We start from the raw sequence: 54,311 nt of genomic DNA on the forward strand, positions 1-54,311 counted from the left end.
TCGACAACGCATACGGAGACCGAAACCTCGTCTGCACATGCCCCCCAATGGACGCATACAAAGACGCAGCTGAATAACAACAAAACCCCCCGCCACAAAAAGGCGGGGGGTTTTCTTTAGGGTTCGAACCCTTTTGGAACGCCGAAAGGCGGCGTGTCCACGCTCGTCCCGGTCAGTGCATTCAGAAATGCGACGAGGGCGTCGATTTCTGCATCGGTTAGCGCGACCGAGGAGATATCGATTGTGTTGCGCACACGTTGCATTTCGAAACGATCCTGCCAGACAACGAAGTCTGCCTTCTGTAGCCAGGGAACCTGAGGCAAAGCCGCCATGGCGGGTGTCCAGTTCGCCAAGCTGGTCTTTGGGTCCAAATGGTGGCGGATCATGCTTTCAAGGTCCGGGAAGGCGCCGTTATGGCCGTAAGGCGCGGTCAGGGCGACGTTTCGCAGCATTGGGGTGCGGAAGCGATAGGCGTCCTCGATCCGGTTGCTTTCGCCCATACGGCCCACGTCGCGGGCGTAAGGGTCCCATTGGCGGGTGCGGCCGGGGCCAAACGGGGGCAAACCCAAAGCGTGGAATTGCTGATCGGTCATCAGCGGTCCGGAATGGCAGGTCGAACAGTTTGCCTTGCCGTAAAACAACGTCATGCCGTCTTTCTGAACTTTGGTAAGGGCATTGGGGTCGCCAGCCAGATATTGGTCGAACGGGCTGTCGGTGCTGCGCCATTCGATGGCCATGAAAGCAGCCAGAGCGTTGGCAATCTGGGTGATCGTGATGTCTTGGGTGCTTTGGACCTCGTCGAATGCCTTTATCATCGCGGGACCGTATCGCGGATCGGTACGGACGCGTTTGGCCAGAATGGGCCAGCCCAGATCGATCCGGTCAGCGACGGCCCCGGTCACCTGATTTTCGCCGACATTCCCCGCCATTTCGAATTGCGATGTCAGGGGGAACAGCGCCTGTGCGGCGAGCAGAGAGTTCAGCCCCTCGGGCAGCCATTCCTGCGCGGGTGAGTTGAAGCCGTTGCCGTAGACATCAGAAATGCTCAGCCGACCATCGTGGAAGACAGTATCAAGCTCGCGCGCGCCAAGGTTCCACAGCCCCGGCGAATTGCGTGGGATGCGTTTGCGGATCTTGTCTGCTCCGATGCCGGGTGTGCGGTCCGGCCCCAGACCCTGACCACCCTCGCCAATACCCAGCGACAACCCGTCTGATGTGCCGAAATCCGGGTGGTGGCAGTGGGCGCAGGATATGTTCCGGTTGCCCGACAGGATCGGATCATAAAACAATTGATGACCGATGGCGGCCTGTTCCATATCAAAGGGGATGAAGTCATCATCGGTCAGCGGGCGCGGTAAATCCTGTGCCGCAGCAGTCCCGGCCAAAAGGAACACAACCCCATGCGCCAGCTTGTATTTGCCCTTTGCCTGCTTGCGAACCCTGCGATAGCCGAATTGGAACAGGCGCGCGATCTGATGGAGGCGGGGGAGTTTGAGGCCGCGCGCGAGGAACTGTTGCCCGCCGCCCGGTCGGGCAATGCCGAGGCCGAGGAACTGATCGGTGTGATGTACGGGCTGGGTCTTGGGGTCGAGCAGGACTATGAACGCGCGTTTGAATGGTATCTTCGCGCGTCGATGAAGGGGCATCCGGGGGCGCAGTCGGGGGTCGGATGGTACTATGAGCTGGGATTGGGCATGCCCGCGCCCGATCTGGTGCGGGCTTACATGTGGTATACGCTCAGCGCGATTGGAGGCGATCCCGACGCGGCGATCAGCCTTGAGGAAGTGGTCAAGAAAATGTCGCCGGAGCAGATCGAAAGGGCGCATATTCTGGTCAATGATTACAAAGGGTGGATGTACCCTTTCAGATGATGGATCAAACCCGCAACGGTTTCGCAAACCGTTTTGGGGCGTGGGTTTCAGGGTCGATGATCGGCCCCGAGGAATATTGGCACACAAAGGCCCGTCGCGGGCTGTCGGTTGTGTTCGCCCCTGAACTGTGAAGCGTAAGGCTGGAAAAGGCCACGATCGTGCCCGCCTTGCAGGTCATCGGAGTGCCTGTATCCTCGCCGAAATACCCGTTAAGCTCGTTGCTTTCATCCTGCCATTCATGCCGGTCCAGACCGGGCTCGGCGTCAAGGTCACGCGGCAGGATATAAACGCAGCCGTTTTCTTCGGTTGCATCATCCACTGCGATCCAGACGGTCAGATAGGGTGTGTGATCAAAGCCGACATAGGCGCCGTCCTGATGCCAGGCGAAACTCGCGCCTTTGCCCGCGCCTTTGACCACAAACTGCTCGTTGAACAGCATCGGGTCTTCGATTCCGCAGGCGCTGATGATTTCGGCGATCTTGGGGCCGAGCAAGAAGTCCTCCAAAGACGGGAACTCGGCATGGCGATGGCGCAGAAAGCGGCGCGCATCGCCTAGCCCGATTTTGTGCACATTGCCGCCGCCATCATGTGCAGGCTCTTCCAACAGTGTGTCGCAGGTGCCGCGCAGCATCTGCAGGTCTTCCGGGCTGAGCGCGTTTTCGAAAACGAGGTAACCTTGGCGGCGAAATGCATCGGTTTGGTCGAGCATCAGAGTTTCTCCGGCGAGGGGCAGGTTTGCGCGCGACGGGGCCGCGCGCAAGGTTCTCTTGTCAGACCGCTTTACTGCGTCTCGGCGGCGCGGGTCGCTGCAATCTCGGCTTCGGCTTCGGCAACTGCCGCGGCCAACGCGTCAAAGGCTGCTTCTCCGCCATCGACATTGGCCTTGAACCAATCATAGACAGGTGCAGCGGCTTCCTTGAAGGCAGCCTTCTCTTCCGGGGTCGGCACATAAAGATCGCCACCTTCGGCCACGAATTCCTCATAAGCCTGGATCGACTTGCGCTTGGGCGAGGCGAAAGTGGCCTGCTGCAGCTGATAGAACCCATCGACGATGACATTGCGCAGTTCCGGCGGCATCGACATGAACTTTTCGTTGTTCATGAACCACAACGCACCCATATAAGCATGCCCGTCCAGAGTGACGTATTTCAGGCCGGCATCGGGGAACTTCATGCTCATGATGTCGGTGATGCCGTTCTTCGATCCTTCAACAACACCGGTCTGGAACGAGGTAAACAGTTCAGGCCATGGGATCGGCGTCGGGGCCGCGCCCAGTGCTTTCACAAGCTCTTGCGGCAGGTCAGCGACCACGGTGCGGATTTTCAGCCCTTCCATGTCGCCGGGGCTTTGAATCCGGCGCTGGGTGTTGGCAAAGTTGCGCCAGCCGCCGGTGTTGCCGATGGTCATCAGACGCAGCGCGCCGCCCGAGTTTTCGGCGACCATTTCCTGCATCTTGGTCACAAAGGGCGAGCCGTTGGCCAGCGCCGCTTCGGCCACGCGGTCATCCGACATCAGATAGGGCAGGTCCAGCACCTGAACGAAGGGGAAGATGCCTGACGTGCCACCCGAGGTTTGGATGACGATGTCGATCTGACCTTCGGCCACACCTTGCAAGCACTCGGCCCCGTTCGAACACAGCTGGGTGCCGATAAACAGCTCGACCTCAATCGCGCCGTTCGAGGCGGCCTCGACATAGTTTTTGAAGACGATCAGGCCGTCATAATCCTCGTCATTTTCGTTCGAATTGGCAGTGGCGCGCAGCGTGTAGTCGGCGGCCGTGGCTGCCATGGCGGACGCGGCCACAAGCGATGTGGCCACCGCTGCGGTTTTGATGAAGTCTCTGAGCATGCGTTTCCTCCCTGTGATACTCAGTTGGCAAATCCCGTTATCCTCGGGATCGTCATGGATAGTGCGGGGACATAGGTGATCAGAAAGATCACGATGATTTCGACTGCCAGAAACGGCAGGATCGCCTTGGCGATGGTTTCGACCCGTTCACGGGACACGGCGGCGGCCACGAACAGGACCAGGCCCATCGGCGGCGTGGCGAGGCCGACGGTCAGGTTGACGCTCATGATGATGGCGAAATGGATCGGGTCGACGCCGAGGCTGGTGAAGATGGGGCCAAGGATGGGCCCAAGGATGATGATCGCGGGGCCTGCATCCAGAAACATGCCGACGATGAACAACAGCAGGTTGATCAGGAACAGCAGGATCAGCGGGTTTTCCGACAGGCTGAGGATCAGCGAGGCCAGTTGCTCCGGCGCATGGCTGAGGCTGACCACGGTTTTGAACGCCATCGCCGCGCCGACCAGCAGCAGAACGACGGCCGAGGTCATGCCTGCGTTGCTGAGCACCTCGGGCACCTCTTTCCATGTCAGCGTGCGCAGAACGAAGAAGCCGATGATGAAAGCATAGCCCACGGCGACGGCGGCGGCCTCGGTTGGCGTGAAGATACCGCCCAGAATACCGCCCAGAATGATCACGGGGGTCATCAGCGGGAAGAAGGCCTTCAGGCTGGCCTGACGCCGTTCGGGCCATGTGTATTTGCGGCTTGCAACGGGGAAGTCGTAGCGGTCTGCCATGAGTTTGATCATCAGCATCAGACCAACACCGACCATCACGCCGGGTACGATACCTGCAAGGAACAGCGCGGCGACGCTTTCGCCCATCACGTAGGCATAGATGATCATGATCCCCGAGGGCGGGATGATCGGCCCGATCACCGAACTGGCCGCTGTGATCGCGGCGGCGAATTTGCGGGTATAGCCCTGTTTCTCCATCGCCGGGATCAGCATCGACCCCAGCGCCGAGGTGTCCGCCACGGCGGACCCCGAAAGGCCTGCGAACAGGATGGAACTCAGCACATTCACATGGGCCAAACCGCCGCGCAGGTGGCCCATCAGGGCCTGTGAAAACTCGACAAGGCGGATGGTGATGCCGCCCCGGTTCATCAACTCTCCGGCCAGCATGAAGAAGGGGATCGCCATCAGTGGAAAGCTGTCCATGCCATTGTAGACATTGCGATAAAGCAGCGTGATGTCGTTGGGCTGGCCGTTCAGCCATAGCAGGATGCCCGGCGCGGCCAGCAACGCGAAAAAGACCGGCAGGCCGATCAGCAGGAAAATCAGGAAGGTGGGCAGGAACCAGATCAGCATTTATTCGGCCCCCACTGCCGCATCAGGAATTTCGGGCAACAGGTGACCTCCGCCCAGCAGAGTGATGAACGACCGCAGGATCAGCTCGATATTCACCGAGATCAGCAGGATGACCCCAACCAGCAGCGAGGCCATCATCCAACTGCGCGGGATGCGGTACCATTCGTCGAACCCGAACGAGGTGGGCAGATACAGCGCGGCGGTGGCGAATTTGCCGCCAAAGCCAGTGACCTCGGACCAGCCGATATTGACCGCGACCAGCAGCACGGCCAGCGAGATCAGCAACAGGAACAGGTTAAGCGATTGGCCGATGACGCGTGGCAAAAACCTTTGCAGCATGTCGATGGCCACAAAACCGCCACGCCGAAAGGCGGTGGGGGCCATCAGGCCGGTCATCCACAACATGCAAAACCGCGCGGCCTCATCCGGCCAGGGCAGCGCGTTGCCCAGAACGTATCGGAAGAACACCTGTATCAAGATCGCAATCACCATGAGTGCAATCGCAACGACACCAACCGCGCGGCCCAGACGCAGCGCGGTTTCGTTCACGAATGCAATCGGCGCTAACGCCGATGCCAGTCCGCCCATGCGGATCCTCCCTTGTTCAGCCGCGGGTTTGTCCCACGGTCGTCAGATCGCGTTTAGGTTTTCGCGAATTGGCCGAGTTTCCCGGCGTAAAAGGTCAGCGCGTCTCCATCCGCCATGCTGACCTTAAGAACTTTTCCTACGACAATAACGTGATCGCCCGCATCGTGATACGCATGTTGTTCGCATTCGAACCGCGCCAGGCAATCCGACAGCAGCGGCGTTCCGTTCGTGCAGCGCTCATGATCGATATCGCGCAGGGCAAAGGCGTCTTTCGAGCAGCCAAAGCACAGTTCGGCCTGTTCCGCCGACAGCACATGCACGCTGAAATGGCGGGCCTTGTGGAAATAGGGGAAGCGGCGCGAGTTGCGGTCGCCTGCCCACATGATCAAAGGTGGGTCCAATGACAGGGACGAAAAGCTGTTGGCGGTGATGCAGACCGGTCCATCCGCGCTGTCGCAGGTCACGATGGTGACGCCCGTGGCAAAGCGGCCAAAGGCGTCGCGCAGGGTGCGGGTGTCGTCCTTGTGGGGAACGAATGTGCGGGTCATGTCCTTTGAGATGGCGTTCATCATGGTACCTCATGCCCCAGTGCCGCCTCATAGAGGCGATACCAGCTTTCGCGATCCAGATTGACTTTCAGAGCGTCCGAGATGGTTATGATGCGGCTCAGGTTATTGGTGCCCAGAACCGGCAGGATATTTGCCGGATGGACCAACAGGAAGGCCACGGCCACGGCAGCGCGATCCACGCCGAACGCGGCTGCGATCTCATCAGCGACGACGCCCACGGGTGGGTTTCCGGCCATCAGAAGACCGCCGCCCAGAGGCGACCATGCCATGATCGGTTGCCCATGCTGCTGGTGAAAGGCCAGATCGCCGTTGGTGAAGGGGCTGATCTCTCCCAGAGAGATCTCGATCTGGTTGGTGACCAGTTGCGTTTTCATCGCCGATTGCAGCAGAGACCAGTCCCATGGGCGGAAATTCGACACGCCGACCGCGCCGACCTTGCCGCTGGCGACAACCTCATCCAGTGCGGCACCGGTTTCGTGGTGGTCCATGAACGGGTCGGGGCGGTGGATCAGCAGCAGGTCGATATGGTCAATCGCCATTTCCGACAGAGAGGTATCGACGGACTTCAGGATATGCGCGCGCGAGGTGTCGTAATACTTGACCTTGGCATCCGCATACCGGCCCATCGGCGCGATGATGTCGCACTTGGTGACGATTTCCATCCGCTTGCGCAGGCTGGGGTTGGCGCGCAGCGCGTTGCCCAGAACCGCCTCGGCCGCGTATCCGCCATAGATATCGGCCTGATCGAATGTGGTAATGCCCTGATCCAGACAAGCTTGTATCTTGGCCTCGACATGGCCCACGGACGTGTCGCTGTCATCGCCCAGCCGCCACATGCCATAGACCAGACGGCTTAGCTCCAGCGTGTCGGATAGTTTCACACGTTGCATCAGCGACGAACTCCGTTGCCCAGCGGGGTCGCCGGGGGTGTTGCAGGCACGCGCCCATAGGCTTCGGGCAGCGAGCAGGTTTTCAGGTTGGGCATCACGCGGGCGCCAAAGTGCCTGGCCTCGTCCATGTGCGGATAGCCCGAGAAGATGAAGGCGCGGATGCCCATCTTCTGGTATTCCTCGATCTTGGTCATGACCTGATCGGTCGACCCGACCAGCGCCGCACCGCAGCCCGAGCGTGCGCGCCCGACACCGGTCCACAGTCCGGGTTCGACATAGCCATATTCATCCGCCAGATCGCGGTTCTTGGATTGATGCGCCACTCCCAGCGAGGTCGCGTCCAGCGCCCGTTCGCGGATCGCGCGGCCATACTCATCATCCAGTTTCGAGACGATGTAGTCGGCGTATTCCTGCGCCTCGGCCTCGGTGTCGCGGACGATCATGTGGACCCGCAGGCCGTAATCCAGCGTGCGGTTGTAGTTCTCGGCAACTGCGTGAACGGCCTTCATTCGTTCGGCCAATTGCTCCTTGGTTTCAGGCCACATCAGGTAGACGTCGCAATGTTCGCCACACAGGTCCAAGGCAGACGGGGAGTAGCCGCCGAAATACAGCAGCGGGCCGCCGGTCTGATAGGGCTTGGCGGGGTCGGTGGTCAGGCCCGAGAAATTATAGACCTGACCCGCGTGATTGATCTCATCCCGCGTCCAGGCCTGTTTCAGAATCTCGACCACCTCGCGCGAGCGTTGGTAGCGGTACGCGCTATCGGCTTTCTCGCCCGGGAAGTCTGATGAGATGATGTTGACCGTCAGCCGCCCCTTCAGCATGTGATCGAGCGTCGCGATGGTGCGGGCCAGCATGATCGGCTGCATCTCACCACAGCGTACGGCGGCCAGCAGGTTGATCCGGTCGGTGATCGGCGCGCAACCTGCGACAAAGCTCAGCGTGTCCTGACCGACCTGATAGGACGAGGGGCACAGGATATTGCGGAACCCCTGCGCCTCGGCCTCTTTCACGATGCCGGAACAGTGGTCCCAGCTAGAGCGTAGATCGCCATCGGGCACGCCCAGAAACTGGTAATCGTCCGAGCACAGCGCTGCAAACCACGAGACTTCGGCCGCATCCAGATCGGGGGATGTGATGGGGACGATGCTCATTTGATTCACGCTCCGTACATCTTTGACTTTCCTCTTGCGTAGCAAGCACATTGATGTAGATCAATAGTGTATCAATTTTTCCTGCGACTGAAAGAAGCGCCCGAACGTGCCCCCGAACAGCCGAAACCCCAACGCATTGCCGATCTATGTTCAGATCGCCGAACTTCTGATCCGCGAAATTGCCGCCGGACGGTTGATCGATGGGGAACGCCTGCCGCCGGAACGGGACATGGCGGCCGAGCTTCAGGTCTCGGTCGGGACGCTGCGAAAATCGCTCGCCGAGCTTGAGAAAAAAGGGATGCTGGAGCGGATACAGGGCTCGGGCAACTATGTGCGAGAAACCGGAACGCAAAACAGCGTCTATGCGATGTTCCGGCTGGAACTGCCCGAAGGCGGGGGCTTGCCGCGCGCGGATATTCTGTCGGTCGATCAGGTAGAAAAGCCCGCCGATCTTCCCCAATTCGGGGCATCAAGCCTAGGCTCGCGCGTGCGGCGGATGCGCTATCTGAATGACACAATCATCGCGGTCGAAGAGATCTGGCTGGACGAATCAGCCGGCCGGATCGATCGCAGCCTGCTGTCGGACTCGCTCTATCGTTATTATCAGCACCAGCTTGGGTTCTGGATCACGCGGGCCGAAGACAGGGTGTCGGTCGGGTCGCTGCCCGACTGGACGCCCGAGAGTTTCACTAAACCCGCCGGTGAAACGGTGGGGTATATCGAGCGGTTCAGCTGGTCGGAAAAGGCCGAACCCGTCGAGTTTTCAAAAACATGGTTCGATCCGGATCGGGCCACCTATGTCCAACGTCTGAAGTAAAAGGAAATGCGCATGACCCGGACCATCCATTACGGGCTGATCGGATGCGGCATGATGGGGCAGGAGCATCTGCACAATATCGCTTTGTTAGAAGGCACGCGGGTCGCGGCGATCTACGAACCTGATCCGGACATGGCCAAAGCGGCGCAAACCATCGCGCCGGATGCGGTCATGGTGACGTCTGTGCAAGAGTTGCTGGCAGTCGAGGATCTGGATTGCCTCGTCATCGCCAGCCCGAACCACCTGCATGTGGATCAGATTTGCGAAATCGCAGCCACGCGTCCCTTGCCGCTGTTGGTGGAAAAGCCGCTGTTCACCGATCCGCAGGATGCCGCCCGGCTTGAGCAGGTTCAGCGCGACTACCCCCATCCGATCTGGGTGGCGATGGAGTACCGCTATATGCCCCCCATCGCGGCGCTGATTGATCAGACGGATGTGACTGGCGGCGTTCAGATGCTGTCGATCCGCGAACATCGGTTTCCGTTTCTGGGCAAGGTCGGCAACTGGAACCGGTTCAATCGCAATACCGGCGGCACCTTTGTCGAAAAATGCTGTCACTTCTTCGACCTGATGCGCCTGATCCTGCGCGCGGATCCGGTGCGGATCACTGCAAGCGGCGGGCAGGCGGTGAACCATCTGAAAGAAAGATATGATGGTGAGACGCCGGATATTCTGGACCACGGCTATGTGCTGGTCGATTTCGCCAACGGGGCGCGGGCGATGCTGGAACTATGCATGTTCGCCGAAGGCTCACGCTATCAGGAAGAGGTCTCGGCCATTGGCCCCAAGGCCAAGATCGAGGCGCTGGTTCCCGGACCGGGCCGGTTCTGGCCTGATCATCTGGGCGAACCGCCGGTGCCGCAAGTGATCGTCAGTCCGCGCGATCCGAAGGGGCCGGTTTCGACCGACATTCCGGTCGATCCGAAATTGCTGGCCGCAGGGGATCACAACGGATCGACTTTCTATCAGCACCAGGGGTTTCTGGAACTGTTGCGCGGTCAGCGTACTGCTCCGGATGTCTCACTTCACGACGGTCGATGGGCCGTGCGCATGGGGCTGGCGGCGCAGCAGGCGCTGAACACGGGCGAGGCCGTTCGCTTCGATCCGTGATGCCGATAGGAAACCTGTGTTCCCGATATACGCGATTTCCGATGTCGTTTTTGGCATCGGAGAGGTCTTTTCCGCTTGCTGAGCGGTTGAGCAGGCAATAGCTCTGCCCGTGGGACACCCCTCCCCAACGAGGGGCGTGTATCTGGAAGGGTAATACAGATGACGAATGAACAACCGGCGACGCGGCCGGCGAATCCGCGTTTTTCCTCGGGCCCCTGCGCCAAACCCCCCACATTTGATCTGACCAAACTGGCCGATGCCGCGCTGGGTCGCTCGCACCGTGCCGCTGTTGGCAAGGACAAGCTGAAGGCGGCCATCGAAGGTACGCGTGAGATGCTGGGCATTCCGGCGGATTACAAGATCGGCATCGTTCCCGCCTCGGACACCGGCGCGGTCGAGATGGCGCTGTGGTCGCTGCTGGGCGAACGCAAGGTCGAGATGCTGGCCTGGGAAAGCTTTGGTGCCGGTTGGGTTACGGATGTGGTCAAGCAGTTGAAGATCGACGCCGAAGTGAAAACGGCTGAGTACGGTCAGATCGTTGATCTGGCCTCGGTCGATTTCGCCAATGACGTGGTCTTTACGTGGAACGGCACAACCTCGGGCGTGCGGGTTCCGAATGGCGACTGGATTGCCGATGACCGTCAGGGTCTGACGATTTGTGATGCGACCTCGGCGGCCTTTGCGATGGACCTGCCCTGGGACAAGCTGGATGTGACCACCTTTAGCTGGCAGAAAGTGCTGGGCGGTGAGGCGGCCCATGGGATGCTGATCCTCAGCCCCCGCGCGGTGGAACGGCTGGAAAGCTATACGCCCGCATGGCCGCTGCCGAAGATTTTCCGCCTGACCAAGGGCGGCAAACTGATCGAGGGTATTTTTACTGGTGCCACGATCAACACGCCATCGATGCTGGCGGTCGAGGATTACCTGTTTGCGCTGGACTGGGCACGCTCGGTTGGTGGGTTGCAGGGGCTGATCGCCCGTGCGGATGCCAATGCCGGTGCGGTCCATGCGTTCTGCGCGCAGAATGACTGGATCGACAATCTGGCTGAGGATGCGGCGACGCAGTCGAACACGTCCGTGTGTCTGAAATTCACCGATGCCCGTATTCAGGACGGGGCCACATTCGCCAAGGCCGTGGCCAAACGGCTGGAGGCCGAGAATATCGCGCTGGACATCGGTGCCTATCGCGACGCGCCTGCGGGTCTGCGCATCTGGTGCGGCGGTACGGTGGAAACCTCGGATATCGAGGCGATGCTGCCGTGGCTGGCCTGGGCCTTCGAGGCCGAGATCGCGGCGCAAGCAGAAGCTGCCTGACGTCCCCGTGCCGGGCTGAAGCCCGGCCTACGCAGAACTGAAATGTAGGGCGGGCTTCAGCCCGCCATCCCAAGACTTCTTCAAAGGACCAGAGATATGGCCCCCAAAGTACTCGTATCCGACAAGCTCAGCGAAACCGCCGTGCAGATTTTCCGCGACCGTGGCATCGATGTGGACTTCATGCCCGATCTGGGCAAGGACAAAGACAAGCTGGCCGAGGTGATCGGTCAGTATGACGGCCTCGCCATCCGCTCGGCCACCAAGGTCACGCCGACCATTCTGGAAAAGGCCGACAAGCTGAAAGTCATTGGCCGCGCCGGGATCGGCACCGACAATATCGACAAGGATGCCGCGTCCAAAAAGGGCGTGATCGTGATGAACACGCCCTTTGGCAACATGATCACCACCGCCGAACATGCGATTGCGATGATGTTCGCCGTGGCGCGGCAGATCCCCGAGGCCAGCACCTCGACCCATGCGGGCAAGTGGGAAAAGTCCAAGTTCATGGGGATCGAGCTGACCAACAAGACCCTTGGCGTCATCGGTGCGGGGAACATCGGCGGCATCGTCTGTGAACGCGCGCTGGGTCTGAAGATGAAGGTCGTCGCCTATGATCCCTATCTGGGCGAAGAGAAAGCGGCCAAGATGGGTGTCGAAAAGGTCGAGCTGGACGAGCTTCTGGCCCGCGCCGATTTCATCACCCTGCACGTGCCGCTGACCGATCAGACCCGCAACATTCTGAGCCGCGAGAACCTTGCCAAAACCAAGAAGGGCGTTCGGATCATCAACTGTGCCCGTGGCGGCCTTGTGGACGAAGAGGCGCTGGCCGAGGCGCTGCAATCCGGTCAGGTCGCCGGGGCTGCCTTTGACGTGTTCAGCGAGGAACCGGCCAAGGAAAACGCCCTGTTCAACCTGCCCAACGTGGTTTGCACGCCGCATCTGGGCGCGGCCACGACCGAAGCGCAGGAAAACGTGGCGCTGCAGGTGGCCGAGCAGATCTCGAACTATCTGCTGACCGGTGCCGTGGAAAACGCGCTGAACATGCCCAGCGTGACGGCGGAAGAAGCCAAGGTGATGGGTCCGTGGATCAAGCTGGCAGGTCATCTGGGTAGCTTTATCGGTCAGATGACGGATGAGCCGATCAAAGCGATCAACATCCTCTATGACGGTGTTGCCGCCGGGATGAACCTTGCCGCACTGAACTGCTCGGTGGTCGCGGGGATCATGAAAAAGTTCAACCCCGAGGTGAACATGGTCTCGGCCCCGGTTGTCGCCCGTGAACGTGGTATTCAGATTTCGACCACCAATCAGGACAAATCGGGCGCGTTCGAGGGTTATATCAAGGTAACCGTCGTGACTGAAAAGCGCGAGCGTTCCATCGGGGGCACCGTGTTCAGCGATGGCAAGCCGCGTTTCATTCAGATCAAGGGCATCAATATCGATGCCGAGGTGGGCGCGCATATGCTGTATACCACCAACGAAGATGTTCCGGGCATCATCGGTGCGCTAGGTCAAACCATGGGTGAGAACGACGTCAACATCGCGAACTTTACCCTTGGCCGGTCCGAGGCAGGCGGCGAGGCCATTGCGCTGCTTTACGTCGACGAACCTGTTCCGGCTGAGGCCCGCGCCAAGCTGGCAGAGACGGGTCTGTTCACACAGATCAAGCCGCTGGAGTTCGATGTCGCCTAAAGAAGCGTTTCGGGTTTAACCTGAGACACGAATGCCCTGCCACGCCTGCGGCGTTCTCGGGACATTCGTGTCGAATAGTGGTGCATGTAAAACCCGAAACGCTTTAAGTGTTGAATTTCTGAGACAATTCCTGCCCGCGCCCCCCAAGGCGCGGGTATTTTCTTTTCCCGCCCGAAGATTTGCGCAACAAGCCAGATATTCAATCTGTACGAGGGCACCTGATGCCATCCCCCGTTTACGTAATTGGCGATATTCACGGCCAGTTTGAGATGCTGCAACAGGCGCTTGACCGGATCGAGCGCGACGGAGGGTCAGACGCCCGCGTGGTGTTTCTGGGTGATTATGTGGATCGCGGTCCGGATAGTCGCGCGGTTCTGGACCTTTTGGCTGCGGAACACCGCGCCGGGCGCAACTGGGTCTTTCTGCTGGGCAATCATGACCGGATGTTTGCCCGTTTCCTGCAGGATGGCTCCACCGCCGAGGCCAAACTGCGCGTCGGGGAACACTGGCTACATCACCGCTTGGGCGGGGCCGAGACTTTGGCGTCTTACGGTGTGGAGTTCACGGAAGAAGACCGTATCTTCCGGCTGCTTGAGCGGGTGCACGATGTCGTGCCGCAGGCTCATATCGACTTTCTGAACAGCCTTGTGACACATCATCAGGAAGGCGAGGTGTTCTTTGCCCATGCAGGCATTCGACCCGGCGTCCCCTTGGCGGATCAAACCGAAGAGGATCTGGTCTGGATACGGGGCGAGTTTCTGGACGATCCGCGCCCGCATCCCTGTCTGATCGTGCACGGGCACACACCCGCCCATCGGGCCGAGCATCGTGGCAACCGGATCAATCTGGATGGCGGAGCCGGGATGGGCCGACCGTTGGTTCCTGCGGTTTTCGAGGGCCGCGACTGCTGGTTGCTGACCGAAAACGGCCGTGTCCCGCTGACCCCTAGCGTTTGACGAACCGATCCCTGAATTGCTCGCGCAGCGTGTTTTTCTGTACCTTGCCCATCGTATTGCGCGGCAGGGCGTCCATCAGGATCAGCTCGCGCGGGTGTTTGAATCGGGCGAGGTCGTTCTGAACCGAGGCCATGATTGCGGTCAGGTCCGGTGACTGGCCGGGCAAGGGCACGATGATGCCCAGAACCGTTTCACCAAAATCCGGGTGCGGCACGCCGATCACGGCGCTTTCCAACACGCCGGCCTGATCGTCCAGCAGCAGTTCAAGCTCTTTGGGGTAGATGTTGAACCCGCCCGAGATGATCAGGTCTTTGCCGCGTCCGACGATGTGGACATAGCCATCCTCATCCACGCGGCCCAGATCGCCGGTGATGAAGAAGCCATCCTCGCGCAGTTCGGCGGCGGTTTTTTCAGGCATCTGCCAGTAGCCGCTGAAGACGTTTGGGCCGCGCACCTCGATCATGCCGATCTCACCCTGCGGCAGGGTCTCTCCGGTTTCGGGATCGGTCACTTTTAGTTCGACATCCGGCAGAGGAAACCCGACCGTGCCCGCGCGGCGTTCACCGTCATAGGGGTTCGAGGTGCTCATGTTGGTCTCGGTCATGCCATAGCGTTCAAGGATGCGGTGGCCTGTGCGGGCCTCGAATGTCTCATGGGTTTCGGCCAGCAGGGGGGCTGAGCCCGAGATGAACAGCCGCATATGTCGGGTCAGATCACCGGTGAAGCGCGCGTCGCCCAGCAGGCGCGTGTAGAAGGTGGGCACGCCCATCATCGATGTCACCTGTGGCATCAGGCGCAGCATGTCGTCCAGATCAAACTTCGGCAGAAAGATCATCGACCCGCCCGAGGCGAGGATCACATTCGTTGCCACAAACAGCCCGTGCGTGTGAAAGATCGGCAGCGCGTGCAACAGCACATCCTCGCGCGTGAACCGCCACTCCCGCACCAGCGTATCGGCGTTTGATAGCAGGTTCGCCTGTGTCAGCATCGCCCCCTTTGAGCGTCCGGTGGTGCCAGAGGTGTATAGGAATGCGGCCAGATCATCCTCGGTCCGGTGAACCGGTTCGAAGGCCGGTAACATGCCCAAAGCCCGACGCATCAGACTGCCCGAGCCATCGGCGTTCAGCGTTTCCAGCCGGGCGTTCTGAGCCTGTGCAATTGGGGTCAGTTCCGCCTCACTGGCCGCATCGCAGACGACCAAAGCGGCCCCGCTGTTTTCGATGAAATAGGTCAGCTCGGCTGTTTTGTAGGCGGTGTTCAAAGGCAGAAAGATCAGCCCCGCCTGCGCGCAGGCCGCATATAGCGCCAGCATCTCAGGCGATTTCTCGACCTGAACGGCGACGCGATCGCCGGGTTCCAGCCCATACCCTGTCAGCGCGTTGGCGATCCGCGCCGCCATATCCAGAAACGCGGCATGGGTGATTGTGCGCCCGTCGGGCAGATGCAGAAACGCCGTGTCTTTCCCCGCGTGAATCCCAAACAAGCGATCATAAAGCGGGTTGCCCATCCCGTATTCCTTTCCCAGCTGCCTGCGCTGAATCTGTCGTGGAAATGTGGGGTGGTAAAGCCCCGTTTGCGATATATTTTACGGGCGTTTTCCAATCCCGCTCTGGTGCATATGCTGCACCTGCGATATGCGCATGGCAGCTTGCCGGAGATACGATATGTTTGTTGCCACATTGCTTACCAACCCAGCCGCACCGTCGCTGGACCCGGCTCTGGTCGAGTCGCTGCGAAACGCCTGGGGCGGTGCCGAAATTGTCTGGCTGAACCCCGACGAGGCGGCAGAATTTGCCGTGCCGGACATGCCGGACAATCGCTGGGATGTTTGGGCGGACTTGCAGCAGATGGGCGTCGATCTGGTTGTGCAACCGTCCGAGGGGCGACGCAAAAAGATGCTGCTGGCCGATATGGACAGCACCATGATTCAGCAGGAATGCATCGACGAACTGGCTGATGAGGCCGGTGTGGGCGAACGCGTCAAGGACATCACCGCGCGCGCCATGAATGGCGAGTTGGATTTCGAAGGGGCCCTGATCGAACGGGTCGGTCTGCTGAAAGGGCTGGACGAGGCGGTGATCGATCAGGTGCTCAACACCCGGATCACCCTGATGCCCGGCGGGCGCGAACTTGTTTCCACCATGCGGGCAAATGGCGGCTATGCGGCGTTGGTGTCAGGCGGGTTCACCGCCTTCACCGCGCGCGTGGCCGAGTTGTTGGGGTTTGACGAAAACCGCGCCAACACGCTGCTGGCCGAAGACGGACGCCTGACCGGCGATGTCGGACGTCCGATTCTGGGTCGGCAAGCCAAGGTCGAGTCGCTGGAACGGATCACCAACAAACTCGGTCTAGCCGAGGCGGATGTGATCGCGGTGGGGGACGGGGCCAATGATCTGGGCATGTTGCACCGCGCCGGAACCGGAGTTGCGCTGCACGCCAAACCCTCGGTCGCGGCGGAATGTGACGTGCGGATCAACCATGGTGATCTGACCGCGCTGCTGTATCTGCAAGGCTACAGGAAGTCCGAGTTTCAGGGCTGATCGCCCCTAGAACAGATCGAACCGAACCGGATTTTTGGCCCAATACACTCTGGCTGCCAGCAGCAAGCGTGCTTTGGGGTCATTTGTCGACGCGTAGGACACGGGAACCCCGAACCGTGCGCTGGCGCTTTCCAGCGCGGCCAGCGTGGCGGGGCCGACCTGGCCGTCAATTGCGACGTTTTCTCCGACCTCGTTCAGGGCCATTTGCAGGGCCCGGTCCAGATCAGCCTTGGATATCCCGTCCAACTGACCCATCGCCTGCGCAGCGGGTTCTTCGTTGGCCAGCAACGCGGCTTTGGCCGCCCGCAGCGCCGCATCGGCAGGGCCACGTCCCGGCACCTGACCATCCAGAATGATGTAGGCTCCGTTGGCCCCACCCCACGCATCACCGCGTTCCAGTGATGTATCGTACCACTGCAACGCCTCGGCGCGGGTTCGTCCCTGCAACTGATCGCGCAGGATCATACGGGCGATGCTGGCCGGAGCGGTCGGATGCCCGCCGTCAGAGGCGGCACGAAAATAGGCCTCGGCCTTTGCGAAATCGACAGGGTTTCCACCAAGCCCTTCCAGCGAGACATAGGCAAGGTTATCGTAGCCGTAGATGTCCTTGCGCAGTTCCGAGGCGCGCAGATAGCGCAGCCCGCGTTTAGGGATATAGTGGTCCGAGTTCTGGCGCAGATAATAGATGCCCAACTCGTTCATCGAGAAGGTATGGCCCAACTCAACAGAACGTTCCAACAACTCAAACCCGCGCTTTTTCTCTTCCTGTGTTGTCCCGTTGCGCAGTAGATCCTGACCAAGGCTGTGCATGGAATACGGGTCGCGCTGAGCTGCACCCTGTTCCAAAAGTTCGCGGGCACGTTCGGGGTCATAGGGGGTTTTCGTGACAGCGCGGTCAATCCGCTGGGTTTTCAACAAACTCGCCAACGCATATTTGGCGCGGATGTGCCCCCCGGCTTCGGCTGCCGAGATGCTTTCATAAGCGGCGGGCACGTCACCCGATGCCTGTTGGATGCGCCCAAGCTGATACAGGAAGCGCGGATTGTCCGGATCGTCCTGAACGGCCTGCGTGCAGGCTGCCAACCCTTTTGCGATGTCCAATTCGTTCGGCAGGCGGAACACGCCGACGCCATTGATGTCCAGCGCATCTCCGGCCTCAAGGTCGCAGGCGTTCATTTCCAGATCCAGAGACACATCGACCGTCTGCTGTTTTTGGTCTTGTGTCAGCACCTGAACCGAAAAGGTGTCTTTGAAGTCAGCGTTGCCGACCTCGACAGCGCGCGCGTCAGAAATCTCGGGGGCGTATTGGACGTCACTGGCCGTGGATTGATCGCTGAAACTGACAGCGCCCCGGGTCGGGTTTTCAATCACCTGCAGGTCGACAATTTCGGTTCCCAATGCCTGTTCCAGGCTTCGCAGCAATGGGATCGACTTGTCGAACTGATGGCTGAGAGCCACCGATTGTGGTGCGGCTTCTTCTGCCTCGGCAGGTGGGGATGCGGGTTCAGTGGATTGTTGTGCCAGATAGAACGGGCGTACCAGCGTCGAGCTTTCCCAGGGAATCTGCTGACCCGCCGTTTTGGCGTGAACCTGTTCGCGAATGACAGGGAAAAGCTGCTGAATGTTCTCAAACGGCGAAGATGCGGCCGTTGCCAGAACGGCAGCAGTATAGGGGCTGTTCTGACCCTGCGCGCCATCACTCGCCACCGCTCCGGGTGATGTGGAGTACGCTACCAGAGAATTCAGCGGTGTCTTGAAAACATCAAACCCCTCGCGGGTTTCGAACAGGTTCGCATCCAGATCAGCGGCCAGCCTGAGATCCTGAAACGGGTTGTCTCGGCACGAATCCAATATGGCGACATGGGCCGCGCTGCGCGCCGACAGGGTATCGATCACGCGGTCCAGCGTCATGGTCGCCAGCGGGACGTCGTAAATGGTTTCGAACTTGGCATCGACCGGCAGCAGGTAGTTTCTGCGGCCGATCTGAATGCCATGACCTGCGTAATAGAACAGCACATCGGCCGAAGGTGGGATGTTCAGCACCGCCGTTCGGATCAGCGCTTCAAATTCCTGCTTGCTCAGGTCATAGCCGTCGTACACCCGAAAGTCGAAATCCCGCAGCATGGCCGCAATATCTTCGGCATCCTTGCGGGCATTGGTCAGGTCGCCAACGCTTTCGTAATCCTGATTGCCAATCACAATTGCGATGCGATTGGCCGTTGACGATGCTTGGCCGGTCTGCGCGCTCAGAGCATGTGTGTTCAGTAACAGGAAAGCCGATGCAGCCAGCAAGCGACCAAGTCGTTGCTTCAACGCTTGCTGTGACATTGTTAAGACCCTTTCAGATCATGAGTTGCCCCAGCCACCGCCGCTGCCGCCGCCGGCACCCGAACTGCCACCTGACGAACCGCCGGAACCGCCACCCGATGAACCTCCCGAACTGCCGCCTGACGAACCGCCCGAGCCGCCACCGGAACCTCCGCCTGATCCTCCGCCGCTCGAACCGCCTTCGCCGCCGCGTTCTTCACCGGCCAGGGATGTTGAAGACGTGCCAGAGCTTCCCGACGACGTCGCCGAAGCCGGCGTTGCTGCGACGGCTGACTGCGTCGCCTCGCCTGAGGTATCAACCGGCTCTTCCTGAGACCAAACTGTCCCACATCCGGAAAGGGCGACTGTCAGAACAGCAAATGCTGAAACGGTCGTACGGCGCATTTCAAAACTCCTTAACAACTTACATAAAACACGAAACTCGCATATTTGATTATAGTTCGCAGACATTATGTCTGTCTATTAGTGAATTATGGCTGTTTTTGAAACACTTAAGGTGTCGAACGTGACCGAGTTCACACAGCCGCTTTGAGCTTTCCTTAATTTAACTTTTGTGTTAAATAGTGATCATGAACACGCTTCTCACCACCTTCTCCGCCCTGTCCGACGCGACCCGTTTCGCGATTGTTGAGCAATTGATGGAGGCCGGAGAGATGCCCGCAGGCGAGTTGACCAAGGGCAAGGGCATGTCCGGTGCCGCGATCTCGCGCCATTTGAAAGTGCTGCGCGCGGCGGGGCTGGTACAGCAGCGGGTGCAGGGCACACAGCGCATGTATTCGATCCGCCCCGAGGGGCTGCGCGCCATTGCCGACTGGACGATCTCGAAGCGTCAGTTCTGGGAAAGCAGTCTGGATCGCTTGGGCGACATACTGGAAAGGGAAAACTCATGGCCGACCTGAAGCTCGAGCGGGAGTTTCCCGTTGATCCTGAAACGCTGTTTGCATGGGTCACCAACGGCGCGAAGCTGTTGCAATGGTGGGGCCCCGAGGGGATGCATGTGCCTCAGCACAATCTGGATTTCTCGCGCACGGGTCCGTGGTTTTCAGTGATGGAAAACAGCGAGGGCCAGCAATACAAGGTCTCGGGCCATGTCACCCATGTCGACCCGCCCAAATCTGTTGGGTTCACCTGGGCCTGGCATGACGATCAGGATCAGCGCGGTGCAGAAAGTCACGTGACCTTTGCCGTCACGGCAACCGAAACCGGTTCGCGCCTTGTGCTGGATCACCGGGAACTGGTCGATGCCGAAGCTGCCGAGAACCACAACATGGGCTGGACATCTTCGCTGCGCAAACTCGAAGCGCTGTGCACATAGGTTTTCATCAGGGAGGAGCGTTATGCCCCAATATTTGTTTGTCTATCACGGGGGCCACACCCCCACCGACCCCGCCGAGATCGAGGCGACCATGGCCGCCTGGGGCGCGTGGTTTCAGAACATGGGTGAGGCGTTGGAGATCCCCGGAAACCCGGTTGGCCAATCCTACACCGTCAGCAGCAGCGGGGTTGTCGACAATGGCGGCGCGAACCCGGCCTCGGGCTTTACGGTGATCAAAGCCGACAGCATGGACGCCGCGACCGAGATGGCCAAGGGCTGCCCGATGGTTGTCAACGGTTCCGGCTCGGTCGAAGTGGCCGAGGTGCACGAGATTGAGATGTAGCGGGCCTAGCCGGGAAAACCCGGTGCGGGTCGGATCACGCCGCATTCCAGCCCACGGCGGCTGTATTGCGTGGCATTCATGAATTTTCTGGTGGCCGGGTGGTCGGCCTCCAGCACGCCAAGGCTGACCAGAATGGCGGCAATGGCGCATTCGCTGGCGCGGGTTGTGCCGTCGGCGATTTTCAGCGCCACACCCATGCGTTTTTCCGGCAGGATGGCCACGAACACAGCCTCGGCCCCGGTTTTGATCGCCGCACGCCCCTCCATGGCGCGCATCAGTTCCGTGCAGGCGCGGGTTTCGCCCGCGACCAGTTCGGGATGTTTGATCATCGCGGCGGTCAACTGCTGCGCCGCGTCGCTGGATCGGTCGGATCGGTCAGCGGCCGAGGCGAACCACGCCATTGACCGCGCCAGCCCCACCAATGAGGTCGCGAAGTTCGGGGCCGAGCATCCGTCGATCCCATAACCGGGGCTGGTTTCGCCGGTTGTCTCCTCAATTGCTGACAGGCAGGCTTGCTGCACCGGGTGGTCGATCTCAAGATACTCCGGCCCGGCCCCCATATGCTGACCAAGGGTCAGAAACCCGCAATGCTTACCTGAGCAATTGTTGTGAATCTGGCAGGGCGTATCGTCGGCCAAAATCAGCCGGTCGCGCGCGGCCTTATCCGCCGGTTCCTGCGGGCCGCAGCGTAGATCGGGTTCTGCCAGACCCAAATGATCCAGCCACTCCGCTACACGTTCAGTGTGGATCGCAGCGCCATTATGCGAAGCACAAGCCAGCGCCAGATGCTCTGAGTTCAATCCGTACTTCGCGGCAGCGCCCGACGTAATCAAGGGAAGTGCCTGAATCATCTTGGCCGAGGATCGCGGATAGATCACCGCATTTGGATCGCCCCAGCTTTGCACGATCTGCCCGGTATCGTCACAGACCACCGCATGACCCAGATGCAGACTTTCCAGCAGGGGACCACGCCACAGTTCTGTCATCGGGATGGGCTGAGTCATCTTGACCTCCGGATTTATGCGCAAAATTCTGCCAATCGCCCTTTCGCCTGTGGCGAAACCTGCGTTAGTGTGTGTATGTCGGCAATCATCGGGATGCGCAACTTTTCCAAGACGAACCGGCAGGGTTCGCGACGCATTCTGATGGGTATGAGGTAGAAGGTCGAGCTAGGAGGCTGGACAAATGGGATCAATGCTCGTCCGCGTGATCGCGGGCCTGTGCGTGGCGGGGATGGCCACGACTGCAATCGCTCAACAGGCGACAAGCACAAATCGCGTAGCGGCAAAAACGGATTGGAGCGTTTTTGTCGAGGATGATCCCACCGAATGTTGGAGCGTGTCCGCCCCCAAAGAAACGGTGAATACCCGTGGCGGGCGTGTGGTTTCGGTCCGTCGCAGCGACATCCTGCTATTCGTGTTCTATCGCCCCAATGCCGAGGTCAAAGGTCAGGTGACCTTTACCGGTGGCTATCCGTTTGCGGCAGGGTCGACCGTGAACCTGAACGTAGATGGCAGCGAGTTCGAATTGTTCACCGAAGGCGAATGGGCCTGGCCCGCAACAGCGGCCGACGATGCCAAGATCGTCACCGCCATGAAGCGCGGCACCGAGGCGGTGCTAACCGCACGGTCGGAGCGGGGAACGCAGACCAAGGACACATTTTCATTGCTGGGCTTTACCGCAGCGATCGAAGACGCCGAAAAGCGTTGCACCAACTGACCCACTCTAAATTCAGATATAGGTAACCCCGTCTTTCGGCGGGGTTTCTTTTTGGCTCAAAATACGCCCGCTTTACGTAACGTACATATTCGAATTTGATCCGTATCAAAGCAGGTTACTCCGTTTTCTGAACTAATCGGTTCAGAGGAAAAAAAGGAGCTTTCGAATGCTGAACAAGTCCATTGTCGCCCTTATGATCGCCGCCGCTGCGGTGCTGAGCGCATGTGAGAAATCAAGCGACACCTATCCGGTGTCCGGCGAGCAATGTGGACCGGAAGATCCGGTGAAAACCCTGGATGCAGCGGATTGTAACATCCTGCCTGCAAGCTTCTGACCGGCTCATCCGGTATCGGAAAACGAAATCGGCCGCATCGCTCATCCCGGTGCGGCCGAACTGTATCTGGGCGCGTCAAAAAAAGCAGGAGACCGGGATTGACGATTCCTTTTGATCTTTGCGCGCGATCCTATATAGAGGCGCATCCCAAGCCAGAATCCGTTGAGACAGCCACATGTCGCCCAAAGCGCCGATCACTCAAGACGTCATGACCATCCCCCGTAAACTGCCCGAGGGGAAGGTGAACCTTGTCGGTCTGACCCGCGACCAGCTGCGCGAGGTGCTGATCGAACATGGTACACCCGAAAAGCAGGCCAAGATGCGCACCGGGCAGATCTGGCAGTGGATCTATCAATGGGGCGTGCGCGATTTTGGTGAAATGACCAATCTGGCCAAAGCCTATCGCGCGCAATTGGCCGAGCATTTCGTGATAGAAATCCCCGAGGTCGTGACCCGTCAGGTGTCCGAGGACGGCACACGCAAATATCTGTGCCGCATCGCGGGCGGGCATGAGGTCGAGGTGGTTTATATCCCCGAGGATGATCGCGGCACGCTGTGCATCTCGTCTCAGGTCGGGTGCACGCTGACCTGTTCCTTTTGCCATACCGGCACGCAGAAACTGGTGCGCAACCTGACTGCGGCGGAAATCGTCGGTCAGGTGATGATGGCCCGCGACGATCTTGACGAATGGCCCACCCCCGGCGCGCCCAAGGACGAAACGCGCCTGCTGTCGAACATCGTTCTGATGGGTATGGGCGAGCCGCTGTATAACTTTGAAAACGTCCGCGACGCGATGAAGATCGCCATGGACCCCGAAGGCATTTCCCTGTCGCGCCGTCGCATTACCCTGTCGACAAGCGGAGTGGTGCCTGAAATCGCACGCACGGCCGAGGAAATCGGTTGCCTTCTGGCGATCTCGTTCCATGCGACTACGGACGAAACCCGCGATGTTCTGGTTCCGATCAACAAGCGCTGGAACATCGAGGAATTGCTGCAGGCGCTGGCCAGCTATCCGAATGCCTCAAACTCGGAACGGATTACGTTCGAATACGTGATGCTGGATGGCGTGAATGACAGTGACGAGGACGCGCACCGTCTGATCGACCATATCAAGCGGCACAAGATTCCGGCCAAGATCAACCTGATCCCGTTCAACGAATGGCCCGGCGCGCCCTACAAGCGCAGCTCGAACAACCGTATCCGGGCCTTTGCGAACATCATCTATCAGGCCGGATATGCCTCACCGATCCGCAAGACGCGGGGCGAGGATATCATGGCGGCCTGCGGTCAGTTGAAATCGGCCACAGAACGCGCCCGCAAGTCGCGCAAACAGATCGAGGCCGAGGCTGGGTTGAACAGCTAAGGCATCTGCTCAGCCGACAGTTGAAGATGAAATCTTAACATTTCGGCTTCTGTTTTTTGCATGCAAAATTTGTTATGTTTGTCCTGCCCGGGTTTCGGATTTGGGGCTCACCTTTGTGCACGAAACGGTGAGGTGGACGGACCGGTTCTGGCAGGATGATTGATGTTCGCTATGTGGATTAATGTAAGTCCCGATGCGCAAGCGAACTGTTTTTCAGGTAGGCCAACTTATGAATACAGTTTTCAGCAATAGATTTCAGACCGTTCTTATTATTTCGGCTTCGCTTCTGATATTTGTGGGCCAGACGCAGGCCGACGAACAGGATGCCCATATCGCAATCGAAAACCCCGCCGAGTTGAGCAAGGACGAGGCCAACGCTGTCTACAAGTCCTTGGCGAAGCGGATGGCGCGTGGCTATGCGGCGGCACAGCTGGATCTGCTGCGCAATTACCAAAGCTGGCCGCTGTTCAATGATGCGCCCTATATCTCGGCCACCCACGGACAGCGGTTCGTGAACAGCTATGCCAACAGGATGGCGCATAATTACGGGACCTTGCAGGAAGGCGAGGTTCTGCCGGTGGGGTCCGTGCTGGCCAAGGACAGCATGACCGTCACGGATGAGGGGAAAATCTTTCCCGGTGCGATGTTCGTGATGGAAAAACTGGCCGCTGGCACAGATCCCGACATGGCGGATTGGCGCTATATCATGGTTCTGCCGGATGGCTCTCTGTTTGGCGATACGATGGGATTCCGCGCTAACGCGGTGGCCTATTGCCATGACTGCCACGAGCAGGTCGCCGAACGCGATTACACCTTTTATGTGCCCGAAGAGTATCAGACCGGCGAATAGCAATCGCATCGCCTGTTGACGGCGCGACGACGGGTCCGCCCGTTAGCTGCGTCGGAACCGAGCGGTGCCGATAACTTCGATCAATTGCTGGCGGACAGGTTCGGGCTGCGTTTCGACCGCGTTCAGCACCTCGCGCAGTTCCGCGCGCAAACCGTGCATCTGGTCGATCAGAGAGATCATCATCGACAGCGCGTCAGCTTCCATGTCGTATTGTTCGTGCAACTCGCAGGCCAGTTCCAGCCGGGCGACGTCGATGCTGTGATAGACCAGCCCTTGATCCGATTGTTCGGGGATCACGATTTCGGCCGCCAGATACTCGGTCAGACGGTCCGATGTCAGGCGCGAGATGGTCTCGATCAGTTCCTTTTCGGTCAGGCTCATGACGGCATTCCTTTCCGCGGATCATAGCGGTGCGTGTCGCGCCAGGTTTCCATGAAGGTCTTCAATTCCTCGTCTATCGTGCCGGGCATTGCGATGGTCAGTTCAATCAACTGATCCCCGCGCTGGGACGAGCCGCGTTTCTTCACCCCTTTGCCGCGCAGCCGCAGGGTTTTTCCGCTACTGGTGCCAGCCGGAACAGTGACATTCACACCGCCGTCGATGGTGGGGGCCGGGACCTTGCCGCCCAGAATGGCCTCATCAATGGTGATGGGCAGCGTGATATGGATGTCGTCGCCCTGCCGGTCGAACACTGCATGTTTAGCGACCGAGACTGTCACCAAAGCATCCCCCGGCGGCCCTTCACCATAGCCCGGAGCGCCCTTGCCCCGCAGGCGGATCGTTTGGCCATCGGTGATACCGGCGGGGATCTTGACCTCGATCCGGTCCCCATCCGGCAGGGTCAGCTTTTGGCTGGCACCAAAGACGGCATCCAGAAATCCGATCTCGAGCGTATAATTCAGATTGTGCCCCGGCGCGTGAAATTCCTGCGTGCGTTGGCCACCGAAACCGCCGCGTCCCCGCATGAATTCGGCGAAAATGTCGGACATGTCGTCCGGATCCGCCTGACGCCCGCGATAGGGGTTGCCCGCTGCTTCGGCGTAGTCCCGGTAGTATTGCTGCTGCGGCCGTTCCTGACCCGAAGCGTCAATTTCGCCGTTGTCATAGCGTGCGCGCGTTTCGGGGTCTTTCAGCAGGTCATAGGCTGCGGCGGCGGCTTTGAATTTGGCCTCGGCCTCTGCGTCGCCGGGTTTCAGGTCCGGGTGGCATTCCTTGGCGATGCGCCGATAGGCTTTCTTGATCTCGGCGGCAGTTGCGTCCTTTGCTACACCAAGGACGGAATAGGGATCGTCGCTCATCTCACCTCTCTCACAGTTCGGTCAGAACAGGGTGGTTGCGTTTTATCATGCGATTTCAAGGGCCCAAAAGGAAGAGACGATTGAATTGCTTCTTCATTTCCTGCAAACCTGTTAACATCTGCATGTTTTTAATTGTCGCTTGACGGAGGCCACCCCATGTCGCGCAGAATCAAATCCGCTCTGGCCCTGCTGGCCGGGAATGCTCTTGGGTTGTTGTTGGCTGTGCTGCTGCTGTCCGGGTTTTCGATCAAGCCGCTGTCGTTCATCGTTGTGGTGATCGTCTTCACCCTGGTTCAGGTGGTGGCCGAGCCGCTGATCCTGAAACTTGGGGAAAAGAAAGCGCCCGCGCTGAAAGGCGGGATCGCGCTGATCGTGACCTTCGTGGGCCTGCTGGTGACCGATTGGATCACGGCTGGGTTGACCATTGGCGGTATCTCGAACCTGCTGGCGGCGACGCTGCTGGTCTGGCTGGGCGCGCTGATCGGCAGTATCGTGCTGCCGATCTATGTGTTCAAAGAACTGCGCGAACCTAAAAAGTAATCACAGCGCGTTCAGGCTGGCCTCGATGGCTTGCCACAGCTCCTCGACTGGCTCGCAGCCAACAGAGAGGCGGATGAACGCTGGATCGACGTCATCGCCCCAGCGGGCGCGGCGCTCGGCCGAGCTGTGAACGCCTCCGAATGAGGTTGCGGGGCGCAGCAAGGGGCAGGTGTTGATGAAGGCTTCGGCCTGCGCTTCGCTGCCCAACGTCAGGGACAACAGGAACCCGAATCGCGCCGTTTGAGCCTGCGCCAAGGCGTGCGCGGGGTCGTCTGGCAGGCCCGGATAGCGAACTTGTTTCACCTTCGGATGCTCCGCCAACCGCTCCGCCAGCACCTGCGCCGAGTTGCACATGCGGTCAAAGCGCACATCCAGAGTTTCCAACCCGCGATGCAGCAGCCAAGCCTCATGCGGGCCGGGGATTGACCCGGACACCGTCCGCCATTCCTCGACCCGTTCCATGATCTGCGAATTACGGCTGGCCACATGGCCCATCAGCATATCGGAATGCCCGCCCATCGCCTTGGTGTCGGATGACACAACCACGTCGATGCCCAGATCCAACGGGCGCTGGCCCAGCGGTGTCAGGGTTGTGTTGTCGGCGATGGTCACCCCACCGGCGGCGCGTACCTGTTCGGCAACCGCTTTCAGGTCGATCATGTCCAGACCGGGGTTCGAGGGGCTTTCGACAAACACCACATCGAACCCGGCAAAACCACCTTCGGCAAAGTCGGTCGTCGCGCGTTCTTCGACCTCAACACCGAGGCGTGAGAGGAACCGATCCGACAGCAGACGCGTGACGTAGTAGCCGTCCGGGGGGATCAACAGCCGCGATCCGGCTTGAACGGTTGCAAACAGCGCCGCCGAAATCGCCGCCATCCCCGACGGAAAGCAAAGGCACGGCGCGTCTTCCAGATGCGACAGAACATGTTCCAGCTGGACCCATGTGGGGTTGTCCACACGGCCATAGGTGGCCAGACCATCTGTCGGCCCCGGCAGGTGATACATGCTGCTTTGGGTCAGCGGTAGGGCCACCGGCTCACCCGCGTTTAGCGCATTGCCGCGCAAATGCAGCATCTCTCCAATCTTGGGGGCCATCTCTTAGCGTCCCGGAATTGCGTCGCGGGGTGGGGCGGGTTCCCAGTTCTCGATGATCTCGACCGCCTCTTGCGCGGTATCGACAAAGCGGAACAGGTCCAGATCTTCGTCCGAGATGGTGCCTGCATCGGCAAGGGCTTCCCAGTTGATCACCTTTTCCCAGAATTCGCGGCCGAACAGCAGGAAGGGCACGCGGTCCATCCGGCCGGTCTGGATCAGGGTCAGCGACTCGAACAGCTCATCCATCGTGCCAAAGCCGCCGGGGAAGATGGTGATGGCGCGGGCGCGCATCAGGAAATGCATCTTGCGGATCGCGAAATAGTGGAAATTGAAGCTGAGCTCGGGCGTCACATACAGGTTCGGGGCCTGTTCATGCGGCAAGACGATGTTCAACCCGATGGAACAGCCGCCTGCATCCTGCGCGCCCCGGTTTCCGGCCTCCATCACGCCGGGGCCACCGCCGGTGACGATCACATTCTCGCGGCAGCCTGTCTCGTTCGATTTCTCGGTCATCAGCCGGGCAAACTCGCGTGCCTCGTTATAATACTCGGACAGCCCGGCCAGCGTTTCGGTTCGTGCCGTGTGCTTTTGCGACGGTTCCGGAATACGCGCGCCGCCGAACATGACGATGGTCGAGGTGATCTGACGTTCGCTCATGATCATCTCGGGTTTCAGCAGCTCCAGCTGCAGGCGCACCGGGCGCAGCTCATCCCGGCACAGAAATTCCTCATCGGCGAAGGCAAGGCGATAGGCGGGTGAGCGCGTCTGCGGCGTATCCGGCACCTCGCTCGCGGTCGAGCGGTCGGTCTGCGCATCGCGGAACGGGCTGTGGCGGTCTTCTCTCATCGTTGATCGATCCCTGCTTGCGTGTTTGACAAACAGCTATAGGGTTCGCGGGCAGAGTGCCAGTCACGGAAAGACAAGAATGGATTGGAAGACGGAAATTCAGGCGGCAGCCAGTCGGATCGACGGACATGCACAGGTGACCCCGGTGATGGAAAGCCACATTCCCGGCTATTCGGTTGAAATGAAGCTGGAGCATATGCAGCACACCGGCAGCTTCAAGGCGCGGGGGGCGTTCAACACGCTGCTCAGCACGGATGTGCCGCAGGCGGGCGTTGTGGCGGCTTCGGGCGGCAATCACGGGGCGGCGGCGGCTTATGCCGCGCGGGCGCTGGGCCATCCGGCCAAGATCTTCGTGCCGGAACTGGCCGGCCCGTCCAAGATCGCCCTGATCGAACAGATCGGCGCGGATCTGAGCGTGGTGCCGGGTGAATACGCCAATGCCCTAACCATGGCGCAGGAGCATGAGGAACAAACCGGCGCGATGCAAATCCACGCCTATGACGCACCAGCGACTGTGGCCGGGCAGGGGACGTGCTTTGCGGAATGGGACGCTCAAGGTTTGCAGGCTGATACCGTCCTGATCGCTGTTGGCGGCGGCGGCCTGATTGCCGGGGCGTTGGCGTGGTTTCAGGGTGCGCGCAAGGTTGTGGCGGTTGAGCCGGAAACCTCCTGCGCGCTAAACGCGGCTTTAGAGGCGGGTGAGCCGGTGGACGTGTCGGTCTCCGGGATCGCGGCCAACGCGCTGGGCGCGCGGCGGATTGGATCGATCTGTTTCGATCTGGCACAGGGGATGCCCTCGGTTCTGGTCTCGGATCAGGCGATTTCCGACGCACAACGCGCCTTGTGGCAAGCCCATCGCATCCTTGTTGAACCCGCAGGGGCAGCGGCCTTGGCAGCCCTGATGTCGGGTGCGTATCAGCCGGAACCGGGGGAACGTGTGGCGGTTCTGGTTTGCGGTGGAAATATCGCCCCCGATCCGTTTGCGGCGTGAATTATCGGCTTGTGGACAGGCGTTGACGATTTTATCGATAATCTATGAACGCCACGATTGCCGACACGATCTACGAAAACCTGCGCCAGCAGATCATCACCGGGGCCTTAAGCGCCGGTGAGAAACTGCGTCAGGACCACATCGCCAAATCCTTTGACACCAGCCACGTGCCGGTGCGCGAAGCGCTGCTGCGGCTTCAGGCGCACGGGCTGGCCCACAGCGAGCCCCGACGGGGGATGCGTGTCTCGGTTCTGGATCCCGCTGAAATACGCGAAGTGATCGAGATGCGCGTGGCGCTGGAACCGCTTGCCCTGCAGCAGGCGGCGCAGAACATGTCGCCCACGGATCTGGACCGGATCGAAGTGGCTCGTATCGCCTGCGACGACGCTGAAACCATGCCGGAATGGGAGGCGCGCAATCGCGCCTTTCACCGGGCGATCCTGACGCCTTGCGGACTTCCGCGCCTGTTGCACACCATCGATGACCTGCACATCGCAAGCGCCCGGCACCTGTTTGCCCATTGGCGCCCCAAATGGACGCAGCGTGTGGACAAGGACCACCTGTCCATCGTGCAGGCCCTGAAGCGCAAGGATACGGGCGCGGCAACGGCCATTCTGATCCGGCATATTCGCCGCGCAAGCTGAGGATAGCGCGGATTGGACGCAAAAAGACCCGCGTTCGTCGCATTGCGCCGTGGGTCCGGCTTGCGTATAGGCCACACCGACACGAACAGATTCTCTAGGGAGACGCCCAATGTCCAATGCGCAACTGGAAGCCGCCATCGAAGCCGCATGGGAGGCCCGCGATACCATCTCGCCCGCAACCACCGGCGAACAGCGCGAAGCCATCGAGGATACGCTGAACGCACTGGACAGCGGATCGCTGCGTGTGGCCGAAAAGCTGGAGAGCGGCGACTGGCATGTGAACCAATGGGCCAAGAAGGCGGTTCTGCTGGGCTTCCGCATCAAGGACATGGAAATCCAGTCGGGCGGCCCGCAGGCCGGTGGCTGGTGGGACAAGGTGGACAGCAAGTTCGCCGGTTGGGGTGAGGACCAGTGGAAGGCTGCTGGCTTCCGCGCCGTGCCGAACTGCGTGGTCCGCAAATCGGCCTATGTCGCGCCGGGCGTGGTGCTGATGCCGTCCTTCGTGAACCTGGGCGCTTACGTTGACGAGGGCACCATGGTTGACACCTGGGCCACCGTCGGATCCTGCGCGCAGATCGGCAAGAACGTGCACCTGTCGGGCGGCGTCGGCATCGGCGGCGTGCTGGAACCGATGCAGGCCGGTCCGACCATTATCGAAGACAATTGCTTTATCGGCGCGCGGTCCGAGGTGGTCGAGGGCTGTATCGTCCGCGAAGGATCGGTTCTGGGTATGGGTGTGTTCATTGGCAAATCCACCAAGATCGTTGACCGTGAAACCGGTGAAGTGACCTATGGCGAAGTGCCGCCCTACTCGGTTGTTGTGGCGGGTTCGATGCCGTCGAAGAACAACATCAGCCTGTATTGCGCAGTGATCGTGAAGCGGGTGGACGAAAAGACCCGCTCGAAAACCGGCATCAACGAGTTGCTGCGGGACTAAGGCATCTGCGGAAACGAACAAAGGGCTGTGGCGCGTGCCGCAGCCCTTTTTTGTTGCCTGTCTAACCCTTGATCGGATAGCGATCCGGTTCTTCAAACACATCAATGGCCCGCGTGCCGGCCTTGATCTTGCCGCCATGTTCGACGCCCGAAGGGATCGAATAGCTGTCGCCGGGGCCGTATGTTCTGGTTTCGCCGCCGATGGTCAATTCAACCTCGCCCTCGATAATCGTGCCCCACTGCGCTTTGTGCGAATGTGCGGGCAGTTCAAAATCCTTAAGGAACGTGAAGAATGCCACCAGACCTGCATCAGACCGGATGACGGCGGTTTGCACCACGTCCTCGGGGAAGGGAATGTCGAGGCTTGGGAAGGCTGTAATAAAATCGGGATAGGGCATCGAAAGTCCTCTGCAATTGGCAACGGGCTGTGTTTTGGCACTATGGACGCCGGAATGCCCGCGCGCAATTCCCGGCTGCTTGACCGTAGGCGGGCGCGCGGCTATGGCCCGTTGCATGGAAAAGCAAAAGAAACCTTCGCGTCAGCAAGTCTATACCCTGTTGGTCCAAATCGGTCGCAAGGACGGCGACGGCTTGCCCGACGGGGCGACCGGGGCGGCCCTGATGTGCTTTGCCAGTGGCGTGGATGAAGCCGAGGCGGTGCGCGAAACGGTGGCGATCCTGAAACAGGCAGATACCGCGCCTCTGGACGTCACGGGCTATGGGACCTTGGCCGAGCGCGAGGCGCAGGGCCACGACATTGATCCGGACGAACGTGCCCTGATGCAGCGGGCGCTGGATGAGAATGCGGTGATCGTCGCGCAGATGACGCCGTTTTTCGAAGGTGACGCGCAGCCGTAAAGCAGACTTGCCTTAGTTCTGCATCCCGAACCAGTTGCGGTAAATCTCGTCATAGGTCCCGTCTTCGCGCAGGGCCAACAGCGCCTGATTGACCTCTTCGACAAGGGGCGAACCGGTCGGGAAGGCAATGCCATAGTTCTCCCGCAGGAAGATACCTCCGGTCATGCTGGCAATCCGACGACCTTCATGGGCGGCGAAGTAGGACAGGATGGGCGCGTCGAACACCACCGCGTCCAGATCTTCGGCCTTGAATGCTTCGAGCATTTGATCCAGCCCGGTGTAACCGGTGAATTCAATCTCGCGCCGGGTCAGGAAACTGGCGGCGGTCGAGCCCGTGATGGTGCCGACATTCTTGCCGTAGAGGTCATTGACCGAATTCACATTGCCGGTGATCGCGTCCACCGTCATGACGCTGGTGATCCGGGCGGTAAAGACCGACACGATGAACAGGGACGAGACGACCAGCACAACGCCCAGAATGCGGCCGAAGGGCGTGCGCGGCATCCGTTCTTCAAACCCGCCATTCACGACCAGATTCAGCGCCCACCAGAAGGATGGAAACCACGCTTCGTTCAGCTTGCGGTCGAAATAGGGCTGCGCGCGCCGCTCGAACCCCCACATCAGCATGCCGCCGCCCAGAAGGATGGCAAAGGCCAGGCCAATGGCAATGAACAGCTCGGTCGACAGCAGGGCCTGTAGCAGTGATGGCCTGCGCACCGCGTCCGAGGGCACCATGATCTGCAATCCGGCCTCAAAGATCGGCTGGCTGAAATCCATCTGGGTTTCGCGCATCGCGGTGATCGAGATATTGGCAATCGCCAGATCCGCAGACCCGTCCCGAACCGCGCCCAGCATGTCTGAAAACCCTTCGACCCGGGATACCGTGTAGTCCCAGTCCAGCGCCTCGGCCAGCGCCGCAAGCAGGTCCATCGAGAATCCGGTCTCGGCCCCGTCCTCCACATAGGAAAACGGCGGTCGGGTCACGGTTGTGACATTCAGCGTTTGTGCCAGGCTTTGCTGTGCGAGAACGGCGAAAGTCAGGCAGATCAGGGCGTAGAATGCGCGCTTCATGGTCAATTCACCTGTTTCGCGGCCCTGTAACGCGAATGTGTGCATGGCGGCAAGCACGTCCCGGGGTAAAGCACCATGATTTATTGGCGTCTCAGGTCGATACGTTGCGTGTTCGTCACTGTGAAAATTGCGGATTGGGGTTGGCAATCCGGCCAATTCGTTGAATCTGTGCACGAACCTGAGCGCACCACCACCAAAGAGGCCCTTAAATGACCGATCCAGTTCAATTGACGGCGGACCTGATCCGTTGCCCATCGGTCACACCTGCCGAAGGCGGTGCATTGGTCCTGTTACAGGGTCTTTTGTCGGATGCAGGGTTCGAATGCACCCGAGTGGATCGCGGTGGGATCAGCAACCTGTTCGCCCGTTGGGGGGCCAAAGGACATGCACGAACATTTGGATTCAACGGCCATACCGATGTGGTTCCCGTTGGCGACGACTCCGCCTGGACCAAACCACCTTTCGGGTCCGAGGTTCAGGGCGGGGTGATGTATGGGCGCGGCGCAACGGACATGAAATCTGGCGTTGCCGCCTTTGCTGCTGCCGCCGTGGATTTCGTACGCGACACGCCGCCGGATGGCGCGATCATCCTGACCATAACCGGCGATGAAGAGGCCGATGCGCTGGATGGCACCACCGCCCTGCTTGATCATATGGATCAGGTCGGCGAACGGATGAGCGTTTGTCTGGTCGGCGAACCCACCTGTCCGAACACAATGGGCGAGATGATGAAGATCGGGCGGCGCGGGTCGATGACCGCGTGGTTCACCGTGACGGGCGTACAGGGCCATTCCGCCTATCCGCACCGGGCGAAGAACCCTCTGCCCGCGATGGCGCGGCTGATGGACCGTCTGGCCAGTCATGAACTGGACCAAGGCAGTGACCATTTCGATGCCTCGACGCTGGCCGTGGTCACAATCGACACCGGCAACCCCGCAACAAATGTCATCCCGGCGCAATGCCGTGGCACCGTCAATATCCGCTTCAACGACCTGCATTCCGGCACGGGCCTGAGTGACTGGCTGAAAGCTGAGGCCGCGCGTGCGGCCGAAGAATATGGCGTTGAGGTTGAGACCAGAATCAAAATCTCGGGCGAAAGCTTTCTGACCCCGCCCGGTCCTTTGTCCGATCTGGTGGCGCAGGCGGTTGAGGCGGAGACGGGTGTGCAGCCTGAGATGTCGACGACCGGCGGCACCTCGGACGCGCGGTTCGTCAAGAACCACTGCCCGGTGGTCGAGTTCGGGCTGGTGGGCCGCACCATGCATCAGGTGGACGAATGCGTCGAGGTGGCCCAGATCGAACAGCTCAAGGCGATCTATACGCGCATTCTGACGGATTATTTTGCCTAAGCCATGCAGCGCACTCTGGTCATCATGGTCAAGGAGCCCCATCCGGGGCGCGTCAAGACGCGGCTGGGGCGCGATATCGGCATGGTCGGCGCGGCGTGGTGGTTCCGGCATCAGACACGGGCGCTGATCCGGCGGCTGCGGGACCCGCGCTGGCAGATCGTTCTGGCGGTGTCTCCGGATCGCGAGGGGCTGACCAGCCGCATCTGGCCCGCTGACCTGCCGCGTGCGGCGCAGGGGCGGGGTGATCTGGGTGACCGCATGGGGCGGATGCTGCGCGGGATGCCCAAAGGGCCGGTATGTCTGATAGGCGCGGATATTCCCGGTATCTCGCGTGGGCATATTGCGCGGGCGTTCGGGGCGCTGGGGCGCGCGCAGATGGTATTCGGTCCGGCCCCTGATGGCGGCTATTGGCTGGTCGGCGCGCAACGCTATGGGGCGCTGCCGCCGGGGCTGTTTCGCGACGTGCGCTGGTCCAGCGAGCACACATTGGCGGACACGCTGGCCTCGGTCCCCGGTTGCCGGGTGGCGCTGCTGGACCAGTTGCATGATGTGGATACGGTGGCCGATCTCGATCGCTGATGTTTTTGGTCATGACGCGGTCGCGTCCCCGTGCTAGGCCGGGATCATGACTCGCATCCCCACCAAGCAGGAGGTCCTGGACTGGATCTCGGCGAACCCCACCCTGACCTCGAAACGCGATATCGCAAAGGCCTTTGGCATCAAGGGCGCGGATCGGATCGACCTGAAACGCATCCTCAAGGAACTTGAGGCCGAGGGGCATCTGGAAAAGCGCAAGCGCAGCTATCGCGACCCGGATCGCCTGCCACCGGTCAGCGTGTTGCAGGTGAAGGCCCCCAATGCCGATGGCGACCTGTTTGCGCGCCCGCTGGAGTGGCATGGCGAGGGGGTCGAGCCCATCGTGCTACTGATCACCCGCGCCAGCGATCCGGCGCTGGGCGAAGGCGACCGCATTCTGGCCCGCCTGACCGTGGTGCATGAGGAAGACCACAATTACGAGGCCCGCCTGATCCGCCGCATCGGCACCAACCCGCGCAAGATCGTCGGCATCTTTCGGAAAGGGGCCGAGGGCGGGCGGATCGTGCCCATCGACAAGGCCGGTTCGACCGAATGGCTGGTGCCCGAAGGCGCGGTGCATGGGGCCAAGGATGGCGAATTGGTCGAGGCCGAACAGGCCGGACCCAAGAACCGCATGGGCCTGCCCCGTGCGCGGATCGTCGAGCGTCTGGGCGATCCTACGGCCCCCAAGGCAGTCTCGCTGATTGCGATCCATCAGCATGGTATCCCCGACGATTTCCCCGACAAGGTGATTGATGAGGCCGACAAGGCCAAACCCGCTGGCCTGAAGGGCCGCGAGGATCTGCGGGACATGCCGCTGCTGACCATCGACCCCTCGGACGCGCGGGATCATGACGACGCCTGCTATGCCCATGCCGATGACGACCCCAAGAACCCCGGCGGCCATGTGATCTGGGTCGCCATCGCGGATGTCGCCGCCTATGTGCAGCCCGGCACCGCGCTGGACCGCGAGGCGCGCAAGCGCGGCAATTCCAGCTATTTCCCCGACCGCGTTGTGCCGATGCTGCCCGACCGTCTGTCGGGCGATCTGTGCTCGCTGCACGAAGGCGTCCCGCGCGCCTGTATCGCCGTGCGGATGCAGATCGACGCGGATGGCAACAAGATCGGCCACAGCTTCGTGCGCGGCCTGATGCGATCGGCTGCGTCGCTGCATTACGCCGAGGTGCAGGAGGCCATTGACGGCACACCCAACGACCGCACCGGGCCGTTGCTGGAGACGGTGCTGAAGCCGCTCTACGCCGCTTATATTGTGCTGAAAAAGGCGCGGGCGGTGCGACAGCCGCTGGAACTGGACCTGCCCGAGCGCAAGATCATTCTGTCCGACACCGGTGAAGTGACCAGCGTCGCCTTTCGCGATCGTCTGGATGCGCACAAGCTGATTGAGGAGTTCATGATCCTCGCCAACGTCGCCGCTGCCGAGACTTTGTTCGCCAAACGCCGCCCGCTGCTGTTTCGGGTGCATGAAGAACCCGCGCCCGAAAAGCTGGAAAGCCTGCGGGAAACCGCGCAGGCGGCGGGGTTGAATCTCGCGAAAGGTCAGGTGCTGCAAACCCGCCATCTGAACGCGCTGCTGAACGCCGCCGCCGGGACCGAGGATGCGGAACTGATCAACCTCACCACTCTGCGATCCATGGCGCAGGCCTATTACAACCCCGAGAATTTCGGCCATTTCGGGCTGGCGCTGCGGAACTATGCGCATTTCACCTCACCCATTCGGCGCTATGCCGATCTGATCGTGCACCGCGCGCTGATCTCGGCACATGGCTGGGGCAAGGACGGGCTGACCGAGGATGAAATCGCAAGGCTCGACGAAACCGCCACCCATATCTCGGATACCGAGCGCCGGTCGATGATGGCGGAACGTGACACAACCGACCGTTATCTGGCGGCCTATCTCAGCGAACGTGTGGGCAATGAGTTCTCGGGCCGGATCAGCGGCATCGCCCGGTTCGGGGCTTTCGTGAAGATGGACGAAACCGGCGCGGATGGGCTGGTGCCGGTGCGTTCTCTGGGGCGTGAATTCTTCCATTTCGACCGCGAGGCCGGAACGCTGATGGGGTCAGACACCGGCTTGATCATCGCGATTGGCCAACGCGTCACCGTGCGACTGACCGAGGCAACACCGGTGACAGGTGGGCTGGAGCTGGAACTGCTGTCCATTGACGATCAGGCCCTGCCGCGCGGGCGCGGCCCCGCCAAACGCGGTGCACGGCGCAAGGCGGTCAGCACCAAGCGCAAGAAGGACAAGATCAAGCGCAAGGTGGAACGCAAACGCCGTCAGAGGTGACACTGCGTTTCAGGAAAATGTCGTATCGCTTTTCATTTGCCTTTCCCTGCAACGCGATAGGTTAGCGCTCGCGCGATCAGCCAGCCATGGCGGGTCGGATCGATCTGGCCCATATCGTCGAACAGCACGGCCCGGTTTCCGTCGATCCGATCTTCACCCGGAAAGGCGCTGGTGAAATCACCCATCAACCGGCTTTGGCAATGCACGAACAGGGCAAAGCACGCGGATTTGTGCCCGCCCAGCCGAATGGTCGAGCCCTTGGGCGCCAGATACGCAGGCTGACCCCAGCGCAGCGCCTCTTGCAGCGGTTGCGCGCTGGGCAGGTCGCTGGCCGTCTCAAGGATCAGATCGCGCAAGGCAAGCGCTCCGGCGCGGGTGTCAGGCGGCAAGGCCGCGAAGGCTGCGGCGACGGCGGGGTCCTCGAACTGTGTCATGCCAGCGGTACTGCCTGTTCCATCCGATCCACATAGCTGTTGAGCAGGTTATCCTGTTTGATCCGACGGGTCAGGGGGGTATCGGCAGGGGTGGCACGCATCGCGGCCAGCATGGGCCCAACGCTCATGTCCGCCGCCGTCGGGCGTTCGCCCAGCAGAAACGGCGATTGCCACAGATAGGCCGAGATCGCCTCAAGATCGCGTTCGACCCTGTCCAGACGTTCGTTCAGGGAAAAGCGGCCAATGCCTTGGGTCCTGATCCCCTTCAGAACGGATTTGCGGATCGCGTTCGAGGCCGGTTTGCGGATCAGTGCCGGGATTCCGTCAAAGAACATCTCGCGCAGGATGGGCCAGACCTGATCATTGCCCCAGCGATCCAAAACGATGTGGAAATGCAGGTGTTCCTCAACCATTCGGATCAACGCGCGGGACTGTGCCTTTTCCACATCCGTCAGGCCCTGATCGAAATCGGCGCCCTGATGCTCCAGCCATTCGCGGATCAGGTCGCTGTCGGGCACCAGCCGTTCAGGCGTGCGAAGGACGGGCAGTTTCTGGTGCGGCATCTTGCGGGGGTCCAGCATGTCGGATCGCTGCCAGCTTTGGCCGGAGTGCTGCAGCATCAGCGCGGTTTTCACGCAGAACGGGCTGGCGCTGAACACGCCAAAGGCCGAGGGGAAGGTCAGTAGGGTCAGCATCTGTGGCTCCGTCATTGGGGATGGCCAGACCCTAGACGCACCTGATGACAGTTTCTGGCATTAGGGGTAAGTTAGGATACATCATGTCCCGCACCGCCCGCCTGTTCCAATTGATGCAAGCCCTGCGTTCTGGCCCGTCCCCGAAAACCTCGGTGCAACTGGCCGAGGATCTGGGCGTGTCGCCGCGCACGATTCATCGGGACATTGATGCGTTACGCGGCCTTGGGGCCGTTATCGACGGCGAGGCCGGGTTCGGATTCACCCTGATTGAAGATGCAACTCTGCCGCCGCTTGGCTTCACCGATGACGAGCTTGAGGCCCTGGTTCTGGGCCTGCGCGAAGTGCAGGTGATCGGCGATCCGGCCCTGTCAGAGGCCGCCAGCGCCGCATTACGCAAGTTGCAGGGGCGGTTGCCGCCACGCCAGTCTCACAGGCTTAGCCACGCGGTGCTGGCCGCGACGCGATTTGCGCGTCCACCCGCGCCGACGATCGAGGTCGCCGAGCTGCGGCAGGCGACGTGGGATGAGCGGACGATCGAGTTTGCCTATACCGATGCCAAGGGCGATGAGACCCGCAGGCGGGTCGATCCGCTGAGCATTGTTTATATGGACCGCTCGAATGTGTTGCTCAGCTGGTGTCATCTCAGGCAGGATTTCCGCGTCTTCCGGCTGGACCGGATCCGCGACATGTCCGTGACGGATCAAAGCTTTCGCCCCAATCGCGTGCCGATGCTGCGCGATGTGCTTGCGCGTATCCGTGCCGAACGCCAAGCACAAGCGCGCGAGGACGAGCGCTGAGCGCTTTGAGAATACCTGATTTTGCGCTATCCTCGAGGTTGAGCAGTAATCAGGAAAAAACGGAATGCGTAAATGCGTAGGTGGCGTCATGACCGCCGCATTATGGGCATCCATCGTGCAGGCGTCAGCGACAGAACAGTCTCCAAGGCCCGAGTCTCGGCCATTGGAGGGCGAAATCCAATTGGCTTCGGCGGAGGTGACAACGTCAATTCGCCCGGTGCCCCGGCCGTCGGCTGAGGTGGTGCGGGTGTCGGCGGCAGGGAACGCGCGGTTTCAGGCCTGGCTGGGGGCGTTCGGGGATCGGGCGCGGGATCAGGGCATCTCGCAGACCACTCTGAACCGGGCCTTGGCGGGTTTGACATACGACAAGGACGTCATCCGGCGCGACCGCAATCAGGCCGAGTTCAGCAAGCCAATCTGGGAGTATCTGGACAGCGCCGTCTCGGACACGCGTATCGCCAACGGACGCGCGGCGTTGGATCGTCACGGCGCGGTGCTGAACCGGATCGAGGCGCAGTATGGCGTCGAGAAAGAGGTCGTGACGGCGATCTGGGGGTTGGAGACGTCCTTCGGATCGTATCGCGGCAACAACCAGACCATAAGGTCGCTTGCCACTCTGGCCTTTGATGCCCGCCGGGCGTCGTTCTTTGAGGCGCAGTTGATCGCCGCCTTGCAGATCGTTCAGGCCGGGGATGTCAGCGCCGGTCGGATGGTGGGCAGTTGGGCCGGGGCAATGGGGCATACGCAGTTCATGCCGACCTCGTATCTGGATCACGCAGTCGATTTCGATGGAGACGGGCGGCGCGATATCTGGTCGGACGATCCCACTGACGCGTTGGCCTCTGCCGCCGCCTATCTGGCACGACATGGCTGGATCAAAGGACAGCCCTGGGGGGTCGAGGTGCGACTGCCCGAAGGCTTCAACTATGCCACGGCCAAGTGGGACTATACTCTGATGCCGTCGGACTGGGCGGCCCGAGGTGTGGTTGGGCGCGATGGTAAACCCGTGCGCGACTACGGGCAGGCCGCAATCCTGCTACCCGCCGGAGGGCAGGGCGTGGCGCTGATGATCTTCGACAATTTCCGCGTGATTGAGGCCTATAACGGCGCGGATGCCTATGTGATCGGGATCGGCCACCTGTCCGACCGTCTGGCCGGGCATGCGCCGTTTCGGGGTGACTGGCCCCGAGGGGATCGGATACTCAGTTTCACCGAAAAGAAGGAGCTGCAAACCCGCCTGACCAATGCCGGGTTCGACACGCAGGGCATCGACGGGCGCACCGGGCCGAACACGATCAATGCGGTTCGGGCCTATCAACTGGCGCAGGGGTTGCTGCCGGACGGGTATCCGACGTTGAAGTTGCTGGAACGGTTGAGGTGAATGCGCGCTGGCGTTTCAGGGAATTGGTGATAGCCTTCGCGAGATGCAGAAGGTGATCACATGACTATCGAAACCTGGACCATCTACGTCCTGACGGTGCTTGCATTGATGAGCACCCCGGGACCGAGCCAATTGCTGATGCTGTCAAATAGCGGCGCACATGGGTTCAAACGTGCGCTCTCAACGGCGGCAGGGGACCTGACCGCAAATGCGCTGCAGATGCTGGCCGCCGGTCTGGGCTTGGCCGCCATCGTTGCGGCCTCGGGCACTGCGCTGGCCGTCATCAAATGGGCGGGTGTTGCCTATCTTCTGTGGCTTGGGTTCATGATGATCCGTCGCGCCAAGCCGGACGATCCGCATCTGGATGAGGCCCGCCCCAAGGCATCCCTGAAAACCCTGTGGATGCAAGGCTTTCTGACCTCGGCGGCCAATCCGAAGGCGGTCGTGTTCTTTGCCGCTCTGTTTCCGCAATTCATCTCTGCCGACAGTGCCTTCTGGCCACAATTCCTGATCCTGAGCGCGACCTATATCGCGATGGATGGCGTGTTTCTGTCGGCCTACGGGTTCAGCGCAAGCTGGATTGCCAAGCGGTTCAAAGGAACCGCGCGTGTTTGGATCGAACGCACTGGCGGCGGCTTCATGATCGGCGCCGCCATCCTGCTTGGCCTCAAATCCATCGCGCAGAAATAGCGGTTGCGCACGGCGATACCGGAGACGTTAGGTCGTCTCCGGCCAGTGTCAGAATGTCAGGACGCCGCCTTCATCAGCCCCTGCGCGATGATTTCTGCCTGAGCCTCATCCAGCGATTTGTAGATCCGCACAAACATCTCGTCGATATCCGCAGGGGTCAGGATCAGCGGCGGAGAGATGATCATTCGGTCGCCCACATGGCGCATGATCAAGTTGTTGGCAAAGCAGCGGTCGCGGCAGATATAACCCACGGTGCCCGGCGCTGACGCGAACTTGGCGCGGCTGGCTTTGTCCGGGGTCAGCGCGACCGAGGCCATCATGCCGACGATCTTGGCCTCACCCACCAGCGGGTGATCGGCCAGCGCCTCCCATTTCTGTTTCAGATAGGGCGCGGCCACGTCGCGGACATGCTCGACGATTTTCTCTTCTTCCAGAATGCGCAGGTTTTCCAGCGCCACGGCGGCTGCAACCGGGTGGCCGGAATAGGTGTAGCCGTGGTTGAACTCGGTGCCGCCAATGACCTCGGCAATCTCATCATTGACGATGGACCCGCCGATGGGCGCGTAACCCGAGCTGAGGCCCTTGGCGATGGTCATGATATGCGGCTTGATCCCAACGGTTTGTGACCCGAACCAGTTGCTGGTGCGTCCAAAGCCGCAGATCACCTCATCCGCGATCAACAGGATATCGTATTTGTCACAAATCCGCTGAACCTCGGGCCAATAGCTGTCGGGCGCGACGATCACACCGCCCGCGCCCTGCACAGGTTCGGCGATGAAAGCGGCTACGCGATCTTCGCCCAGTTCCTGAATCGCCTCTTCCAGCTCGCGCGCACGGGCGAGGCCGAATTCTTCCGGTGACATATCGCCACCCTCGGCCCACCAGTTCGGCTGGTTGATGTGATGGATGTTCGGGATCGGAATGCCGCCCTGCGCGTGCATCCCGGCCATTCCACCCAGCGAGGCCGACCCAACGGACGAGCCATGATAGGCGTTGTGGCGGCTGATGATGATGTTCTTGTCGGGCTGACCTTTCTCGGCCCAGTAGGTGCGGACCAGACGGATATTGGTGTCATTGGCCTCGGACCCGCCGGCTGCGAAGAACACGTGGTTCAGATCACCCGGAGCCAGTTCGGCAATTTTCGCCGCCAGCGCAATAGCGGGGACATGGGTCGTTTTGAAGAACGTGTTGTAATAGGGCAGTTCGCGCATCTGACGTGCGGCCACGTCTGCCAGTTCATCGCGGCCATAGCCGATGTTCACGCACCACAGACCGGCCATGGCATCCAGAATCTCTTCGCCGTCGCTGTCGGTCAGATAGACACCTTTGGCGCGCGTGATCACCCGAGCCCCTTCCTGACCCAGCGCCCCATTGGCGGAAAACGGGTGGAGGTGGTGCGCCGCGTCCAGTGCCTGCAACTCGGCCGTGGGCATGTGATTGGTGATGGTGGACATCCTGAAACCTCCTGCAGCAGTTGGCACTCAGAATATGATCAAATTTTTTGCTGTCAATCGAATCGCTGTTGCCTAGGCGGTGGCCAGCGCGCCGACCATCAGCTCCATCCCTTGTTCGATGTCCTGCGCGGTGGCCAGGGCGGCTTTTTCGGCGTCTCCTTTGCGCAGGGCGGCAATGATGTCTTTATGCCTGTCCGGCAGGCTTTGCGTTCCGAAACGCCCACTGACGACACGCAGCGAGGGGCCGAAGCGCAGCCACAACCGTTCGGCCAGATCGCGCAGAATCGGGGCGTTGGCGTGGGCATACAGCGCCTCGTGAAACGCGTAGTTCAATTGCAGGTATCCGCTGACATCGCCATCCGCGATCATACGATCAAGGCGCTGGTCCAACCGTTCCAGCGCGTCGATATCCGAAGGTTTCAGATTGGCTGCCGCCAGACGAGAAAGCTCTGATTCTATTGACTTTCTGGCAAAGATCATCTGCGCGATATCCGAGTCCGATACCAGCGGAACACTGACCCTGCGATTGCCCTGAAACACCAATGCCCCGTCCGAGATCAGACGACGGATCGCTTCGCGTACCGGTGTCATCCCGACCCCAAGCGAATCAGTCAGCCCCTGGATCGTTACGGGCTGACCCGGAACCAGATCGCCGAACAGGATCTGCGATTTCAGGGTTTGGTACACCTGCTCATGTACTGGGCTTTTTTTGCCGTCCATCTTTGTCGTAGATGCCTTATTTTTGATCAAATCCAAGTGGTTCATTCCAATTTGCAAGCCGACAGCTTGCCGGGTTTGAACCGTCATGAAAGCATACTGCGTGCGGCTGAAAAACGCAAAACTTGATCAAATCCAAAAAACCGGGAAAATATCGGGACACTTGCAGGGAGAAGAAAATGTCAATCAAAACGCTGACACTGACAGCGATCATCGCATTGGGGGTTTCGGCGGCCTTTGCCGACGAGGTGCGTGTCTACAACTGGTCCGACTATATCGATGAGGACCTTCTGAAGAAATTCGAGGAAGAAACAGGTCTGACGCTGATCTACGACGTGTTTGACAGCAACGAGGTTCTGGAAACCAAGATGCTGGCCGGTGGATCGGGTTATGACGTGGTGGTGCCGTCGGGCACGTTCCTTCAGCGCCAGATTCAAGCGGGCGCTTTTCAGGAACTGGACACAGCCAAGCTTTCGAATGCCGGAAACCTTTGGGACGTCATTCAGGACCGCACGTCGGGCTACGATCCGAACAACGCCCATTCGATCAACTACATGTGGGGGACGACTGGAATTGGCGTGAATGTCGGCAAGGTCAAAGAAGCCCTGGGTGACGACGTGGCGCTGAACAGCATGGATCTGGTTCTGAAACCAGAGAACATGGAGAAGCTTGCCTCATGCGGTGTGCATTTCCTGGATGCACCATCTGAAATGATACCGATGGCGTTGCAGTATCTGGGTGAAGACCCGGACAGCCACGATCCGGATGTGATCAAGAAGGTCGAAGGTGTTCTGACCGCGGTGCGCCCGCATATCCAGAAATTCCACAGCTCGGAATATATCAACGCGCTGGCAAACGGGGATATCTGCGTCGCCGTTGGTTGGTCGGGCGATATCCTTCAGGCGCGGGACCGCGCGGCCGAGGCCGATAACGGAGTCGAGATTGAATACCACCCGTTTGCCGAAGGCTCGTTGATGTGGTTCGACCAGATGGCCATTCCTGCGGATGCGCCGAACCCGGAAGGGGCGCATAAGTTCCTCGATTTCATCCTGGACGCCAATAACATGGCCGCCGCGTCGAACTATGTGTACTACGCCAACGGCAACAAGGCCTCGCAAGAGTTTCTGGCCGAGGACGTGATTGGTGATCCGGCGATTTACCCGGATGAGGCCACGATGCAGAACCTCTACATCACGACGCCATACCCGTCGAAAACCCAGCGGGTCGTGACCCGTCTGTGGACCAAGATCAAGTCAGGCACCTGATCATTCAACACGGGGCGGGTGGACCGCCCCGTGTTCATTTTGTCCGTAGAGATCGACGGGGGCCGCTTTGAACACCGAAGTCTTTGCGCCGTGGGATGACCCGCAGGCGAAACCACTTATCCAGTTCCAGAATGTGACCAAAAGGTTCGGCGGTTTTACCGCCATCGACAACCTGTCGCTGGACATTTTCGAACGGGAATTCTTTGCTCTGCTCGGCCCGTCCGGTTGCGGCAAGACCACGATGATGCGGATGCTGGCAGGGTTCGAGACCCCGACCGAAGGGCATATCATGCTGGGCGGTCAGGACATTGACCCGATCCCGCCGAACAAGCGGGCGGTGAACATGATGTTCCAGTCCTATGCCCTGTTCCCGCATCTCAGCATCTGGGACAACATCGCCTTTGGTCTGCGCCGGGACAACATGCCCAAGCATGATCTTGAAGACCGGGTCGAGGAAATGCTACGCCTGACCCGGCTGGAGCAATTTGCCCGCCGCAAGCCGCATCAGATCTCGGGTGGGCAACGGCAAAGGGTGGCGTTGGCGCGGTCACTGGCCAAGGCGCCAAGGTTGCTTTTGCTGGATGAACCGCTGGGCGCGCTGGACAAGAAACTGCGGCAGGACACGCAGTTCGAACTGATGGACATTCAGGAAAAAACCGGCACGACCTTTGTGATCGTCACCCACGATCAGGAAGAGGCGATGACCGTTGCCAGCCGCGTTGCCGTAATGGATCAGGGCAGGCTGATGCAGGTCGCCACGCCGGATCGCATCTATGAGACCCCGAATTCGGTCTACGTCGCAGACTTCATTGGCGATGTGAACATTATCGAAGGCCGCGCGACATCAAACGGTCAGGATACCTATCAGATCGACTGGGCCGAGGGGCAGGCCCCGCTGACCGCAACCTCGGACGCCGGGTTCTCGAATGGCCAATCCTGCCATCTGGCAATCCGGCCCGAGAAGGTGACAATTTCCGCCGACCGCCCAACAGACGCAATCAATGCCATTCAAGGCAAGGTGCATGACATCGCCTATCTGGGCAATCTGTCCACCTATCACGTCGAACTGGCAAACGGCACGATCATCAAGGCGCAATCCGCCAATACCCGTCGCATCTCGCGCCGGTCGTTCACTTGGGAAGACCCGGTCTGGCTGTCCTGGACAGCAACGGCTGCGGTTCTGCTGGCGAACTGATGCGCCGCGCCCTGCTGATTGCCGTTCCCTATGTCTGGCTGCTGGCGCTGTTCATGGTGCCGTTCTTCATCGTACTGAAGATCTCTCTGTCCGACACTGAACTGGCGATCCCGCCCTATACGCCGACGCTGGACCTTTCGCAGGGATGGGCCGGGATCAAGGACTTCTTCAGCCAGTTGGATTTCGAAAACTTCGTCTGGCTGACCGAGGATGACCTGTATTGGAAGGCTTATCTGTCCAGCGTCAAAATCGCCGTGATCTCGACCTTCTTCACGTTGCTGGTGGGCTATCCGATCGCCTATGGCATGGCCCGCGCGCCCGAGGAATGGCGACCGACGCTGATGATGCTGGTGATCCTGCCGTTCTGGACGTCCTTCCTGATCCGCGTCTATGCGTGGATGGGCATTCTGTCGAACGAAGGTTATCTTAACCAACTGCTGCTCTGGACGGGCATCATCTCGACCCCGTTGACGATCCTGAACACCAACACGGCGGTCTATATCGGCATCGTCTACACCTATCTGCCCTTCATGATCCTGCCGATTTATTCGGCGCTGGAGCGGATGGACGAATCCCTGATCGAAGCTGCCGAGGATTTGGGCTGTTCACGGCTGCAAGCCTTCTGGCTGGTGACCATCCCGCTGTCGCGTCCCGGCATAATCGCAGGGTGTTTCCTCGTGATGATCCCTGTAATTGGTGAGTTCGTGATCCCGTCCCTGCTGGGCGGCTCGGGCACGCTGATGATCGGTAAAGTTCTGTGGGAAGAGTTCTTCTCGAACCGCGATTGGCCCGTCGCCAGTGCTGTTGCGGTTGTCCTGCTGTTGATCCTGGTGATCCCGATTGTGCTGTTCCAGCGCAACCAGCAAAAACAGACGGAGGCCGAACAATGAGCAGATTAAGCTGGTTCAACACGGTCTCGCTGACGCTGGGGTTCGCCTTCTTGTATATCCCGATGCTGATCCTGATCATCTACAGCTTCAATGAAAGCAAGCTGGTCACAGTCTGGGCGGGTTTCTCGACCAAATGGTATGGAGAGCTGTTCCAGAACGAACAGATCCTGGATGCCGCATGGGTGACGTTGCGCGTGGCTGTATTCTCGTCAACAATCGCAACCGTTTTGGGTACTGCTGCCGCCTATGTGTTGGTGCGTGGAGGGCGTTTCTTTGGCCGTACACTGTTTTCGGGCATGATCTATGCGCCGCTGGTGATGCCCGAAGTCATCACCGGATTGTCGCTGCTGTTGCTGTTCATCGGCATCGGATTGGATCGGGGCATCCTGACCATTGTGTTGGCGCACACGACATTCTCGATGTGCTTTGTGTCCGTCGTCGTCTCGTCGCGGCTAGTGACGTTCGATCAGTCGCTGGAAGAGGCCGCACTTGATTTGGGGTGCTCTCCGGCGCAAGCGTTTCGTCTGGTGACCCTGCCGATTATCGCGCCTGCCGTGATCTCGGGCTGGTTGCTGGCCTTCACCCTGTCGCTGGACGATCTGGTGATCGCGTCCTTTACCTCGGGCCCGTCGGCCACGACCTTGCCGATGCGGATATTCTCGGCCGTGCGTCTGGGGGTCAGCCCTGAAATCAACGCGCTGTCGACCATCATGATCGCGGTTGTCACCCTTGGCGTGATCACCGCCTCGTTGGTGACAAAACGCGCGATGATGCGGCAGCGACAAGATGAAATGGCCGCTGCCCGAACGGAATGAGGCGCATTTTCCCCGACTATACCTACGGCCCCGGCCCGCGCGCGGGGTGTTGGTGGGATGAAACCAGCCCCAGCCCCGATTGGCCGGTGCAGAAAGGTGATCAGAGCGTCGATGTCGCCATAATTGGCGGAGGTTTCACCGGCGTCTCTGCCGCGCTGCATCTGGCAGAAGGCGGGGCCTCGGTCGCGGTGTTCGAGGCGGAAACCCCCGGCTGGGGCGCCTCCGGTCGCAACGGCGGGTTTTGCTGTCTGGGCGGCTCAAAGCTGAGCCACAGGACCATGGTGCGCCGGTTTGGCGAACAGGAGGCGGACGCCTACGGGCAGGCAGAACAGGATGCGGTCCAACTGGTCGCCGGGTTGCTGGACAAGCATGAGATCGATGCCGACACACATTCCGCAGGCGAAACCCAACTGGCGCATACCAAGCGCGCAATGACCCGTCTGCGTCGGCATGCAGACAAGAACGGCACCCTGCACGAGGCCAACGACCTGCCCGCGTTGGGGCTGAACGGCCCGTTTTACGGTGGCTACACGACTCCCGTCGGCTTTGGCCTGAACCCGCGCAAGTATCTGTTTGGCCTCGCGCGCGCTGCGCATGATCTGGGGGTGCAGCTTTATCAGAAAAGCCCGGTTCAGCGCGTCCAGAAATCCGGGCCGGGGTTTCGGCTGGCCACCCCCAACGGCTGTGTACAGGCCGACACGGTCCTGATCTGCACCAATGGCTATTCAAGCGAGGATGTGCCGGACTGGTTGTCTGGCCGGTATCTACCGGCGCAATCCACCGTTCTGGTCACACGCCCCCTGACCGAGGCCGAGAAGATGGCGCAGGGCTGGACCTCGGATCAGATGTGCTATGACACCCGGCATTTGCTGCACTATTTCCGATTGATGCCCGACGGGCGATTTCTGTTCGGAATGCGCGGTGGACTGCGATCCTCGGACCGGGCCGAGGCTGCAATTCGTCACAAGGTGCAAAGGGATTTCAGGCGAATGTTCCCTGCCTGGGCCGGGATCGAGATCACGCATATCTGGTCGGGCATGGTGTGCCTGTCCCACGGTTTGGTGCCTTATGCGGGCCCGGTGCCCCGGCAACCCGGCCTGTTCGCGGGTTTTGCGTTTCATGGCAACGGCGTTGCAATGGGCACCTATTGTGGTCGGGCCTTGGCGCGATTGGCTCTGGGACAAGATGCCGGGCTGCCCGGTCCGATGACACAGCCTCCGCAGCGATTTCCCCTTGGCAGGTGGCGACGCGCGGTTCTGCCGCCTGCTTATGCGGCCATGTCGATCGCGGATTGGTGAGTTCGGATCAGCGCAGTGCCTCGATCTCAAGTTCCAAACCGTGCCGGTAATCCGGTGCACCGTTTTCCATCCGCCACAGACAATACGCCGCCATGCGCCAGGCGAACCATGGGTGCAACTGTCTGTACCGGACCGTAATCGCCTTATCCCGATAAGCTGTCAGGAACCGTTCTGTCTGATCGGTCGCCAAAGGCGCCCCCCGGTATAGTTTCTGCATCGCCGGGGACAGGAACATCGCCAAATCCTCACAAGGATCCCCCAACGCCGGACATTGCCAGTCGATCAGGGTCAAACCGGTATCTGCCACCAGAATGTTGCCCGGCACAGGATCGCCATGGATCAGGCAAACATCAGAAATCGGTTCGACCGAGTGTGAGGGCCGCAAGTCCAGCAGCGTCTGAAGGGTTTGGGACGAACACCGATCAAGGATTCTTAGCCCGTGCTGTTCCAGATCCGCGCTGCCATTGCACCCTTCTGGTGCCGGAACCGGAAATTGCTGCCGGTGCAAATCCCAAAGCAGCTCGGCCACCGGCTCGGGCTCCTTGTCCCAGGGTGATCCGGGCGCGTGGTCGTAGAACACCCAGCGGTCCTGCTGGTGCCGCCCTGCGGCGCGCAGCCGAGGCACAAATCCGGTGGGTTCCAGCGCTTTCAGGCAGCGGGCTTCCAGTTCGGCATCGTTGCCAAACAGAGGGTTGCGCAGGGATGAGCTATAGAGTTTCAAAACCCTGTCGCAATCGCCGCCAAGCACCTTCCAGACCTGATTGGTCCGCCCGCCATATAGGGTCTCGAAACGCGCACCTTCATGAACCAGCGCTTTGTCGATCAGCTGCTGGACAAGGTCGGGCGGAGGTTTGGGCAGGTCGGGCAGGGCGTTAACCAGTTCTTCAAGCGAGTCGCGAATGGCCTAGCTTTGGCCCGCCCGGCCCGTCAGTTCAAGCGCCCGCGCGCACGGCTGTGACCTGATCGGTGGGAACAACCTGCCCGCTTTCAAGGGTCAGCAGGATCGACGCGTCTCCGATCTGGGCTTCTACCACCCGGCTGTATGAGGCGGCAGGCGTGTCCGACAACCGGTCACCATCCTGAAAACTGCGAAGCGTGGCCGTGTAGGTCCCGGGGGGCAGCGGATTGCCATCGGCGTCGGTACCAGCCCAGATAAATTCGGTCTGATCCAGCGGCACATCTGTCCGGCTGACAACCGCGCCTTGTTCGTCCCGGATGATCATTGTCGCTTTGTCCGCCGCATCATCGGGCTGGGCGAACAAGGTCACGGGCGCGTTTTCAAAATGGAACCCCGCGGTCGAGCGCACATCCATTCCAACCCAATTCGCCAGTTCGCCAAGGTTCAGGCCCCCCATGCTGGCTGTCAGCGAGGACAGCAGATCATTGGTCTGCACCTGCTGCTCAACCATCGAAAACTGCGCAAGCTGCGAGGCATATTCGGTGGAATCCATCGGCTCCAACGGGTCCTGATTCTGGGCCTGTGTGGTCATCATCAGCAGAAAGGTTTCGAAATCGGATGCAATGGCCGAGCTTTGAGTGCTGGCTGCCGTCTGAATCTGGCTTGTGCTTTGCGCAAGCTGGGTTGGGTTTATCATTGTCATAACCTCATATCGATGCCCCTGCCCGGGGCCGATTTTTGTGGAATTGCATTGGTATGGACCGCCGCTTCTTCGGATGGCATCTCGACAAAGCCGGAGGCGTGCGGATCGCGCGTGCCCTGCCGGGGGTCCGAAGACGTGCCCAGATCGAAGGACAGGTCGGTATAGCCAAGCTTCTGGAACTCGGCGTTCAGAACGGCAATATGTCGGCGCATCAGGTCCAGCGTTTCAGGACGCTCGGCGGCAATCGTGACATAAAACCCGTCATCGCGGCCATTCAGTACGATTGAAACCCGCCCCAATTCTTCGGGGTTCAGTGCAATCTCGACCGCGCCTGACCCGGGCCGCGCCTGCACCGCCGCTGCCATTTGTCCGGCAATGGCCCGCGCGACCTCGGCCCGCGCCGCCTGAGCGGGCGCGCTGAGTGACGGGGCCGATTCACGCGAAGATTGCAACACCGGCTCATCGGCCATAACAGGCAGAGCCTCTGGTTTCTCGACAGGTCCCGGTTCTTCAACCTCACGAGGGGTAGCCGTCGCCAGAATCTGCATCTGAACCGCGCTGGGAGGTCGATCCATTGGCACCTGCGACTGCGGTGATTTTGGCAGGTCGCTCGCGATCTTTGGGGCATCCCGATGCATTGTCACTTGCCCTTTGGATGACAGCTCCGGCCCGTTTGTGGAACGTGCCGCGAGAGCCGATTCGACGGGCGTTCCATTGTTCACCTGCGTGATAGCAGGCGACGCATTGGGCGGGGCGTTGTTTCGCGTGTCCGGCTGCGGCACGGCTGCTTGCACGTCTTTAGGCGGGGCGGGGTCATGCGGGATCGTTGCCTGCGCCGCCGGGCCAGCCTCCACAGCTTGTGGCACAGCCTGCGCGCCAATCGTCACTTGTGTTTGCACGGTTTTTCCCGTGGGCGGCGCCTGTTCAATGGCACGTTCGGCAACCGGCACCGGCTTGACCTCGGCCACAGCGAGCGTGGGGGCGGGAGGCTCGGTTTCGATATCGGGCCCGTCGGTTGCAATCTTGGCTTCGGGTAAATCGGCCCCTTCTTCTGTCACCTCGGGTATGGGATCTTGTACCGGCGCAGAGTCCTGCTGATCCAGAATATCCTGAAACTGCGCCGTCTTTTTTGACGCATCCGATTCGTGCGTCGCAGTCTCGGGCTTGGCAGTCGATGTGGGCGTGTTTGTCGCCAGTGTCAGCGGGTTGGGCATTTTGCTCCGGCTCCGTCTTGTGTGACCGGAAATCTGCCCTCAGGAAGTTACGTTTATTTTAACCGCTTTCCTCTTTGATCGAGAAAGTTCGATGCAATTTTCGGAGAAAGCAATGAAGGTTTCGGCCCTCCCCCCACCGGTTCCAACCACGGATAAGCTCAGGTCTGCAGCCGTTGAGCTTGAGGCCGCATTCCTAGCGGAGATGTTGAAGTCCGCCGGTCTGGGGGAATCGCGCGACTCGTTCGGCGGCGGGGCCGGAGAGGATCAGTTCTCGTCCTTTCTGGTTCAGCATCAAGCACGACAATTGGCCCAGTCCGGCGGCGTCGGGCTGTCGGAACTTTTACTCAAATCAATGATGGAGCGCAGCAATGACAGCTGATTCCGATACGATTCTGATCCGGTCGCTGGAAGAGATTCTGGATCTTGAACGCGCGGCGCTGGTTGACGGCGATCTGGATCGCCTGACCCTGATGGTGCCGGAAAAAGAAAAGCTGATCGGTGCGATCAACGATCTTCAGGTACGCGACAGTGCCGAGTTGATTCGCGTTCAGCAAAAGGTCGAACGCAATCAGGCCCTGCTGAACAGCGCGGCAGACGGCATCCGCGCCGTGGCTGCGCGCATGGCCGAACTGCGCCGGGTACGCCAGGAATTCAGCACCTATGGCGCAGATGGCCAGCGCAACGGGTACAAGGTGCGCAGCCATGCAAAGCTGGAAAAACGGGCATAGCCGTCGGTTTGATTCAAATCCGAAATTTCCGGGTTGGGCGTTTTAGCACTCCGTTAGGGGATCACGGTCAAGAGTGTCCCTGCACTTGATGAACACAGGTGGCGCGAACGGCCTCAGGGTGCGTCGCACAGGTCAGAACGACAGCAAAGCCCGCAGGCATTGCGGGGTGAAACTGGGCGCAAAAGGCCCGAACGGAAAAGGATGAAAGCTATGTCCAGCATTCTGACAAACAATGGCGCAATGGTTGCGCTGCAGACCCTGAAGTCGGTCAACAAGAACCTTGAAATGACCCAGAACGCGATCTCGACCGGTAAGGATGTCGCGACCGCCAAGGACAATTCGGCCGTGTGGGCGATCTCCAAAGTCATGGAGTCGGACGTCAAAGGCTTCAACGCCATCAAGGACAGCCTGTCACTGGGTGAATCCACCGTTGCCGTAGCGCGGAATGCGTCGGAAACGGTGACCGATCTGCTGACCCAGATGAAGGGCAAGATCGTTGCCGCGCAGGAAGGCAATGTTGACCGCGCCAAGATCAATGACGACGTGACCGCCCTGCGCGATCAGATCGCATCGGTTGTCGGAGCCGCGCAGTTCAACGGTCTCAACCTGGTGGATGGGACCGCGGGCACTGTCTCGATCCTGTCCTCGCTTGACCGTGATGGCACCGGTGCCGTGAACTCTGCGTCGATTTCTGTGGCGAGCCAGGATCTGTCGATTGGTGGGTATACGGCCAAGGGCGTTCTTGCCGGTTCGGACGGTGCGACAACCGACAATGACGTGGCAGGCTTCACCATGGACCGCACCACGGGCACTGGTGACATTCTCATCGACAGTTCGACGGACAACTTTGAAGTCGGTGACAGTGTGTCGATCCGCGTTGGCGATCAGGAAGTGTCATATACGATCCAGGACAGCGATCTTGATCCGTCGGGAACCTATGACGAGAACTACACCGATGCTCTGGTCGCGGTCGGCCTGAAGAATGAGATCGATGCGTTGGGCATCACGGGTCTTGCCGTTGATTATGACGCGTCCAGTGCGCCGAACACCCTGTCCTTCGCGACGGGTACCGCCGCTGCAGGTGCTGATGCGGATCAGGACATTTCTATCTCTGCTCAGTTCACCAACGCGGGTTCTGGCGGTCTGGGTGCGCTGAGCTCGATTGACGTGTCGACCGATGCAGGTGCAGCGGCAGCACTGGGCACGATCGAAACGCTGATCGATACCTCGATCGACGCGGCGGCGGCCTTTGGGTCCGTGCAGGGCCGGATCGAAACCCAGCAGGATTTCGTTTCGAAACTGACCGACTCGTTCAAATCCGGTATCGGCTCGCTGGTTGATGCCGACATGGAAGAGACCTCGGCCCGGTTGCAGGCCCTGCAGGTACAGCAGCAATTGGCAACCCAATCGCTGTCGATTGCCAACCAGGCGCCGCAGTCGATCCTGTCGCTGTTCCGTTAATTCCGGAACCTGGTCGGGGCGCGGGTTTCGCGCCCCGGCATTGACCGCATGAAGACGGCCTATTGGAAGGATTTCAAGTGACCCCGCAAATGCTTGCTCACAACGCCTACGCGCAAACCGCTGCTCCTATTCGAACGCCGCGCGATACTGAATTCGAGGCGATCTCGAAAATCACGCGCCGTCTCAAAGCGGCCGCAGCACGCAAGTCAACTGATTTTGCCGGATTTGTTCAGGCCGTGCATGAAAACCG

Annotated in this window: 60 protein-coding genes (1 of these 60 running past the window's edge); 35 read left to right on the forward strand and 25 right to left on the reverse strand. The window is 60.3% G+C overall.

Annotation, left to right across the window (positions count from 1 at the left end):
* Nucleotides 1-116: 116 nt before the first annotated feature.
* A complete protein-coding gene (locus tag ACR0MO_RS16680) occupies nt 117-1,385 on the reverse strand; it encodes a cytochrome c peroxidase (RefSeq protein WP_170455418.1) in 1,269 nt (422 codons plus the stop codon).
* 15 nt (nt 1,386-1,400) lie between these two features.
* On the opposite strand from ACR0MO_RS16680, the gene ACR0MO_RS16685 reads away from it, so the two are divergent.
* Entirely contained in the window at nt 1,401-1,871 is a 471-nt protein-coding gene (locus tag ACR0MO_RS16685) for a tetratricopeptide repeat protein (RefSeq protein ID WP_170455389.1), read from the forward strand.
* Between the two features lie 4 nt (nt 1,872-1,875).
* Here the strand turns inward: ACR0MO_RS16685 and ACR0MO_RS16690 are convergent, their stop codons facing one another.
* The 7 genes from ACR0MO_RS16690 to ACR0MO_RS16720 all read right to left on the reverse strand — a co-directional run bounded on the left by ACR0MO_RS16690 (nt 1,876) and on the right by ACR0MO_RS16720 (nt 8,230).
* Nucleotides 1,876-2,580, reverse strand: a complete 705-nt coding sequence (locus ACR0MO_RS16690) for a phytanoyl-CoA dioxygenase family protein (protein WP_170455387.1) — start codon at nt 2,578-2,580, stop codon at nt 1,876-1,878.
* Nucleotides 2,581-2,651: 71 nt separating this feature from the next.
* Nucleotides 2,652-3,719, reverse strand: coding sequence for a TRAP transporter substrate-binding protein DctP (dctP, locus tag ACR0MO_RS16695; protein WP_170523676.1), 1,068 nt, complete (start codon nt 3,717-3,719; stop codon nt 2,652-2,654).
* A 20-nt stretch (nt 3,720-3,739) separates the two neighbouring features.
* Nucleotides 3,740-5,029: a TRAP transporter large permease gene (locus ACR0MO_RS16700; RefSeq protein WP_480892380.1), complete on the reverse strand. Its 1,290-nt coding sequence runs from the start codon at nt 5,027-5,029 to the stop codon at nt 3,740-3,742.
* Nucleotides 5,030-5,617 carry a TRAP transporter small permease subunit gene (locus ACR0MO_RS16705; protein WP_170523682.1) on the reverse strand — a complete coding sequence of 196 codons (588 nt, stop codon included), beginning with the start codon at nt 5,615-5,617 and terminating at the stop codon, nt 5,030-5,032. It abuts the gene before it with no gap.
* A 53-nt stretch (nt 5,618-5,670) separates the two neighbouring features.
* Complete coding sequence (locus ACR0MO_RS16710) at nt 5,671-6,189, reverse strand: flavin reductase family protein (protein ID WP_170523685.1); 519 nt, start codon at nt 6,187-6,189, stop codon at nt 5,671-5,673.
* The gene (locus ACR0MO_RS16715; RefSeq protein WP_480892383.1) at nt 6,186-7,076 is read right to left on the reverse strand and encodes an aldo/keto reductase; all 891 of its coding nucleotides are present in this window, start codon (nt 7,074-7,076) and stop codon (nt 6,186-6,188) included. Before ACR0MO_RS16715 ends, ACR0MO_RS16710 begins: the two co-directional genes overlap by 4 nt.
* A complete protein-coding gene (locus tag ACR0MO_RS16720; protein ID WP_170455377.1) occupies nt 7,076-8,230 on the reverse strand; it encodes an LLM class flavin-dependent oxidoreductase in 1,155 nt (384 codons plus the stop codon). Before ACR0MO_RS16720 ends, ACR0MO_RS16715 begins: the two co-directional genes overlap by 1 nt.
* A gap of 106 nt (nt 8,231-8,336) precedes the next feature.
* Here ACR0MO_RS16720 and ACR0MO_RS16725 point away from each other — a divergent pair, with 106 nt between their 5' ends.
* The 5 genes from ACR0MO_RS16725 to ACR0MO_RS16745 all read left to right on the forward strand — a co-directional run bounded on the left by ACR0MO_RS16725 (nt 8,337) and on the right by ACR0MO_RS16745 (nt 14,119).
* Nucleotides 8,337-9,047 carry a GntR family transcriptional regulator gene (locus ACR0MO_RS16725; protein WP_170455375.1) on the forward strand — a complete coding sequence of 237 codons (711 nt, stop codon included), beginning with the start codon at nt 8,337-8,339 and terminating at the stop codon, nt 9,045-9,047.
* A gap of 12 nt (nt 9,048-9,059) precedes the next feature.
* Entirely contained in the window at nt 9,060-10,157 is a 1,098-nt protein-coding gene (locus ACR0MO_RS16730; RefSeq protein WP_480875533.1) for a Gfo/Idh/MocA family protein, read from the forward strand.
* Nucleotides 10,158-10,316: 159 nt separating this feature from the next.
* Nucleotides 10,317-11,471: a phosphoserine transaminase gene (locus ACR0MO_RS16735; protein ID WP_480875536.1), complete on the forward strand. Its 1,155-nt coding sequence runs from the start codon at nt 10,317-10,319 to the stop codon at nt 11,469-11,471.
* Nucleotides 11,472-11,567: 96 nt separating this feature from the next.
* Complete coding sequence (gene serA, locus ACR0MO_RS16740; RefSeq protein WP_170455369.1) at nt 11,568-13,163, forward strand: phosphoglycerate dehydrogenase; 1,596 nt, start codon at nt 11,568-11,570, stop codon at nt 13,161-13,163.
* Nucleotides 13,164-13,384: 221 nt separating this feature from the next.
* Nucleotides 13,385-14,119 (forward strand): metallophosphoesterase family protein, encoded by a 735-nt coding sequence (locus ACR0MO_RS16745; protein WP_170455367.1) that lies wholly within the window; start codon nt 13,385-13,387, stop codon nt 14,117-14,119.
* On the opposite strand, the gene ACR0MO_RS16750 is transcribed toward ACR0MO_RS16745, so the two are convergent.
* On the reverse strand, nt 14,109-15,626 hold the full coding sequence (locus ACR0MO_RS16750; RefSeq protein ID WP_170455365.1) for a malonate--CoA ligase: 1,518 nt from the start codon (nt 15,624-15,626) through the stop codon (nt 14,109-14,111). The two genes, ACR0MO_RS16745 and ACR0MO_RS16750, sit on opposite strands and share 11 nt — an antisense overlap.
* A gap of 157 nt (nt 15,627-15,783) precedes the next feature.
* Between ACR0MO_RS16750 and serB the strand changes: the two genes are divergently transcribed.
* Nucleotides 15,784-16,659, forward strand: a complete 876-nt coding sequence (gene serB, locus ACR0MO_RS16755; protein ID WP_170455363.1) for a phosphoserine phosphatase SerB — start codon at nt 15,784-15,786, stop codon at nt 16,657-16,659.
* A gap of 6 nt (nt 16,660-16,665) precedes the next feature.
* Here the strand turns inward: serB and ACR0MO_RS16760 are convergent, their stop codons facing one another.
* Together ACR0MO_RS16760 and ACR0MO_RS16765 are read right to left on the reverse strand one after the other, a co-directional pair.
* Complete coding sequence (locus ACR0MO_RS16760) at nt 16,666-18,987, reverse strand: caspase family protein (protein WP_480892388.1); 2,322 nt, start codon at nt 18,985-18,987, stop codon at nt 16,666-16,668.
* An 18-nt stretch (nt 18,988-19,005) separates the two neighbouring features.
* Nucleotides 19,006-19,371 (reverse strand): hypothetical protein, encoded by a 366-nt coding sequence (locus ACR0MO_RS16765; protein WP_480586162.1) that lies wholly within the window; start codon nt 19,369-19,371, stop codon nt 19,006-19,008.
* 185 nt (nt 19,372-19,556) lie between these two features.
* Between ACR0MO_RS16765 and ACR0MO_RS16770 the strand changes: the two genes are divergently transcribed.
* From ACR0MO_RS16770 to ACR0MO_RS16780, 3 genes are read left to right on the forward strand one after another with little or no spacing between them, the layout of a single operon-like run.
* Nucleotides 19,557-19,886, forward strand: coding sequence for a metalloregulator ArsR/SmtB family transcription factor (locus tag ACR0MO_RS16770; RefSeq protein WP_170624675.1), 330 nt, complete (start codon nt 19,557-19,559; stop codon nt 19,884-19,886).
* The gene (locus ACR0MO_RS16775; RefSeq protein WP_480892389.1) at nt 19,874-20,302 is read left to right on the forward strand and encodes an SRPBCC family protein; all 429 of its coding nucleotides are present in this window, start codon (nt 19,874-19,876) and stop codon (nt 20,300-20,302) included. The genes ACR0MO_RS16770 and ACR0MO_RS16775 overlap by 13 nt, the downstream gene beginning before the upstream one ends.
* A gap of 22 nt (nt 20,303-20,324) precedes the next feature.
* A complete protein-coding gene (locus tag ACR0MO_RS16780; protein ID WP_170455355.1) occupies nt 20,325-20,645 on the forward strand; it encodes a YciI family protein in 321 nt (106 codons plus the stop codon).
* A gap of 5 nt (nt 20,646-20,650) precedes the next feature.
* Here the strand turns inward: ACR0MO_RS16780 and ACR0MO_RS16785 are convergent, their stop codons facing one another.
* Complete coding sequence (locus tag ACR0MO_RS16785; RefSeq protein WP_480892392.1) at nt 20,651-21,649, reverse strand: asparaginase; 999 nt, start codon at nt 21,647-21,649, stop codon at nt 20,651-20,653.
* Between the two features lie 181 nt (nt 21,650-21,830).
* Here ACR0MO_RS16785 and ACR0MO_RS16790 point away from each other — a divergent pair, with 181 nt between their 5' ends.
* The 4 genes from ACR0MO_RS16790 to ACR0MO_RS16805 all read left to right on the forward strand — a co-directional run bounded on the left by ACR0MO_RS16790 (nt 21,831) and on the right by ACR0MO_RS16805 (nt 24,911).
* Nucleotides 21,831-22,364 (forward strand): invasion associated locus B family protein, encoded by a 534-nt coding sequence (locus ACR0MO_RS16790; protein ID WP_170455351.1) that lies wholly within the window; start codon nt 21,831-21,833, stop codon nt 22,362-22,364.
* Between the two features lie 166 nt (nt 22,365-22,530).
* On the forward strand, nt 22,531-22,698 hold the full coding sequence (locus ACR0MO_RS16795) for a hypothetical protein (protein WP_170455349.1): 168 nt from the start codon (nt 22,531-22,533) through the stop codon (nt 22,696-22,698).
* 175 nt (nt 22,699-22,873) lie between these two features.
* Nucleotides 22,874-24,061 (forward strand): dual-specificity RNA methyltransferase RlmN, encoded by a 1,188-nt coding sequence (gene rlmN, locus ACR0MO_RS16800; RefSeq protein WP_170523732.1) that lies wholly within the window; start codon nt 22,874-22,876, stop codon nt 24,059-24,061.
* 295 nt (nt 24,062-24,356) lie between these two features.
* Nucleotides 24,357-24,911, forward strand: a complete 555-nt coding sequence (locus ACR0MO_RS16805; protein WP_480780985.1) for a cytochrome P460 family protein — start codon at nt 24,357-24,359, stop codon at nt 24,909-24,911.
* 42 nt (nt 24,912-24,953) lie between these two features.
* On the opposite strand, the gene ACR0MO_RS16810 is transcribed toward ACR0MO_RS16805, so the two are convergent.
* Together ACR0MO_RS16810 and ACR0MO_RS16815 are read right to left on the reverse strand one after the other, a co-directional pair.
* Entirely contained in the window at nt 24,954-25,292 is a 339-nt protein-coding gene (locus tag ACR0MO_RS16810) for a hypothetical protein (RefSeq protein ID WP_480892396.1), read from the reverse strand.
* Nucleotides 25,289-26,209 (reverse strand): J domain-containing protein, encoded by a 921-nt coding sequence (locus tag ACR0MO_RS16815; protein WP_170737749.1) that lies wholly within the window; start codon nt 26,207-26,209, stop codon nt 25,289-25,291. The genes ACR0MO_RS16810 and ACR0MO_RS16815 overlap by 4 nt, the downstream gene beginning before the upstream one ends.
* A gap of 156 nt (nt 26,210-26,365) precedes the next feature.
* On the opposite strand from ACR0MO_RS16815, the gene ACR0MO_RS16820 reads away from it, so the two are divergent.
* Nucleotides 26,366-26,749, forward strand: coding sequence for a phage holin family protein (locus ACR0MO_RS16820; protein ID WP_170624665.1), 384 nt, complete (start codon nt 26,366-26,368; stop codon nt 26,747-26,749).
* Here ACR0MO_RS16820 and ACR0MO_RS16825 read toward each other — a convergent pair whose 3' ends face one another.
* A complete protein-coding gene (locus ACR0MO_RS16825) occupies nt 26,750-27,847 on the reverse strand; it encodes a cystathionine gamma-lyase (protein WP_480892399.1) in 1,098 nt (365 codons plus the stop codon). It lies immediately after the preceding gene.
* Nucleotides 27,848-27,850: 3 nt separating this feature from the next.
* Nucleotides 27,851-28,693, reverse strand: coding sequence for an LOG family protein (locus ACR0MO_RS16830; RefSeq protein WP_480875556.1), 843 nt, complete (start codon nt 28,691-28,693; stop codon nt 27,851-27,853).
* A 79-nt stretch (nt 28,694-28,772) separates the two neighbouring features.
* Here ACR0MO_RS16830 and ACR0MO_RS16835 point away from each other — a divergent pair, with 79 nt between their 5' ends.
* The 3 genes from ACR0MO_RS16835 (at nt 28,773) to dapD (ending at nt 31,265) form a co-directional block, all read left to right on the forward strand.
* Nucleotides 28,773-29,684 carry a threonine/serine dehydratase gene (locus ACR0MO_RS16835; protein ID WP_480892401.1) on the forward strand — a complete coding sequence of 304 codons (912 nt, stop codon included), beginning with the start codon at nt 28,773-28,775 and terminating at the stop codon, nt 29,682-29,684.
* Nucleotides 29,685-29,728: 44 nt separating this feature from the next.
* Nucleotides 29,729-30,328, forward strand: a complete 600-nt coding sequence (locus ACR0MO_RS16840; RefSeq protein ID WP_480892403.1) for a GntR family transcriptional regulator — start codon at nt 29,729-29,731, stop codon at nt 30,326-30,328.
* A 109-nt stretch (nt 30,329-30,437) separates the two neighbouring features.
* On the forward strand, nt 30,438-31,265 hold the full coding sequence (gene dapD / locus ACR0MO_RS16845) for a 2,3,4,5-tetrahydropyridine-2,6-dicarboxylate N-succinyltransferase (RefSeq protein WP_170523757.1): 828 nt from the start codon (nt 30,438-30,440) through the stop codon (nt 31,263-31,265).
* 61 nt (nt 31,266-31,326) lie between these two features.
* Here the strand turns inward: dapD and ACR0MO_RS16850 are convergent, their stop codons facing one another.
* Complete coding sequence (locus ACR0MO_RS16850) at nt 31,327-31,662, reverse strand: cupin domain-containing protein (protein ID WP_170455327.1); 336 nt, start codon at nt 31,660-31,662, stop codon at nt 31,327-31,329.
* A gap of 115 nt (nt 31,663-31,777) precedes the next feature.
* On the opposite strand from ACR0MO_RS16850, the gene ACR0MO_RS16855 reads away from it, so the two are divergent.
* Nucleotides 31,778-32,122, forward strand: coding sequence for a hypothetical protein (locus tag ACR0MO_RS16855; protein ID WP_170455325.1), 345 nt, complete (start codon nt 31,778-31,780; stop codon nt 32,120-32,122).
* A 12-nt stretch (nt 32,123-32,134) separates the two neighbouring features.
* Here ACR0MO_RS16855 and ACR0MO_RS16860 read toward each other — a convergent pair whose 3' ends face one another.
* Entirely contained in the window at nt 32,135-33,193 is a 1,059-nt protein-coding gene (locus tag ACR0MO_RS16860; protein WP_170634171.1) for a transporter substrate-binding domain-containing protein, read from the reverse strand.
* A gap of 209 nt (nt 33,194-33,402) precedes the next feature.
* On the opposite strand from ACR0MO_RS16860, the gene dapE reads away from it, so the two are divergent.
* The 3 genes from dapE to rnr are packed head-to-tail and all read left to right on the forward strand — an operon-like array spanning nt 33,403 to nt 37,426.
* Nucleotides 33,403-34,542, forward strand: coding sequence for a succinyl-diaminopimelate desuccinylase (gene dapE / locus ACR0MO_RS16865; protein ID WP_480892406.1), 1,140 nt, complete (start codon nt 33,403-33,405; stop codon nt 34,540-34,542).
* 3 nt (nt 34,543-34,545) lie between these two features.
* The gene (locus ACR0MO_RS16870) at nt 34,546-35,121 is read left to right on the forward strand and encodes a TIGR04282 family arsenosugar biosynthesis glycosyltransferase (protein ID WP_170455319.1); all 576 of its coding nucleotides are present in this window, start codon (nt 34,546-34,548) and stop codon (nt 35,119-35,121) included.
* Nucleotides 35,122-35,167: 46 nt separating this feature from the next.
* Nucleotides 35,168-37,426, forward strand: coding sequence for a ribonuclease R (gene rnr, locus ACR0MO_RS16875; RefSeq protein ID WP_170624654.1), 2,259 nt, complete (start codon nt 35,168-35,170; stop codon nt 37,424-37,426).
* A 32-nt stretch (nt 37,427-37,458) separates the two neighbouring features.
* Here the strand turns inward: rnr and ACR0MO_RS16880 are convergent, their stop codons facing one another.
* Nucleotides 37,459-37,860: a DUF1801 domain-containing protein gene (locus ACR0MO_RS16880; protein ID WP_170455315.1), complete on the reverse strand. Its 402-nt coding sequence runs from the start codon at nt 37,858-37,860 to the stop codon at nt 37,459-37,461.
* On the reverse strand, nt 37,857-38,555 hold the full coding sequence (locus ACR0MO_RS16885; protein ID WP_480892409.1) for a glutathione S-transferase family protein: 699 nt from the start codon (nt 38,553-38,555) through the stop codon (nt 37,857-37,859). The genes ACR0MO_RS16880 and ACR0MO_RS16885 overlap by 4 nt, the downstream gene beginning before the upstream one ends.
* Before the next feature lie 83 nt (nt 38,556-38,638).
* On the opposite strand from ACR0MO_RS16885, the gene ACR0MO_RS16890 reads away from it, so the two are divergent.
* The 3 genes from ACR0MO_RS16890 (at nt 38,639) to ACR0MO_RS16900 (ending at nt 41,423) form a co-directional block, all read left to right on the forward strand.
* A complete protein-coding gene (locus ACR0MO_RS16890) occupies nt 38,639-39,352 on the forward strand; it encodes a helix-turn-helix transcriptional regulator (protein WP_170624650.1) in 714 nt (237 codons plus the stop codon).
* Between the two features lie 64 nt (nt 39,353-39,416).
* Entirely contained in the window at nt 39,417-40,733 is a 1,317-nt protein-coding gene (locus ACR0MO_RS16895; protein ID WP_480892412.1) for a lytic murein transglycosylase, read from the forward strand.
* Between the two features lie 60 nt (nt 40,734-40,793).
* Nucleotides 40,794-41,423: a LysE family translocator gene (locus tag ACR0MO_RS16900; protein WP_170624645.1), complete on the forward strand. Its 630-nt coding sequence runs from the start codon at nt 40,794-40,796 to the stop codon at nt 41,421-41,423.
* 56 nt (nt 41,424-41,479) lie between these two features.
* On the opposite strand, the gene ACR0MO_RS16905 is transcribed toward ACR0MO_RS16900, so the two are convergent.
* Nucleotides 41,480-42,877, reverse strand: coding sequence for an aspartate aminotransferase family protein (locus ACR0MO_RS16905; RefSeq protein ID WP_480892415.1), 1,398 nt, complete (start codon nt 42,875-42,877; stop codon nt 41,480-41,482).
* Between the two features lie 72 nt (nt 42,878-42,949).
* Nucleotides 42,950-43,597 (reverse strand): GntR family transcriptional regulator, encoded by a 648-nt coding sequence (locus tag ACR0MO_RS16910; protein ID WP_480586220.1) that lies wholly within the window; start codon nt 43,595-43,597, stop codon nt 42,950-42,952.
* Nucleotides 43,598-43,773: 176 nt separating this feature from the next.
* Between ACR0MO_RS16910 and ACR0MO_RS16915 the strand changes: the two genes are divergently transcribed.
* From ACR0MO_RS16915 to ACR0MO_RS16935, 5 genes are all read left to right on the forward strand, one after another.
* Nucleotides 43,774-44,859, forward strand: a complete 1,086-nt coding sequence (locus ACR0MO_RS16915; protein ID WP_480892419.1) for a polyamine ABC transporter substrate-binding protein — start codon at nt 43,774-43,776, stop codon at nt 44,857-44,859.
* Nucleotides 44,860-44,926: 67 nt separating this feature from the next.
* The gene (locus tag ACR0MO_RS16920) at nt 44,927-46,054 is read left to right on the forward strand and encodes an ABC transporter ATP-binding protein (RefSeq protein WP_170634195.1); all 1,128 of its coding nucleotides are present in this window, start codon (nt 44,927-44,929) and stop codon (nt 46,052-46,054) included.
* Nucleotides 46,054-46,944 carry an ABC transporter permease subunit gene (locus ACR0MO_RS16925; RefSeq protein WP_170455299.1) on the forward strand — a complete coding sequence of 297 codons (891 nt, stop codon included), beginning with the start codon at nt 46,054-46,056 and terminating at the stop codon, nt 46,942-46,944. Before ACR0MO_RS16920 ends, ACR0MO_RS16925 begins: the two co-directional genes overlap by 1 nt.
* Nucleotides 46,941-47,759, forward strand: coding sequence for an ABC transporter permease (locus tag ACR0MO_RS16930; protein ID WP_170455297.1), 819 nt, complete (start codon nt 46,941-46,943; stop codon nt 47,757-47,759). Before ACR0MO_RS16925 ends, ACR0MO_RS16930 begins: the two co-directional genes overlap by 4 nt.
* A complete protein-coding gene (locus tag ACR0MO_RS16935; RefSeq protein WP_170624639.1) occupies nt 47,756-49,057 on the forward strand; it encodes an NAD(P)/FAD-dependent oxidoreductase in 1,302 nt (433 codons plus the stop codon). Before ACR0MO_RS16930 ends, ACR0MO_RS16935 begins: the two co-directional genes overlap by 4 nt.
* A 7-nt stretch (nt 49,058-49,064) precedes the next feature.
* Here the strand turns inward: ACR0MO_RS16935 and ACR0MO_RS16940 are convergent, their stop codons facing one another.
* Nucleotides 49,065-49,925 (reverse strand): phosphotransferase family protein, encoded by an 861-nt coding sequence (locus tag ACR0MO_RS16940; RefSeq protein ID WP_480892519.1) that lies wholly within the window; start codon nt 49,923-49,925, stop codon nt 49,065-49,067.
* On the opposite strand from ACR0MO_RS16940, the gene ACR0MO_RS16945 reads away from it, so the two are divergent.
* The gene (locus ACR0MO_RS16945) at nt 49,860-50,015 is read left to right on the forward strand and encodes a hypothetical protein (RefSeq protein ID WP_170455293.1); all 156 of its coding nucleotides are present in this window, start codon (nt 49,860-49,862) and stop codon (nt 50,013-50,015) included. The two genes, ACR0MO_RS16940 and ACR0MO_RS16945, sit on opposite strands and share 66 nt — an antisense overlap.
* On the opposite strand, the gene ACR0MO_RS16950 is transcribed toward ACR0MO_RS16945, so the two are convergent.
* Both ACR0MO_RS16950 and ACR0MO_RS16955 read right to left on the reverse strand, forming a co-directional pair.
* The gene (locus ACR0MO_RS16950) at nt 49,990-50,652 is read right to left on the reverse strand and encodes a flagellar hook capping FlgD N-terminal domain-containing protein (RefSeq protein ID WP_480892423.1); all 663 of its coding nucleotides are present in this window, start codon (nt 50,650-50,652) and stop codon (nt 49,990-49,992) included. The genes ACR0MO_RS16945 and ACR0MO_RS16950 overlap by 26 nt on opposite strands.
* A 2-nt stretch (nt 50,653-50,654) precedes the next feature.
* Nucleotides 50,655-51,872 (reverse strand): flagellar hook-length control protein FliK, encoded by a 1,218-nt coding sequence (locus tag ACR0MO_RS16955; RefSeq protein WP_480892425.1) that lies wholly within the window; start codon nt 51,870-51,872, stop codon nt 50,655-50,657.
* A gap of 112 nt (nt 51,873-51,984) precedes the next feature.
* On the opposite strand from ACR0MO_RS16955, the gene ACR0MO_RS16960 reads away from it, so the two are divergent.
* From ACR0MO_RS16960 to flaF, 4 genes are all read left to right on the forward strand, one after another.
* Nucleotides 51,985-52,251 (forward strand): rod-binding protein, encoded by a 267-nt coding sequence (locus tag ACR0MO_RS16960; protein ID WP_170523802.1) that lies wholly within the window; start codon nt 51,985-51,987, stop codon nt 52,249-52,251.
* A complete protein-coding gene (locus ACR0MO_RS16965) occupies nt 52,241-52,600 on the forward strand; it encodes a flagellar biosynthesis protein FlgN (RefSeq protein WP_170455284.1) in 360 nt (119 codons plus the stop codon). The genes ACR0MO_RS16960 and ACR0MO_RS16965 overlap by 11 nt, the downstream gene beginning before the upstream one ends.
* Before the next feature lie 210 nt (nt 52,601-52,810).
* Nucleotides 52,811-54,061 (forward strand): flagellin, encoded by a 1,251-nt coding sequence (locus ACR0MO_RS16970; protein ID WP_170455282.1) that lies wholly within the window; start codon nt 52,811-52,813, stop codon nt 54,059-54,061.
* A 77-nt stretch (nt 54,062-54,138) separates the two neighbouring features.
* Nucleotides 54,139-54,311 carry the 5' portion of a flagellar biosynthesis regulator FlaF gene (gene flaF / locus ACR0MO_RS16975; protein ID WP_170455280.1) on the forward strand. 202 nt of this gene lie beyond the right edge of the window, so the window shows 173 of its 375 coding nt (coding positions 1-173); the start codon lies at nt 54,139-54,141; its stop codon lies off the right edge, out of view.

It is taken from the genome of Ruegeria sp. K5, from assembly GCF_056531805.1.

Excerpts from the sequence above, each read along its gene's own strand:
- ACR0MO_RS16685 (WP_170455389.1), top strand. The coding sequence starts at position 1,401 with ATGCGCCAGCTTGTATTTGCCCTTTGCCTGCTTGCGAACCCTGCGATA.
- ACR0MO_RS16690 (WP_170455387.1), bottom strand. The coding sequence starts at position 2,580 with ATGCTCGACCAAACCGATGCATTTCGCCGCCAAGGTTACCTCGTTTTC.
- dctP (WP_170523676.1), bottom strand. The coding sequence starts at position 3,719 with ATGCTCAGAGACTTCATCAAAACCGCAGCGGTGGCCACATCGCTTGTG.
- ACR0MO_RS16700 (WP_480892380.1), bottom strand. The coding sequence starts at position 5,029 with ATGCTGATCTGGTTCCTGCCCACCTTCCTGATTTTCCTGCTGATCGGC.
- ACR0MO_RS16705 (WP_170523682.1), bottom strand. The coding sequence starts at position 5,617 with ATGGGCGGACTGGCATCGGCGTTAGCGCCGATTGCATTCGTGAACGAA.
- ACR0MO_RS16710 (WP_170523685.1), bottom strand. The coding sequence starts at position 6,189 with ATGATGAACGCCATCTCAAAGGACATGACCCGCACATTCGTTCCCCAC.
- ACR0MO_RS16715 (WP_480892383.1), bottom strand. The coding sequence starts at position 7,076 with ATGCAACGTGTGAAACTATCCGACACGCTGGAGCTAAGCCGTCTGGTC.
- ACR0MO_RS16720 (WP_170455377.1), bottom strand. The coding sequence starts at position 8,230 with ATGAGCATCGTCCCCATCACATCCCCCGATCTGGATGCGGCCGAAGTC.
- ACR0MO_RS16730 (WP_480875533.1), top strand. The coding sequence starts at position 9,060 with ATGACCCGGACCATCCATTACGGGCTGATCGGATGCGGCATGATGGGG.
- ACR0MO_RS16735 (WP_480875536.1), top strand. The coding sequence starts at position 10,317 with ATGACGAATGAACAACCGGCGACGCGGCCGGCGAATCCGCGTTTTTCC.
- serA (WP_170455369.1), top strand. The coding sequence starts at position 11,568 with ATGGCCCCCAAAGTACTCGTATCCGACAAGCTCAGCGAAACCGCCGTG.
- ACR0MO_RS16745 (WP_170455367.1), top strand. The coding sequence starts at position 13,385 with ATGCCATCCCCCGTTTACGTAATTGGCGATATTCACGGCCAGTTTGAG.
- ACR0MO_RS16750 (WP_170455365.1), bottom strand. The coding sequence starts at position 15,626 with ATGGGCAACCCGCTTTATGATCGCTTGTTTGGGATTCACGCGGGGAAA.
- serB (WP_170455363.1), top strand. The coding sequence starts at position 15,784 with ATGTTTGTTGCCACATTGCTTACCAACCCAGCCGCACCGTCGCTGGAC.
- ACR0MO_RS16760 (WP_480892388.1), bottom strand. The coding sequence starts at position 18,987 with ATGTCACAGCAAGCGTTGAAGCAACGACTTGGTCGCTTGCTGGCTGCA.
- ACR0MO_RS16765 (WP_480586162.1), bottom strand. The coding sequence starts at position 19,371 with ATGCGCCGTACGACCGTTTCAGCATTTGCTGTTCTGACAGTCGCCCTT.
- ACR0MO_RS16770 (WP_170624675.1), top strand. The coding sequence starts at position 19,557 with ATGAACACGCTTCTCACCACCTTCTCCGCCCTGTCCGACGCGACCCGT.
- ACR0MO_RS16775 (WP_480892389.1), top strand. The coding sequence starts at position 19,874 with ATGGCCGACCTGAAGCTCGAGCGGGAGTTTCCCGTTGATCCTGAAACG.
- ACR0MO_RS16780 (WP_170455355.1), top strand. The coding sequence starts at position 20,325 with ATGCCCCAATATTTGTTTGTCTATCACGGGGGCCACACCCCCACCGAC.
- ACR0MO_RS16785 (WP_480892392.1), bottom strand. The coding sequence starts at position 21,649 with ATGACTCAGCCCATCCCGATGACAGAACTGTGGCGTGGTCCCCTGCTG.
- ACR0MO_RS16790 (WP_170455351.1), top strand. The coding sequence starts at position 21,831 with ATGGGATCAATGCTCGTCCGCGTGATCGCGGGCCTGTGCGTGGCGGGG.
- ACR0MO_RS16795 (WP_170455349.1), top strand. The coding sequence starts at position 22,531 with ATGCTGAACAAGTCCATTGTCGCCCTTATGATCGCCGCCGCTGCGGTG.
- rlmN (WP_170523732.1), top strand. The coding sequence starts at position 22,874 with ATGTCGCCCAAAGCGCCGATCACTCAAGACGTCATGACCATCCCCCGT.
- ACR0MO_RS16810 (WP_480892396.1), bottom strand. The coding sequence starts at position 25,292 with ATGAGCCTGACCGAAAAGGAACTGATCGAGACCATCTCGCGCCTGACA.
- ACR0MO_RS16815 (WP_170737749.1), bottom strand. The coding sequence starts at position 26,209 with ATGAGCGACGATCCCTATTCCGTCCTTGGTGTAGCAAAGGACGCAACT.
- ACR0MO_RS16820 (WP_170624665.1), top strand. The coding sequence starts at position 26,366 with ATGTCGCGCAGAATCAAATCCGCTCTGGCCCTGCTGGCCGGGAATGCT.
- ACR0MO_RS16825 (WP_480892399.1), bottom strand. The coding sequence starts at position 27,847 with ATGGCCCCCAAGATTGGAGAGATGCTGCATTTGCGCGGCAATGCGCTA.
- ACR0MO_RS16830 (WP_480875556.1), bottom strand. The coding sequence starts at position 28,693 with ATGAGAGAAGACCGCCACAGCCCGTTCCGCGATGCGCAGACCGACCGC.
- ACR0MO_RS16835 (WP_480892401.1), top strand. The coding sequence starts at position 28,773 with ATGGATTGGAAGACGGAAATTCAGGCGGCAGCCAGTCGGATCGACGGA.
- ACR0MO_RS16840 (WP_480892403.1), top strand. The coding sequence starts at position 29,729 with ATGAACGCCACGATTGCCGACACGATCTACGAAAACCTGCGCCAGCAG.
- dapD (WP_170523757.1), top strand. The coding sequence starts at position 30,438 with ATGTCCAATGCGCAACTGGAAGCCGCCATCGAAGCCGCATGGGAGGCC.
- ACR0MO_RS16850 (WP_170455327.1), bottom strand. The coding sequence starts at position 31,662 with ATGCCCTATCCCGATTTTATTACAGCCTTCCCAAGCCTCGACATTCCC.
- ACR0MO_RS16855 (WP_170455325.1), top strand. The coding sequence starts at position 31,778 with ATGGAAAAGCAAAAGAAACCTTCGCGTCAGCAAGTCTATACCCTGTTG.
- ACR0MO_RS16860 (WP_170634171.1), bottom strand. The coding sequence starts at position 33,193 with ATGAAGCGCGCATTCTACGCCCTGATCTGCCTGACTTTCGCCGTTCTC.
- dapE (WP_480892406.1), top strand. The coding sequence starts at position 33,403 with ATGACCGATCCAGTTCAATTGACGGCGGACCTGATCCGTTGCCCATCG.
- ACR0MO_RS16870 (WP_170455319.1), top strand. The coding sequence starts at position 34,546 with ATGCAGCGCACTCTGGTCATCATGGTCAAGGAGCCCCATCCGGGGCGC.
- rnr (WP_170624654.1), top strand. The coding sequence starts at position 35,168 with ATGACTCGCATCCCCACCAAGCAGGAGGTCCTGGACTGGATCTCGGCG.
- ACR0MO_RS16880 (WP_170455315.1), bottom strand. The coding sequence starts at position 37,860 with ATGACACAGTTCGAGGACCCCGCCGTCGCCGCAGCCTTCGCGGCCTTG.
- ACR0MO_RS16885 (WP_480892409.1), bottom strand. The coding sequence starts at position 38,555 with ATGCTGACCCTACTGACCTTCCCCTCGGCCTTTGGCGTGTTCAGCGCC.
- ACR0MO_RS16890 (WP_170624650.1), top strand. The coding sequence starts at position 38,639 with ATGTCCCGCACCGCCCGCCTGTTCCAATTGATGCAAGCCCTGCGTTCT.
- ACR0MO_RS16895 (WP_480892412.1), top strand. The coding sequence starts at position 39,417 with ATGCGTAAATGCGTAGGTGGCGTCATGACCGCCGCATTATGGGCATCC.
- ACR0MO_RS16900 (WP_170624645.1), top strand. The coding sequence starts at position 40,794 with ATGACTATCGAAACCTGGACCATCTACGTCCTGACGGTGCTTGCATTG.
- ACR0MO_RS16905 (WP_480892415.1), bottom strand. The coding sequence starts at position 42,877 with ATGTCCACCATCACCAATCACATGCCCACGGCCGAGTTGCAGGCACTG.
- ACR0MO_RS16910 (WP_480586220.1), bottom strand. The coding sequence starts at position 43,597 with ATGGACGGCAAAAAAAGCCCAGTACATGAGCAGGTGTACCAAACCCTG.
- ACR0MO_RS16915 (WP_480892419.1), top strand. The coding sequence starts at position 43,774 with ATGTCAATCAAAACGCTGACACTGACAGCGATCATCGCATTGGGGGTT.
- ACR0MO_RS16925 (WP_170455299.1), top strand. The coding sequence starts at position 46,054 with ATGCGCCGCGCCCTGCTGATTGCCGTTCCCTATGTCTGGCTGCTGGCG.
- ACR0MO_RS16930 (WP_170455297.1), top strand. The coding sequence starts at position 46,941 with ATGAGCAGATTAAGCTGGTTCAACACGGTCTCGCTGACGCTGGGGTTC.
- ACR0MO_RS16935 (WP_170624639.1), top strand. The coding sequence starts at position 47,756 with ATGAGGCGCATTTTCCCCGACTATACCTACGGCCCCGGCCCGCGCGCG.
- ACR0MO_RS16945 (WP_170455293.1), top strand. The coding sequence starts at position 49,860 with ATGAACCAGCGCTTTGTCGATCAGCTGCTGGACAAGGTCGGGCGGAGG.
- ACR0MO_RS16950 (WP_480892423.1), bottom strand. The coding sequence starts at position 50,652 with ATGATAAACCCAACCCAGCTTGCGCAAAGCACAAGCCAGATTCAGACG.
- ACR0MO_RS16955 (WP_480892425.1), bottom strand. The coding sequence starts at position 51,872 with ATGCCCAACCCGCTGACACTGGCGACAAACACGCCCACATCGACTGCC.
- ACR0MO_RS16960 (WP_170523802.1), top strand. The coding sequence starts at position 51,985 with ATGAAGGTTTCGGCCCTCCCCCCACCGGTTCCAACCACGGATAAGCTC.
- ACR0MO_RS16965 (WP_170455284.1), top strand. The coding sequence starts at position 52,241 with ATGACAGCTGATTCCGATACGATTCTGATCCGGTCGCTGGAAGAGATT.
- ACR0MO_RS16970 (WP_170455282.1), top strand. The coding sequence starts at position 52,811 with ATGTCCAGCATTCTGACAAACAATGGCGCAATGGTTGCGCTGCAGACC.